This window comes from Vibrio penaeicida (assembly GCF_019977755.1).
GTDB lineage: Bacteria > Pseudomonadota > Gammaproteobacteria > Enterobacterales > Vibrionaceae > Vibrio > Vibrio penaeicida.
This window is the reverse complement of the sequence record NZ_AP025144.1, coordinates 57,672-115,342: the sequence shown is the minus strand read 5'-3', so window position 1 is coordinate 115,342 and position 57,671 is coordinate 57,672. Positions and strand designations below refer to the sequence as shown.

46 protein-coding genes (1 of these 46 only partly in view) are annotated in these 57,671 nt (G+C 43.6%); 24 read left to right on the top strand and 22 right to left on the bottom strand.

Annotated features, from left to right (window positions below):
• From LDO37_RS00510 to LDO37_RS00465, 10 genes are all read left to right on the top strand, one after another.
• On the top strand, positions 1 to 3,148 hold the 3' portion of the coding sequence (locus tag LDO37_RS00510; RefSeq protein WP_126606714.1) for a TOMM system kinase/cyclase fusion protein. 869 nt of this gene lie to the left of the window's left edge; the window shows 3,148 of its 4,017 coding nt (coding positions 870–4,017); its start codon lies beyond the left edge, outside the window; its stop codon occupies positions 3,146 to 3,148.
• Between the two features lie 18 nt (positions 3,149 to 3,166).
• Entirely contained in the window at positions 3,167 to 3,895 is a 729-nt protein-coding gene (locus LDO37_RS00505; protein ID WP_126606713.1) for a hypothetical protein, read from the top strand.
• A gap of 15 nt (positions 3,896 to 3,910) precedes the next feature.
• The gene (locus LDO37_RS00500; RefSeq protein WP_126606712.1) at positions 3,911 to 5,134 is read left to right on the top strand and encodes a YcaO-like family protein; all 1,224 of its coding nucleotides are present in this window, start codon (positions 3,911 to 3,913) and stop codon (positions 5,132 to 5,134) included.
• Positions 5,131 to 6,225: a TfuA-like protein gene (locus LDO37_RS00495; RefSeq protein WP_126606711.1), complete on the top strand. Its 1,095-nt coding sequence runs from the start codon at positions 5,131 to 5,133 to the stop codon at positions 6,223 to 6,225. Before LDO37_RS00500 ends, LDO37_RS00495 begins: the two co-directional genes overlap by 4 nt.
• Positions 6,226 to 6,678: 453 nt before the next feature.
• The gene (locus LDO37_RS00490; RefSeq protein WP_126606710.1) at positions 6,679 to 6,978 is read left to right on the top strand and encodes a hypothetical protein; all 300 of its coding nucleotides are present in this window, start codon (positions 6,679 to 6,681) and stop codon (positions 6,976 to 6,978) included.
• Between the two features lie 58 nt (positions 6,979 to 7,036).
• Positions 7,037 to 7,411: a hypothetical protein gene (locus LDO37_RS00485; protein ID WP_126606709.1), complete on the top strand. Its 375-nt coding sequence runs from the start codon at positions 7,037 to 7,039 to the stop codon at positions 7,409 to 7,411.
• Positions 7,412 to 7,593: 182 nt separating this feature from the next.
• Complete coding sequence (locus tag LDO37_RS00480; protein WP_126606708.1) at positions 7,594 to 8,751, top strand: linear amide C-N hydrolase; 1,158 nt, start codon at positions 7,594 to 7,596, stop codon at positions 8,749 to 8,751.
• A 539-nt stretch (positions 8,752 to 9,290) separates the two neighbouring features.
• Positions 9,291 to 10,199, top strand: a complete 909-nt coding sequence (locus LDO37_RS00475) for a glycosyltransferase (RefSeq protein WP_126608750.1) — start codon at positions 9,291 to 9,293, stop codon at positions 10,197 to 10,199.
• Positions 10,200 to 10,351: 152 nt separating this feature from the next.
• Positions 10,352 to 11,059, top strand: coding sequence for an acyltransferase (locus LDO37_RS00470; protein ID WP_126608751.1), 708 nt, complete (start codon positions 10,352 to 10,354; stop codon positions 11,057 to 11,059).
• Positions 11,022 to 12,362, top strand: coding sequence for an MATE family efflux transporter (locus tag LDO37_RS00465; protein ID WP_126608752.1), 1,341 nt, complete (start codon positions 11,022 to 11,024; stop codon positions 12,360 to 12,362). The genes LDO37_RS00470 and LDO37_RS00465 overlap by 38 nt, the downstream gene beginning before the upstream one ends.
• A gap of 192 nt (positions 12,363 to 12,554) precedes the next feature.
• On the opposite strand, the gene LDO37_RS00460 is transcribed toward LDO37_RS00465, so the two are convergent.
• Complete coding sequence (locus tag LDO37_RS00460; RefSeq protein ID WP_126608753.1) at positions 12,555 to 13,406, bottom strand: AraC family transcriptional regulator; 852 nt, start codon at positions 13,404 to 13,406, stop codon at positions 12,555 to 12,557.
• A 142-nt stretch (positions 13,407 to 13,548) separates the two neighbouring features.
• On the opposite strand from LDO37_RS00460, the gene grxC reads away from it, so the two are divergent.
• The 3 genes from grxC (at position 13,549) to LDO37_RS00445 (ending at position 14,614) form a co-directional block, all read left to right on the top strand.
• On the top strand, positions 13,549 to 13,827 hold the full coding sequence (grxC, locus tag LDO37_RS00455; protein ID WP_022561263.1) for a glutaredoxin 3: 279 nt from the start codon (positions 13,549 to 13,551) through the stop codon (positions 13,825 to 13,827).
• A gap of 27 nt (positions 13,828 to 13,854) precedes the next feature.
• On the top strand, positions 13,855 to 14,340 hold the full coding sequence (locus LDO37_RS00450) for a YkgB family protein (RefSeq protein WP_126608754.1): 486 nt from the start codon (positions 13,855 to 13,857) through the stop codon (positions 14,338 to 14,340).
• Positions 14,341 to 14,458: 118 nt separating this feature from the next.
• The gene (locus LDO37_RS00445; RefSeq protein ID WP_185829870.1) at positions 14,459 to 14,614 is read left to right on the top strand and encodes a hypothetical protein; all 156 of its coding nucleotides are present in this window, start codon (positions 14,459 to 14,461) and stop codon (positions 14,612 to 14,614) included.
• 62 nt (positions 14,615 to 14,676) lie between these two features.
• On the opposite strand, the gene LDO37_RS00440 is transcribed toward LDO37_RS00445, so the two are convergent.
• Complete coding sequence (locus LDO37_RS00440) at positions 14,677 to 15,888, bottom strand: M20/M25/M40 family metallo-hydrolase (RefSeq protein ID WP_126608755.1); 1,212 nt, start codon at positions 15,886 to 15,888, stop codon at positions 14,677 to 14,679.
• A gap of 381 nt (positions 15,889 to 16,269) precedes the next feature.
• On the opposite strand from LDO37_RS00440, the gene LDO37_RS30265 reads away from it, so the two are divergent.
• Complete coding sequence (locus LDO37_RS30265) at positions 16,270 to 16,365, top strand: hypothetical protein (protein ID WP_317982702.1); 96 nt, start codon at positions 16,270 to 16,272, stop codon at positions 16,363 to 16,365.
• A 61-nt stretch (positions 16,366 to 16,426) separates the two neighbouring features.
• Here LDO37_RS30265 and LDO37_RS00435 read toward each other — a convergent pair whose 3' ends face one another.
• Positions 16,427 to 18,337 (bottom strand): M4 family metallopeptidase, encoded by a 1,911-nt coding sequence (locus LDO37_RS00435; RefSeq protein ID WP_126608756.1) that lies wholly within the window; start codon positions 18,335 to 18,337, stop codon positions 16,427 to 16,429.
• A 376-nt stretch (positions 18,338 to 18,713) separates the two neighbouring features.
• Entirely contained in the window at positions 18,714 to 20,543 is a 1,830-nt protein-coding gene (gene typA, locus LDO37_RS00430) for a translational GTPase TypA (RefSeq protein ID WP_104400271.1), read from the bottom strand.
• 514 nt (positions 20,544 to 21,057) lie between these two features.
• On the opposite strand from typA, the gene glnA reads away from it, so the two are divergent.
• From glnA to add, 6 genes are all read left to right on the top strand, one after another.
• On the top strand, positions 21,058 to 22,467 hold the full coding sequence (gene glnA / locus LDO37_RS00425; protein ID WP_126608757.1) for a glutamate--ammonia ligase: 1,410 nt from the start codon (positions 21,058 to 21,060) through the stop codon (positions 22,465 to 22,467).
• A 191-nt stretch (positions 22,468 to 22,658) separates the two neighbouring features.
• Positions 22,659 to 23,225, top strand: coding sequence for a DUF4124 domain-containing protein (locus LDO37_RS00420; protein WP_126608758.1), 567 nt, complete (start codon positions 22,659 to 22,661; stop codon positions 23,223 to 23,225).
• A gap of 106 nt (positions 23,226 to 23,331) precedes the next feature.
• Positions 23,332 to 24,387, top strand: a complete 1,056-nt coding sequence (gene glnL, locus LDO37_RS00415) for a nitrogen regulation protein NR(II) (RefSeq protein ID WP_126608759.1) — start codon at positions 23,332 to 23,334, stop codon at positions 24,385 to 24,387.
• Positions 24,388 to 24,415: 28 nt separating this feature from the next.
• Positions 24,416 to 25,825, top strand: coding sequence for a nitrogen regulation protein NR(I) (gene glnG / locus LDO37_RS00410; protein ID WP_126608760.1), 1,410 nt, complete (start codon positions 24,416 to 24,418; stop codon positions 25,823 to 25,825).
• A gap of 101 nt (positions 25,826 to 25,926) precedes the next feature.
• Positions 25,927 to 28,479, top strand: a complete 2,553-nt coding sequence (locus LDO37_RS00405) for a phosphodiesterase GepA (RefSeq protein ID WP_126608761.1) — start codon at positions 25,927 to 25,929, stop codon at positions 28,477 to 28,479.
• 96 nt (positions 28,480 to 28,575) lie between these two features.
• Positions 28,576 to 29,577: an adenosine deaminase gene (gene add / locus LDO37_RS00400; RefSeq protein ID WP_101114612.1), complete on the top strand. Its 1,002-nt coding sequence runs from the start codon at positions 28,576 to 28,578 to the stop codon at positions 29,575 to 29,577.
• Positions 29,578 to 29,702: 125 nt separating this feature from the next.
• On the opposite strand, the gene LDO37_RS00395 is transcribed toward add, so the two are convergent.
• The 4 genes from LDO37_RS00395 to LDO37_RS00380 form a co-directional block, all read right to left on the bottom strand.
• Positions 29,703 to 29,879 (bottom strand): hypothetical protein, encoded by a 177-nt coding sequence (locus LDO37_RS00395; RefSeq protein WP_185829871.1) that lies wholly within the window; start codon positions 29,877 to 29,879, stop codon positions 29,703 to 29,705.
• 2 nt (positions 29,880 to 29,881) lie between these two features.
• Entirely contained in the window at positions 29,882 to 31,264 is a 1,383-nt protein-coding gene (locus LDO37_RS00390; RefSeq protein ID WP_224055292.1) for a leucine-rich repeat domain-containing protein, read from the bottom strand.
• Positions 31,257 to 31,697, bottom strand: a complete 441-nt coding sequence (locus tag LDO37_RS00385) for a hypothetical protein (RefSeq protein WP_126610064.1) — start codon at positions 31,695 to 31,697, stop codon at positions 31,257 to 31,259. The genes LDO37_RS00390 and LDO37_RS00385 overlap by 8 nt, the downstream gene beginning before the upstream one ends.
• Before the next feature lie 355 nt (positions 31,698 to 32,052).
• A complete protein-coding gene (locus LDO37_RS00380; RefSeq protein WP_126610067.1) occupies positions 32,053 to 32,946 on the bottom strand; it encodes an aldo/keto reductase in 894 nt (297 codons plus the stop codon).
• A 172-nt stretch (positions 32,947 to 33,118) separates the two neighbouring features.
• Between LDO37_RS00380 and LDO37_RS00375 the strand changes: the two genes are divergently transcribed.
• Both LDO37_RS00375 and LDO37_RS00370 read left to right on the top strand, forming a co-directional pair.
• On the top strand, positions 33,119 to 34,033 hold the full coding sequence (locus LDO37_RS00375) for a LysR substrate-binding domain-containing protein (protein ID WP_126610065.1): 915 nt from the start codon (positions 33,119 to 33,121) through the stop codon (positions 34,031 to 34,033).
• Between the two features lie 233 nt (positions 34,034 to 34,266).
• Positions 34,267 to 34,974 (top strand): helix-turn-helix transcriptional regulator, encoded by a 708-nt coding sequence (locus LDO37_RS00370; RefSeq protein ID WP_126610066.1) that lies wholly within the window; start codon positions 34,267 to 34,269, stop codon positions 34,972 to 34,974.
• A 1,959-nt stretch (positions 34,975 to 36,933) separates the two neighbouring features.
• Here LDO37_RS00370 and LDO37_RS00365 read toward each other — a convergent pair.
• The 9 genes from LDO37_RS00365 to LDO37_RS00325 all read right to left on the bottom strand — a co-directional run bounded on the left by LDO37_RS00365 (position 36,934) and on the right by LDO37_RS00325 (position 49,186).
• The gene (locus LDO37_RS00365) at positions 36,934 to 39,075 is read right to left on the bottom strand and encodes a peptidase domain-containing ABC transporter (protein WP_126609045.1); all 2,142 of its coding nucleotides are present in this window, start codon (positions 39,073 to 39,075) and stop codon (positions 36,934 to 36,936) included.
• On the bottom strand, positions 39,072 to 40,313 hold the full coding sequence (locus LDO37_RS00360; RefSeq protein ID WP_224055291.1) for an HlyD family secretion protein: 1,242 nt from the start codon (positions 40,311 to 40,313) through the stop codon (positions 39,072 to 39,074). Before LDO37_RS00360 ends, LDO37_RS00365 begins: the two co-directional genes overlap by 4 nt.
• A 661-nt stretch (positions 40,314 to 40,974) precedes the next feature.
• Positions 40,975 to 42,228, bottom strand: coding sequence for an ATP-grasp domain-containing protein (locus LDO37_RS00355; protein ID WP_185829891.1), 1,254 nt, complete (start codon positions 42,226 to 42,228; stop codon positions 40,975 to 40,977).
• Between the two features lie 119 nt (positions 42,229 to 42,347).
• Positions 42,348 to 43,304 carry a DMT family transporter gene (locus tag LDO37_RS00350; RefSeq protein ID WP_167404910.1) on the bottom strand — a complete coding sequence of 319 codons (957 nt, stop codon included), beginning with the start codon at positions 43,302 to 43,304 and terminating at the stop codon, positions 42,348 to 42,350.
• Positions 43,297 to 44,391 (bottom strand): NAD(P)/FAD-dependent oxidoreductase, encoded by a 1,095-nt coding sequence (locus LDO37_RS00345; RefSeq protein WP_126609014.1) that lies wholly within the window; start codon positions 44,389 to 44,391, stop codon positions 43,297 to 43,299. The genes LDO37_RS00350 and LDO37_RS00345 overlap by 8 nt, the downstream gene beginning before the upstream one ends.
• Complete coding sequence (locus tag LDO37_RS00340; RefSeq protein WP_185829892.1) at positions 44,391 to 45,323, bottom strand: ABC transporter substrate-binding protein; 933 nt, start codon at positions 45,321 to 45,323, stop codon at positions 44,391 to 44,393. Before LDO37_RS00340 ends, LDO37_RS00345 begins: the two co-directional genes overlap by 1 nt.
• Positions 45,313 to 47,313 carry a class I tRNA ligase family protein gene (locus tag LDO37_RS00335; RefSeq protein WP_126609016.1) on the bottom strand — a complete coding sequence of 667 codons (2,001 nt, stop codon included), beginning with the start codon at positions 47,311 to 47,313 and terminating at the stop codon, positions 45,313 to 45,315. The genes LDO37_RS00340 and LDO37_RS00335 overlap by 11 nt, the downstream gene beginning before the upstream one ends.
• 37 nt (positions 47,314 to 47,350) lie before the next feature.
• On the bottom strand, positions 47,351 to 48,652 hold the full coding sequence (locus LDO37_RS00330) for a SidA/IucD/PvdA family monooxygenase (protein ID WP_224056040.1): 1,302 nt from the start codon (positions 48,650 to 48,652) through the stop codon (positions 47,351 to 47,353).
• A gap of 132 nt (positions 48,653 to 48,784) precedes the next feature.
• Entirely contained in the window at positions 48,785 to 49,186 is a 402-nt protein-coding gene (locus tag LDO37_RS00325) for a hypothetical protein (protein ID WP_101114924.1), read from the bottom strand.
• Positions 49,187 to 49,342: 156 nt separating this feature from the next.
• Here LDO37_RS00325 and LDO37_RS00320 point away from each other — a divergent pair, with 156 nt between their 5' ends.
• Both LDO37_RS00320 and LDO37_RS00315 read left to right on the top strand, forming a co-directional pair.
• Positions 49,343 to 49,963 carry an acyl-homoserine-lactone synthase gene (locus LDO37_RS00320; protein WP_126608782.1) on the top strand — a complete coding sequence of 207 codons (621 nt, stop codon included), beginning with the start codon at positions 49,343 to 49,345 and terminating at the stop codon, positions 49,961 to 49,963.
• Positions 49,964 to 50,128: 165 nt separating this feature from the next.
• A complete protein-coding gene (locus LDO37_RS00315; RefSeq protein WP_126608781.1) occupies positions 50,129 to 50,677 on the top strand; it encodes a phosphatase PAP2 family protein in 549 nt (182 codons plus the stop codon).
• On the opposite strand, the gene LDO37_RS00310 is transcribed toward LDO37_RS00315, so the two are convergent.
• The 5 genes from LDO37_RS00310 to LDO37_RS00290 form a co-directional block, all read right to left on the bottom strand.
• The gene (locus LDO37_RS00310) at positions 50,625 to 51,584 is read right to left on the bottom strand and encodes an SPOR domain-containing protein (protein ID WP_224055289.1); all 960 of its coding nucleotides are present in this window, start codon (positions 51,582 to 51,584) and stop codon (positions 50,625 to 50,627) included. The two genes, LDO37_RS00315 and LDO37_RS00310, sit on opposite strands and share 53 nt — an antisense overlap.
• Positions 51,585 to 51,711: 127 nt before the next feature.
• The gene (locus LDO37_RS00305) at positions 51,712 to 52,650 is read right to left on the bottom strand and encodes an ABC transporter permease (protein WP_101114929.1); all 939 of its coding nucleotides are present in this window, start codon (positions 52,648 to 52,650) and stop codon (positions 51,712 to 51,714) included.
• A gap of 2 nt (positions 52,651 to 52,652) precedes the next feature.
• Positions 52,653 to 53,630, bottom strand: a complete 978-nt coding sequence (locus LDO37_RS00300; RefSeq protein WP_126608780.1) for an ABC transporter permease — start codon at positions 53,628 to 53,630, stop codon at positions 52,653 to 52,655.
• Between the two features lie 190 nt (positions 53,631 to 53,820).
• Positions 53,821 to 55,374, bottom strand: coding sequence for an ABC transporter substrate-binding protein (locus LDO37_RS00295; protein ID WP_101114933.1), 1,554 nt, complete (start codon positions 55,372 to 55,374; stop codon positions 53,821 to 53,823).
• Positions 55,375 to 55,450: 76 nt separating this feature from the next.
• Complete coding sequence (locus LDO37_RS00290; RefSeq protein ID WP_126608779.1) at positions 55,451 to 57,166, bottom strand: dipeptide ABC transporter ATP-binding protein; 1,716 nt, start codon at positions 57,164 to 57,166, stop codon at positions 55,451 to 55,453.
• Positions 57,167 to 57,671: the final 505 nt, after the last annotated feature.

Sequence of the window (57,671 nt, the reverse complement as noted above, 5' to 3'; positions counted from 1 at the left end):
CAATTTGGTCGGTCGAATTCAGACCAATCTCATTCAAAGCTGCCCTATTCAAAAGAACGAGCCAAGTGAAGAGATAACCGTTGCGCTAAGGCAAGATGACTCGACATACTTTCCAGCGGTCCAAGTCGATTCTTCGCACAAAAAACAGATAGCTTCGCTCGCATTGCGTATTCGCGCAGTAAGCATCGAGGATAAATCAGAACACGCCGACATCATTGAGGCTGTATTCCAATCGACGCGCAATAAATGCATTGATATTGCCAAGCGATACGGAGGCTTTCACGTTGGCAACTTAAGCGATTTGTCCCTTTTCTATTTTGGCTACCCAGTTGCCAGCGATAATGACACGCGATTTGCGGCGCGTACTGCACTGGAGATCATCAGCCTAGCCAATCAGCAAGATTCTTACATTCGGCAGCAATACGGGTATCGATTCCAGTTTCATCTAGCCATTCATAGCGATCAATATTTGGTTAGAAATAATCAAGTGCCTGATGGACTCTCGAACCATATCGTCACTGACTTGGTGCGATTAGCAGAAGACAGGAGCATTCTCTGTTCTAGCGATAGCGAAACCTTACTGCAATCTTTTTATCATTTTGAAGAGACGGCCACAGCGTCTGAAAACATAGCGCATGTCGCACTGAAGTCTGAACGAACTCTCGAAGCATTTGGGTTCCTTCGGGGTACGCGCAACCAACGTTCCATGGTTGGTCGATCACTGGAAGTGAGCCAGCTGAACACACTCACCACAAACCAAACAACACCTGCCATTCACCTTCAAGGAGAGGCGGGAATCGGGAAATCAAGATTAGTTCATGAGTTTCACCAAAATCGACCCCACTTGATTTTTCAGTGCTTGCCGGAACACCAATCCAATGCTCTGTTTCCCATTTTAGCTTTTCTCAAGCACACATTGTTCAGGCATAACCGAGATAGTGGTGAGCGGCTGACCGAGTTGATTAAGAAAGGGAAAGTAACAGGACAAAAAGACGAAATTACTACGCTGCTTTTTGCTTGGTTAAGCATAGAGTCTTCTCAAAAAAAGACGCTCTCAAACATCGACCCATCAGTCCACAAAGCGCTGCTATTTGAAGGCCTCAACTGTCTTCTAAAACAGTCAAATCCAGAGGCCACCCTTTATGTAGTTGAGGACACGCATTGGGCAGATCCAATGACGTTAGAGTTCATCCATTACCTCATCGCACAAAATGCTGGCACAGATAAAACATTGCTCATGACATCGCGTTCTCCACTACAAGAATGTCTAGAGGAATGCGACATCACTTCGATGCAATTAGCCCCCCTGCAGTCATCGGATACTCACCAATTCATATCTACCCTCTTTGATGGCGCGCTGGTGTCTGAAGAGGTAAATCAAGTTCTTCTCGCTCGAACGGATGGCGTACCGCTTTTTATCGAAGAGCTGGTACAAATGCTAAAAAAACATGAATTAACTCACGTCATTGACGGAAAAGTCTCTTTTAAAGATACAGAAAAAACACACCAAATCCCGCTGACACTGCGAGAGTCGATTCAAAACAAAATTGATGGGCTGACCTACGCTAAGGACACACTGCAACTCGCCGCAACAATGGGGCGAGAGTTTGATTATCAGATACTCACAGAGGTGTCTTTATTAAGTCGCCTTCAAGTCCAAAACGATCTTGAAGCGCTTCTCGAAAATCAAATCATTATTCAACAAAGGAATGTAGAAGGTGATCGATACCTTTTTAAACACGCCTTAATTCAAGAAGTGAGTTACGACACCATACCAGCACAAACCCGTCCCGATATGCACTTACAAGTTGCACGCGGCATGGCTTCATTATTCGAAAAACCAGACAGATTGGTTAGCCACCAAATTGCCCTGCACTTTAATCGAGCCGAAAAACACTTTGAGGCAAGCTGGTGGTACGAAAAAGCGGCTGAGGGCGCCTCCGCCATTTACGCCGTTGAAGACGCCATCACGTTGTACCAAGCGGCGCTGCCTCTCTGTCTCTCCTGCGACGAAACTCAGGAGCAAGCTCAGCTTAAAGTCAGGATATTGGAAGGTTATGCATCCAACTTAGTGCTCGATGGGCAGCACACAGAGTCACGTGAGATTTTTGACGATTTATCCGTTATCTATCAGATCAATCGTCACCATTTAGCGCTAGCCAAAACTCAGCTTGCGCAAGGAAAAACCCACGAAGTCGTCAACGAACACCAGCAAGCATTGGACTACTACCAGAAAGCAAAAATTACGCTCCAGCAACTCGAACATTCTCCAGAACCAACTCAATCGGAATGGTGGCAAACCTGGCTGGATCTGAAAAATGCCGAATTATATGTTCAGTATTGGCTAGGAAACACCGAGAACATGCACGCTATCCACTCAGAGGTCGAGCCTATCGTGTTAGCGTTGTCGGACCATGAGCAGATATCGGCGCACTACAACAACTTGCTTCTCTTTTACCTACGCACACAGCGATACGTTCTCGATAAAAACCAATTAGAGATAGCGCAAAAAGGATTAGAAGCCGCCAAGCTTAGTGGGCATGACCCCCTTATTGCCAATGCTCTATTTAACCGTGGTTTTTGTTTGTGCCACCTTCAAGACATTGAGCCTGCTTTGGTCTATCTGGAAGAGGCATTAAAGTACGCAGAGCGCCTGCACGATAAAGTTCTTCAAACTCGGTGTTACACCTATTTAGCCGTTGCTTATCGGTTGATGGGAAATACTCAGAAAACACGCGAGTTCGCTTCCCATTCGCTGAGCTTATCCCAGAGCGCATCAATGCACGACTACATCGCCGCTGCTCTCGCAAACCTATCATGGTGCAGCTATAGAGAAGGAGATATTAGCCTTTCCAATACCTATCTCGGTCAGTGTTTAAATATATGGAACACCCCCTCAACTCAATTCCCGTTCCTATGGCTTTCTCACCTTCATGCAATAGCTATTTGTCTAGTCGACGACAGTGTTGCGAATGAATGCTCACCAGATATATCAATGCTAGCAACCTGCTTGTTAAACCAGCACCAAGCACAATTACCAAGTGACATTGAAAGCTGCCTCGAAAACCTCGCTCATTCCAGTAGAGAGAATCGACACATATACCTTATGGAGCTGTCCGTTCTATCTAAATCACATCAATTTATTTAAGTAGTAAAAGGAAACGCTATGTCAGATACACCAGAAAAAACCACCATCGAGTCCATGAACGATATTTTCATTTTGCGCGCCAATGGAAAAATTGCGCACCTTGAATACGAGGATTACGCCAATGAAAGTGTGATCATTGAGTCAATCACTCGAAATGCAGACAAAAGAAAGTACTTCTTTGCAGATAAAAACGGCAGTTTTCCACTCAACTTAGCTGGTCCTACTGTAACCAAAGTCATTGATTGGAATCTGGAAACTCAACCTAGCTCGCACCCACAAAAAAGACCTGGGTACTTTATTGATCTCCGCCGTATCACACTGAATCGTCTAGACTTATTAAACCTAAAACCCGAAAGCAAATTAAAGCAGGATAAACCACTGACAGATGAAGCGCATAAAGGTTTACAAGAAGTGCCAGAAAACAGACTGTATCAATTAGGGCAAAATCCTGATGAAGATAATCTGTACATCGCATTTTATAAACACCCTGCCAAGGTGCGCTCGCCTAACAATGCCTACGGCTATTGCATCAGTTACATTCCAGCAAGTGTCTTAGATGAATATGAAATTTCTGACAACAAGATTGCCACCCTAGAAGACACTAAGTCGCTCCTAGAATTTTATTATGGGCAAACTTGTGTCCAGTCTGGCGCAATGAACCCTGAAGATTTTGAAAGCCACCATCAAGTTAACGGTGGTTCAGCCGCCGCTTGCTATGTTGCAAACCTTAGAACATTCAAGTCCTGATTGAGTGGCTGATTCATGAAAACATATCGGATTGGCACCCACCGTACCGTCAGTCCCGAGCAAACATTGGAGCGGATTCGTCCGCTCTTCTCTGCTATGGGCATTACCCGACTTGCGAATGTCACCGGGCTGGATGACATCGGTATTCCTGTTGTCACCGCTTGTCGACCCAATGCAAAAGCCGTCGCCGTATCTCAAGGCAAAGGCGTTTCACTGGCAGCCGCAAAAGCCTCTGCGGCGATGGAAGCAATAGAAACCTACCACGCCGAAAACATTAGCCTTCCCGTACATTTTACAAGCTACAACGAATTGGTTAAGAGCAATGACGTGGTCGACATCGAATCTCTTCCGAAAATGGACGTGAGTTCGTTTTGCCCAGATTCTAGGCGGGTTTGGATTCAAGGCAGACAGATTCAATCAAAGCGAGCTCAATTTGTTCCCTACGATCTGGTGCATTGCGATTTTACTCTCCCATTACCGCAAGGAAGTGGCTGTTTTCAGCTCAGTACCAATGGGCTGGCATCTGGAAATACCATTGAAGAAGCCACCTGCCACGCACTTTGTGAAGTGATTGAGCGCGATGCACTCGCCTTATGGTCTCTGTTACCCAAAACGCATCAAGCAAAAAAGAAAGTCGATACCTCGACCATCAATGACCCAACCATTCGATCGCTTTTAGAGCAAATCGAACAAGCTGGTGTCATGATCAGTGTTTGGGATGTGACGTCCAACATTGGCACACCCACCTTCTTTTGTATGATCATCAACGAACATGAAAATCAGTATCGTCCTCTTTACGCCATATCAGGCTCAGGAACACACCCAGACAAACACGTCGCCATCATGCGAGCCATAACCGAAGCCATTCAATCTCGTTTAACCCTAATTTCAGGGTCACGCGATGACATCAGCTTGAACAAATACGAGTCTCGACAACAACTCGAAAAGCAGCGCTATATTCGCGACGAAATAATGAGTGCGCCTTCATATATCAACTTTGACTCCATTGATAGCTGGGACAACGATACGCTCGAAGAGGATTTGGTTTTACTCTGTGCTCAGTTGGAGCAACAAGCCCTCCCTAATCCCATTGCTGTCGATCTCACCAAACCAGAATTTGAAATCCCAGTGGTTCGCGTTATTGCCCCCGGTCTTGAAGGGCTGCACGAGGTACCGGGGTATGTATTTGGCCAGCGGGGGCAACGCGTTATGCAAGAATTCAAAGGGCAAACACCATGAGCATCATTGTATTTGCGGGACCTTCCATCTCTATAGATGACATCAAACATCACCTTCCAGATGCCGATATTAGACCGCCAGCAAAACAAGGGGATATTTATATCGCCGTTCAGGAAGAACCTAAGATTATCGCTTTGATCGATGGCTTTTTTGAGCGTGTACCCGCGGTGTGGCACAAAGAAATTTTATATGCGATGTCTCGAGGTGTTCACGTTTATGGCAGCTCAAGTATGGGGGCATTAAGGGCAGCGGAACTGGACTCTTTCGGCATGGTGGGTGTCGGTGAAATCTATCAGCAGTTTACTTCCGGTAAGCTAGAAGACGATGATGAAGTCGCGCTCATCCACGCACCGGCTCATTTGGGGTATCAACCGATATCCAGGGCCATGGTCGACTTACGACAAGATTTACAACGCGCCCATAAGCACGATTTTCTCTCACAAGCGCACGCTCAAGCGATCGAAGAGCAACTGAAATCGCTCTGGTACCCCCATCGAACACCAGAGGCACTTTACCAATTTGCCCAACCTCTACTCACTGAAAAACAGCTCGAAGCTCTCAAGCACTTTTTAGGAAGTAACGTCATTTCGCTGAAACAGCAAGATGCGCTCAGTCTCGTTAAAAAGCTGGAAACCATAAACACAACAACACTTACAGCCAAGCAGGTTGAATACACATTTAATGAAAACGATGCATGGCAAACGCTGATCAATGATGTGGAAAATGAGCAACAAGCCAAAGCGGCAAATCTGTTTGATGTTCAAGCGCACCTAGAAAAGGAGGCGGAAACAGACAATAAACTAAGAGGGGCTGCACTAGCACAGGCCAAACAACTTGGGCTTAGTAGCCAACCATGGATTCAACCCGCATTTAAAAAAATAGCCACCGAATGGCAATGCATTGATGAGCAAGGAGCACCCAACTTTGAACAAGTTAGTCGAATTCTTCACTCGTTAGGAACAACGGTAACCCAATTCAACCAATGGGTGGAAAGGGAAGCTCTTTTGCTGGCATATTGCGAGTATAAAGGGTTCAGCGACGAAGTTTTGGTAGACCGCAGTTTCAGGCAATTTAAGCCACTTCAAAATTGATGCTAATACTAGGGTCTGTTGACCTTTCGAGATGATTTTTGCAGCAATTTGTGGGTGATTTATACAAGGCAGAGCTTATTCGATGTAGTCGCTCTACATCAATGAGCGATAACGCAGTAGAAATAAGCCACAAATGCTGCCCAAAGGGTTCGCTTCTATGCCTTTTACTCTTTGTTACAAGGTATTTGTTTAGAATAACTAGGCGTCACACCTTGCGCCGCGATTAAAAGGCATAGAAGTCGAACAAAATTTAACCGCGAAAGATCAACAGACCCTAAAGAGGTTGATACATCCTAAGTCATCAACCTTTCAAGTTATCGCTTCTACACCGTTGCTATAAGGCAAGCAAATCAGTCATGAGCCTGTGTAATACCGTGTAATCGCCATTTACTGTCCAGTAGATAAACTGGCTTTGACTACGTCAGTCATGGTGATTATAAAAAGGAGATACACATGTCATTCGAAAACACTGTTCTAGGTGGGTACGGCACTCTTATTTTGGCGCAAGATTTTGATGAGCAAACGATCAATGCTGCGGAAGTTTTGCATTCTATTGTTGGTGTTGAATACACCCCTCTTGCCGTTCAAAAGCAAGTAGTCGCTGGGTTAAACTATGCTTTCTTCTGTAAGGCTCAGCCAGTCTACCCAGAAGCAGAGGCGTTTTTAGCACGAGCAACTGTTTTTGCATCCCTTCCTGATTCAGAAGGAAAAATCCATTACTCCATTACCCAAATTGAGCGTATTGCGCCTTAATTTGAGCCGCTGGTACTTATGGCAATATAACGTCAATATATTTATTAGGATAATGAAAATGGAAACAACAAGCTCAAATAATGAATCAATACTCGTATTTGAAAGACCAAACCAAAAAGCAAAGCTTATTGCTAACTACAAAACCAATCCACAAATGACAGACATCGTATTTCACTACGAGCTAACTGGACATAATGCAACCACTTGGGGGCTAAGCTATCAAGAATGCCAAAATGTATTTTCCAAATTTGACATTAAAGTAAGAGACAAGTCAGATACAAAAGGGCAAGGTCTTTTTGACATTGGTACACACAAAAATTGGTACTACACCATAAACCTACATCCTGACGCTCAAGATTTTCGGAATCTAATCCGAGAACTAATAGGTTTCTCGCTTCGAGGGCACAAAAGTAAAAAATTTGATTGTGCCTAATAAAAAATGAACCTAGCTATCATTAGTTGAGTAGGAGAAACACCTTCCTGCTCAACTGAGTTGCCTTTCCCACCATAGAATACTCAGCCAACCTTCGTGTAACCCCGTGTAATCGCCATTTTCTCTTACCTTTTCTAAAGTGAGTAGAGAACTTTTCACTTAGGCAAACACAGGTAACCAACATGTGCACACGGATCAGCCATATCACCGAAAATGGGGTATTTTCTGGCAGAACACTGGATTGGTATGAGTCTCTAAAGCCTGATCTATGGGTGTTTCCTAATGAACTGAAAAGAAACAATTCCTGCCCTAACCACACGTGGGGTTGGACATCGAAGTATCGTTCGGCTGTGACTTCTGCCTATGTTGGTGAAATAGATTCTGTTCTTATGGGAACAGTAAATGATGGCATCAATGAAAAAGGGTTAGTCGCTAATTTACTTTGGTTTACCGAAGCTCAATACCCAATACTTGAAAACCAACCTACAAACAAAAAGCCAATTTGCGTGAGCATTTGGGCTCAGTTCATTTTGGATATCTGTGATTCGGTTGAAAGTGCCATTGAAGCGATGCAGCACGTTTATGTTCAGGGTGGCGTGCTGCCCTCTTCCAACAAAGAAGCTCTATGCCACCTAGCTGTTGCAGACAAAGGCGGTAAAGTGGCTATTTTTGAGTATATAGAAGGCAAACTGCATATCAGTTCTAATGCCGTCCCTGATGGTGATATTCCAAATTATCACTATTACGATATTCGCGAAATTTGTGTGATGACGAATGAACCTGATTTTTCAAAGCAAATAGAAATCAACAACTATTGGCGACTCACCAATGAATACAAATCGGTGCATAAATGGCCGATAAACCTGCCGGGTACAAGCAACTCAATCGATCGGTTTGTTAGAGCATCCTACTACACTCGTCATTTACAGCGAGACTGCGACAATGACACCGCCATTGCTGGGGTTGCTAGCGTAATGCACAATGTATCTCGACCAATCGGTCTTAATACAGACTCAACGTCAGAAAAACCAAACGAGAGCAGGACTTGGTTCATCAATATGACAAGCCAAATCTCCAACACTTATTTTTATCAGTCGATTTATAGCCCTTATATGATTTGGCTAGATTTAAACGACATCGTATTTGACGAAAGTGGAAAGGATGGATTGGCATTAAAACTGCCATTAGATGATGCTGGAGTAGCAAAAGATAAAACCGGTTTCCTTCATGGCAACGTGACTCAACGTTTGAATGAAAGTGCACCTGAAAAAGTGTTCTCATTTTTTCCAAGTAAGGTTACTCAGAAAAATATTCCCAAAACCACTTATGAAGCTGTTTAGTGCTTCAATGTGACAAGGTTATTATTTATTTTTCAAACATCTTAATATGAAAAATATAACAGTAGAATATAGGCATGTTGAATTTTATTAATATTAAAAAATCACACCTTTATTAAAAACAGAGTCATACACAGCCTACAAACTGTTCAATAAACAACCTCCTCGCCTTTATTAAAGGTATTATCTCATCAAAAAACAATACCCACAAATATAAATACACTTCACAAACCCATCATTATTTAAATTAAACAGAAATCTATAAAACAAACATTGAGTGTTTTCCAACCCGATATAATGATTTATATCATTAAAATAATATAAATTATTGATTATAAATTTCTTTTTTATGTAAAAAATCCATAATTACATTAATTTTTTGGAATAAAAATCACCTTATTCAAGTGATTGTTTTTCAAACAAAAAAATAGCAATTAAGTTGCTTTCAATGAAAAAATATCAAATATGAGACCTTGCACATATTTTATTGTAACGATATAAACACGTTATCAAACAGAACGTTAAATATTGAAGGGAATAAAATGAAAAAGATCAGTGTGGTTATCCCGACTTATAATCGAGAAGATTTATTGGCTTATACACTTGACTCATTAGTTTCACAAACACTCGATAAAGATCAATTTGAAGTTATCGTTGTTAATGATGGTGGCCAAGATAATACCGAGAGTGTTATTGAAAAATATAAATCAGAACTGGATTTACAATATTTTTGGCAACCCGATAAAGGTTTTCGCGCTGGTAAAGCACGTAATGTTGGCACTATGATTGCTGATGGAAAATACATTATTTATATAGATACAGGTGTATTACTTTCAAGCATCACGCTAGAAGAACACTTAAAAGCCCATGAAAAGGCAGATACACCCATTACTATTGTCGGCTACGTGTATGGCTTTGATGTAGGTACCGAAGAACTTGAAGCGCTTAAACCTCACCTCAATAGCAAAGATGTAGATAAAACGCTGATGCACCTAAAGAAAAACGGTGCTTACGATATTCGCCACGATCAATACAAGATTATGGGTGAAGACTTGAGTAAATGGCCAGCACCGTTTGATCTATTTTGGACCTGTCATGTGTCTGCAGAAAGAGATGAGTTGCTAAAAGCGGGCTTGTTTGATGAGTCATTCAACACTTGGGGTGGAGAAGATGTTGACTTAGGTATCCGTTTATTCCTCAATAAAAATAAATATGTGATGAATAAGGCAATCTGCTCATTGCATTGGCCACACCCTAAAGAAGTCGCAGACAGCGATGAACATTCAAACAGCGCAGCACAACGTATTCACGAGAAATACAACATCTGGCAGACCAGCTTCTACAACATTGATCACCGCGAGGGTGGTGTCCCACTCAATCGGATCATTAAGTTGCATCGTCCACAAGAAAACCCAGCCTTCAAGGCATTCCAATTTATGGACGTTGGTTAATTTCAACGACCACCTAATTAAATTCAATTTCTAGGTGCTTGCTCACGTGATGAACAAACAAGCAATGGCACCTAATGCTCGATTCTATTTCGACATTCGTTAACGATATTCCAATCCGCTAGGGTCTGTCGTTGCTATCAAGGAGAAGATACATGACCACCTTTTATGAAAACCTTTACCCTATGGATCAAGATTCCGCGACACCACAGGTTCTACCCCAATATCAGCCGCACCTCACCATAGGAAAAACGAGCTCACTGATCGGTCAACCACACGTAGGGTTCACCTTTGTTCGTGATGAAAGTTATGGCGCATTACCTCAAGAAACTGGGTTGATCAACAGTGATGATTTTATTGGTCGTATCTCGATTGGCGAGCACAACCTTATCTACTCGCAAAATGATATTGCCTTTGAAAATACCCCTGTCCGCTTAACACTGGTCAAAGCCAACCACCGTCCGGCAGGAAAAATCGAGATTGGCAACCATGTGATCATGCAGGGAACCAATATCGTCAGTTACGAAAAAGTGACGATTGAGGACCATGTCAGCTTTGGTCCGCGCGTCACCATAATGGATTGCAGTGGTCACCCAGTGACAGGCAGAGGTGAACCGGATGAAGTAGAACGCACTCACACAGCCCCGGTAACCATTCGCTCTGGCGCTTGGATTGGCGTGGGTGCCACCATTTTGAAGGGCGTGACCATTGGTCGCAATGCTGTCATTGGTGCCAACAGTGTGGTGTACAAAGACATTCCGGATAACGCCATTGCCATCGGCAACCCAGCAGTAGTCGTGAAATACCTTGAACAAGGAAGCAACAATGAAGACGCAAAAGCACTGGCTGCTTGCACTGCTTAGCCTTGCGCTGCCTATCGCATTTCAAACCGCGCTTTTTTCCAGTAAAAGCATGATTGATACCGTCATGCTCGGCAATCTCAACCCGCTGGATATGGCAGCAATGGGATTGGCAACCAAAGCACACATGGTGTTGAGCTTTTGCATTATTGGTGTTGCGATTGGCGGTGGGCAAGTTGCAGCGCAATGTTACGGCGACAAGGTCAACAACAAGTTTGTTCGCGTTTGCTTAATTATGCTCGTGTTAGCCGTGATCATTGCACTTGGTTGTGCTGGGTTCGTTTTAATGGGCAGTGATGCGGTGATGGCCTTTGGTACCAGTGACGGCACCATCATTGAGCAAGGTAGCTTGTATCTGCAAATCATCGCGCCGACCTTTGTGTTATTCGCCATTACACTCTCATTGGCAACGGTGCTGCGCACTATGTTTAAACCGATGACTGCGACAGTGGTGAGCTTGGTTGGTGTCGCACTTAACATTGCCCTCAACATCAGCTTCATTCCTAAATGGGGCATTGCTGGTGTCGCTATTGGTTCTTTGATCGCAGCGTGTGTAGAAACTTTACTCCTGATTGGATTTGTAATGTTCAAGCGCTGGTTCTCGCTCACACAAATCAAGCAGGTTTGGGCTTCCACTCACCTAAGCGACGCGGTCGTGGTTATTCAGCTTTCTGCTGTTGCTGCTCTTAACAGTGTTATCTGGTCGCTGGGTTTGTATGTCTTCCATTCATTGATTGGGAAACAAAGTAATGATTTACTCATCACTTTAGGCGCGTTAGCACCGATAGAATCCATTGCAGCAGCTCTCCTGATTGGCTTTGCGAGTGCTGCTTCCGTTGTTATTGGTAATCACTCAGGGCAAAAAGAGACCGATGAGATTCAATACTTACTACCGCGTTATCTGGGGCTGAGTTTAATCTCTGGTTTGATGCTCTCTTTACTGCTTTACGCGTGTCAGCCATTGGTGCTTGATTTTATCGCGAGTGACAATTCAACGTTGCACGATACTGCTCAGTTTGCTTATCAAATATTGATGGCAGCAATGGCACTAAAAGGCTTGTCGCTCATGTTTATGATCGGCATTTTACGTGCAGGTGGAGACGCGAAATACTGTCTAGGCGTGGATGTATTCTGCCAGTGGATCGTTTTACTGCCTCTTACCTATTACTTCATCACAACGGGTATTGAACCAAAGCAAATCCTATTGTTGATGATCGTTGAAGAGGTCATAAAGATTGGCTTGTGTATTCAGCGTTTGATGTCAGGTCGCTGGGTTAAAGTGCATGCTGACAAAGTGCGAGCGTAACGATACTCAGTAGATGCCCCAAGTGTATGCACGGGTAAACCCTGTTTATTCTGTATCTACAGAATAAACAGGGTTTACCGGATTTTCACATATTGGTAGAACCATTCAATTGATCTGCCGATTAACATTTTAACTGAATCGGCATTAGAGCTTTGGCTCTGTTTTGTTATCTGTATATCAAGTAATATCGAGTTACTGTTGCGCTCTAAAGCGCTTGGGGGTTGTGCCGGTATGCTTTTTAAACGTGAGCGTAAAAGCGCGCTCCGATTCATAGCCAACTTGCTCAGCCACGTCATCAATCGACAACAACGATTCACGCAATAGCTCCTGTGCCCTTCCCATTCTGAGATTGGTTAAGTATTCAAACATCGGTTGTCCAACCAAAGCAGAAAAGCGGCTAGCGAACGCCGCGCGCGACATACCAATTTCGCCTGCAACCAACTCCAACGTCCAACTCTTGTCAGGATGGTCATGCAACAGTTGCAGAGCGCGAGAAATACGTTTGTCGTTCAGCGCTTCTAAAAACGGGCTTTTTTGCTCTCGCCCAAAGTTAATTCGGATCAGTTCGACCAAGATAATTTCGGTCAGCTTATTGACGATCAGCTCCGAGCCTGGTCCTTGAGATAGGTACTCTGAACTCAACTGGTCAAAAGTGCTTCGCAACCAAGGATATTGCGCTAGGTCTTTATCACGCACTATCGTCACCCGAGGAAAGATCTCCAGTATTGGCGTCGTCACTGTTCGCGTATAGCTAAAAGAACCACAAAGTAACAGCGTTGGCTCTTCTAGGTCTGGCTGACCTCTATCCGGAGATTGACTCGACAATACGTGGTCTTGCCCTGGACCTAAGAAGATCAAATCTCCCGCTTCCAATCGTTCCACTTGATCATCAATAATCGCCCAGCAACCACCGCGTCGAATCAAATGAAAACTGGCGTGCTCTAGGTCGTTAAAGGTTTTACTCCAAGGCGCTTCCACCTGACTGCAAAAGTAGACGCTGCCGACGACACGAATCGCGCGCAGCATGTCGCTCATCACTTCCATATTTAGCCTCTCCCTTAACTAACCTGAACTCGGGATAAGAGGTTAGCTAGACGATCTGTGTATTAAATCAAGATTATCATGCATAGATAGTATTTACCGCAACAGCTAAATTAACCCTACAGACAACAAGCGGAGAGCCACCATGGCAAAAATCGAAATTTATACCAAACACTACTGCCCTCATTGCAAAGCCGCAAAGCACACTTTAAAGCGTTTAGGTTTAACGTATCGAGAAATTGAAGTCAGTGATAACCCAACGCGACTAAACGAGATGAAGAACCGCAGCCAACGACGAACTGTTCCACAGATTTTTGTCGGCGACCACCATGTAGGCGGAAACGATGATTTAGTCGCCAGCATCAGAAGTGGCAATTTTGAACAGATATTAGAGCGCCAAGGCATCACACATAACGCCAAATAGCTCAAAGAAATGATAAGGAACAAGACCATGACAACTTTCAATAACACCGTCAATCACCGAGCAGCAGGTACACAGTCACTGACCAACATTTCTGACCAAGCGGTACGTTTTTCTATCATCATCGTCCTGGCATGGATCGGGGCAATGAAGTTTACCAGCTACGAAGCAAATGCAATCCAAGGTCTTGTGGCATCAAGCCCACTGACCAGTTGGTTATACAGTATCTTCAGCTTACAAGGTGCTTCTAACCTCATCGGTTTGGTTGAAGTGGCAACCGCGGTTGCTTTGTTGCTCGCGCCAGTGCATCGCGTGTTTGCACTCTTCGGAGCTGCTAGTGCAACGGTTATCTTTGCCGTTACAACAAGCTTTCTGTTTACCGCACCGATCGCCGAAGCAAGCTTAGGTGGCTTCCCTGCAATCTCTGTCGTACCGGGTCAATTCCTGTTGAAAGACATTGTATTGCTTGCGGCGGCGCTATCCTTACTGGCAAAAGTTCTAAGACAAGAAGATTAATCACGGTCGTTAAACCGATGTAAGTAACCCAACACTAAAGAGAGCTCATGCTCTAATGCCGTTCACTTAGTTGAGCGGCATTATTTTTCTAGAAGAATTGATTTTCTAGGAGAATTGTATGTCTAGAAGATCAGCGAGTGTCTCAACTTGGTTAGTAAAGATCAATGATGTCGAAAGCTTGGAAACGTGTATAAAAAAATCCGATAAACAAGGTTCATCGGATTTTTTACATACTGTTAGGATCATTCAATTGACCTGCCGATTAACGTCTTAACTAACCGGCATTAGCCACTCGGCTGCCCTTTTGATTTAAGTGTTACTTACTCTAGGTAGAACTTAGTCCAAACGGATATGGCTGTTTAGCAGGTCATCACGCGTGATGCCTTTGCCATCGTTTAGGCTGTTGAAGTGACGAAGCAATTCAGTCAAACCATGAATAGAAGCTAATAGGTCACCAGTATGTGCTGATTCAGATGCTGTATGCATGTTACGGATAGGGTAACCTACCGTGATTGCTGCACTATCAACACCCGCCAATACTGCCGCCATACCGTCAGTACCCATATCACGACCACTGAAGTCCAGCTGGTATGGGATGTCGTTGTCTTTACATACTTTCTCTAGTGATTGCACTAGGAACTCAGATACAACAGAACCACGACCAATGGTAAAGCCATTACCCATTTTCAGCGGGTTCATCTTTCTTGCGCCAATACCTGGTGCAGCTTCGTAATCGTGGTTTACGTCTGTCGCGATAAGCACGTCTGGTCTTAGTTCACCAACTACAGCAGTTGAACCGAAACGACCAATTTCTTCGTGCGTTGCAATCGTGTAAAGAACGCGAACGTTGTCCAAGCCTTCTTTCGCCAATAGACGTGCGATTTCAGTTACAGAGAAACAACCCAAACCGTTATCTAAGTATGCACCGTAAAACGTGTCTGAAGACACGCCGCGCTTGATGCGGCGATCAAGCAGGATTGGGTCACCTGGGCGTAGGCCTAGTGCTTCAACTTGTGCTTTACGATCTTCACCGTGCGTGTGAAGTTCTAGGTAGATAGATTCTGGCTTGATGCCTTGATCGCCTGAACGTTGACCCGGCGTTGAGAAGTGGATAGCGCCCAAGGCTTCTACCGTACAGCCTTCGATTGTCTTGAACTCGCCTGCTTTTTCAGGGTTCTGACAGAAGACTTTCACTTCGTGACCAATCAGCGTGGTTGGTAAGAAAGAATCAGTGTTGATCCAAACTTTACCATCGCTATCGATTTTACGTACTTGCATACGAATTTTGTCCGCGTGACCAACGATCATTACGCTGACCAAATCATCACGTCCAGGGTGTGAATCGAAGACTAATCCTGCATTGCCTTTGAATTGGTGAATACCCCAGTCTTTCGGCATGAAAGATTCAAATTCAGGCTTGATTACGCCGTAGCTCATCGCTGCTTCAAATCCAATTGGAGATGGAGCGTCTAAGATATCAGCCATAAATTCAAACTGGGAAGCTGGCATAGGTGCTTGCCATGCGTTGGTATTTTTATCGGAACTCATTGAAAACTCGTCGAAATGAAATAAGTGAAAACCGGATTTACTTGGCTTCCTGCCAAGCAGACTCAACTGAGAGTCGATTCGAACAGGTCGAAATTAACTCTTCAAGTTAAGAACTTTCCACTATCTTATCAAGTGTCGTTACGAATAATTACGATTCAACCAACAATATTTTGAATATATTGATTCAATTTGTTTCAAAGATGTAGCAAAAGTCTCTACCAAGGGCTCGACTTTAATCTAAGGGTATATAGAACGATATTCATAAAATAATGCACCAATGTCGCGGTAATGAATATGGCGATCCACACTGGTAATTCCGGTTGGTAGAACAGCATTAAGAACAACAAACAGCCGAGCACAGAGTCTGATTGATCGAAAAAATTGAAAGGAGGATTGGGAATCATGTTGGATGACATTTTGGCGGGTATTGCTGCTTGGCTGTGCGTATACGGGCTCAGCTTACTCGGCGTACTATAAAGAGGGAGCAGAAATGCCCCCTCTCGCTTTTAGTTACTGACTCTTATTTACTTTCTTTTATTTACTGACAAGCCCCTAGGTCTCGCCAAACTCCCCATGTACCTGTTTGAGTGGGGTCTTCACCTTGAGTCCACCATTTGGCTTCGTAGTTTTTACCCGCTTGGGAAACTTTGTCGCCCTTCAGATAAATGGTGCCAGCATCCCACAACGGTGCCGTACAATTCCCGTTATCAACAATGGTGATGGACTGGCTCGATGAATTGGTTTGCCCAGAGGTATCAGTGACCGTTAGGGTCACCGTATAGCTACCCGCGGCATTGTAAGTATGCGCGGTATTAGGTTGAGTAGATATCGCCCCATCACCAAACGTCCACTGGTGACCAACGATTCCCTTATCATCGGATGAACGATCCGTGACCGTTACTTGCTTACCCGATACAGAGGCGTCAAAAGCCGCTAAAGGAGGACGATCTGTAGGAATATCCTTACACCCTTGCCCTGTCAGTGCACCAGCATTCACTCCCACTTTGTTAAAGGCGTAAACGATGTCATCGACACAGTACCCTAAATCTACTGCCGCTTTCACAACACCCACGGCACCTTGGTCGTAAGTTGATCGAGGTGTCCAATACATCTGGTTAGCTAACACAAATACGTCGAAGGCTTTGCGAATATCCCAACCTTGGGTATTAGCCAACAGATAAAATGAACGGTTGTATACACCAGAGCTGTAGTGCACATTCAGCCCTTGGCGGTAATCCTTAGCATGATCAATGGATTTACCATCACGTGATGGCGTATCCATGTAGCGCATGGAACCTGAGCCTTTGAATATCTGATCGCCGATTTTCCAGTTAAAGCTCCCGGTATGGTAATAAACTGCGGCAGCAGCAGAAATGTCAGAAAACGCTTCGTTCATCCCGCCTGACTGGTTTTTATATTCAAGATTGGAATTTTGCTGAGTGAAGCCATGGCTGACTTCATGGGCGACCACATCCAAGCTGACCAATGGGTAAAAGCGCGTCGCACCATCACCAAAGGTCATCTGGCGGCCATCCCAAAATGCGTTTTCGTAACTGTTACCGTAATGAACGCGCAACCTAAGCTTTTGGGTTAGCGGCGCTGTTTGATACCAGTCCTTATACATTTTGAACACCACTTGTCCAAAAGCATGGGCATCGTTCAGTGGTGAATAGGCGCCATTCACTTCACGACTGGTGTTCTCATAACAGTTAAAGGAGTGGATTGAACCGCCCGCTTGCTGATGCTTCATATCCAACGTTTCAACATTGGCAGAATCAAGGCTGCAAATGCCATTTACCTCTTTCACATCAAACGCAGGGTAATCGGTACCAAAATGATAGCGACCTGTTTTAGCGTTTCCCCCAGGTCCAGTTCCTTGTGCAAAAGCGATCGCATCCCACGTATCTAAAATGGCGCCACTTTTAGCATCAATAAATGCATAAGGACGGGAAGGATCTTTAGCATAGACGACATAAGAGACTTGCCACGCCAAATGTGCCGTGTCTTTCTCGTCCAGCCATATCACTAAGTTCCTCTCTGGCTGCGAGACTTTTATCAGGTCGTGATTCCAATGCTGAGCCAATATGGACACACTTTCATTTTCTGATATTGATGGCATCACATCGGAAAGGTCTTGTTCGATTCCTGTGATCAAATCGCCTGAAAAGCTCTCTGCCGACCGAAGTGCGCTCGCAGTAGAAACTAAGCTTTCACCATAAACAGGGATCCCTTTGTACATTTGCTGTAACTTGGTTTTTGAGATGTCATTATTGAGTTTTACTGAAGCCGTAGTTTCAAACTGATGCTGCTCGACCAGCTCTGAAATAGAAATTAGTTGGCTTCTTTCCGCACCTTCATCCAAGTTGACTCGATTGGCAGCAATAGCCTGGGACGTTAACGCACTTGTGACTGAAAGGGCTAAAAATAGCCCAGTGGTGTTGAGTTTCATTCTACACTCCATTGATTTTTAATGTTAAAGGCACGTTACTGATTAAACTTCCATGCCCAACGCATCTGCCTACTACCCAAAGGCTATTAACACTTAGAAGGAGAATTTTGATTCAACAAATTTGACTGAGAGCTTTTTAGGAAATATGTGTCGATGATGTGAGGAATGTGAAAATGACAAAGTCATCATTGATTATTGATCATGAGGCGCATCCAATTTAGGACAAATTCCAAGTAAAGATATTGACTGAATAGTTACTCAAAAATTCCGATATTTGAATGAGTTATATTGGTGAAGAGAAAAAAACACGATTTATAAACATAAAAAGCCCCGCCAGCAAAACTGACAGGGCTTCATTATTTTTCAGCGTTATAAATTACTTTGCTGGACGCGCAGCACGCTTACGTTCGTTCTCAGTAAGTAATTTCTTACGGATACGAATGTTTTCTGGTGTTACTTCGACTAGTTCATCTTCATCAATAAACTCAAGTGCTTGCTCTAGCGTGTACTTGATTGGTGGAGACAGAACCTGCGCTTCATCTGTACCAGATGCACGAACGTTGGTTAGCTGCTTACCTTTCAAACAGTTTACTGTTAGGTCGTTCGAACGGTTATGAATACCGATGATTTGACCTTCGTAAACTTCGTCTGCGTGCTCTGCAAATAGACGACCACGATCTTGTAGGTTGAACAGCGCGTAAGTCAGTGCCTTACCTGTTGCGTTCGAAACCAATACACCATTGTTACGCTGACCAATTACGCCACCTTTGTGTGGACCGTAGTGATCGAACGTATGGTAAAGAAGACCAGAACCAGACGTTAGCGTTAGGAACTCCGTTTGGAAACCAATCAAACCACGAGAAGGCATCATAAAGTCCATGCGTACACGGCCTTTACCATCTGGAGACATGTCTGTTAGCTCACCTTTACGTAAGCCGATGTTCTCCATGATGCCACCTTGGTGCTCTTCTAGCACGTCGATGGTTACCGTTTCATACGGTTCCATCAGCTGACCATCTTCTTCTTTGATGATAACTTCTGGGCGTGATACCGCTAGCTCGAAGCCTTCACGGCGCATGTTTTCGATTAGGATAGATAGGTGAAGCTCACCACGACCAGATACACGGAAACGATCTGGGTTATCCGTTTCTTCAACACGCAGTGCTACGTTGTGAACCAATTCTTTTTCTAGACGCTCAAGAATGTTGCGAGACGTCACAAACTTACCTTCTTTACCCGCGAACGGAGAAGTGTTTACCTGGAACGTCATGGTTACAGTTGGCTCATCAACAGAAAGCGGCTTCATTGCTTCAACGTTGTTTTGATCACAGATAGTGTCTGAGATTTTCAGTTCACCAAGACCTGTAATTGCAATGATGTCACCAGCGTTTGCTTGTTCAACTTCATGGCGCTCAAGACCTAGGTAGCCAAGTACAGTACCCACTTTACCGTTACGCTGCTTGCCATCGGAGCTCACGATAGTGACTTGTTGGTTTGGCTTAACAGAACCACGAGTAACACGAGCAACACCAATAACACCTACGTATGAGCTGTAATCAAGTTGAGAGATTTGCATTTGAAGTGAACCGTCGATATCAACGTTAGGCGCTTCAACAGTATCTACAACTGCTTGGAACAATGGTTCCATGTTCTCGCCTTCTTCGCCTTCTTCTAGCGTAGCCCAGCCGTTAAGTGCTGATGCGTAAACCACTTGGAAGTCTAGCTGTTCGTCGGTCGCGCCTAGGTTGTCGAATAGGTCGAATACTTGATCCATAACCCAATCAGGACGAGCACCCGGGCGGTCAATCTTGTTGATTACAACGATTGGCTTTAGACCGTGTGCGAAAGCTTTTTGCGTTACGAAACGAGTCTGAGGCATTGGACCGTCTACTGCGTCAACGATAAGCAGAACAGAATCAACCATCGACATAATACGCTCAACTTCACCACCAAAATCGGCGTGTCCTGGGGTATCTACGATGTTGATGCGGTAATCATTCCAGTTAATTGCTGTGTTTTTAGCAAGAATGGTAATGCCACGCTCTTTCTCGATGTCGTTCGAGTCCATGACTCGCTCTTCCGCTTCGCCGCGAGACTCAAGGGTGCCTGATTGTTGTAGCAATTTATCAACCAGAGTCGTTTTACCGTGGTCAACGTGCGCGATGATCGCGATATTTCTCAATTTATCAATCTGTGGGGTAGCCATGGATCTTGATTCACTTATAAAAGAAGCCGCCTCCCCCATCACATTTGTGTCATGACGAATAGCCGCTTACTTGATTTAAAAAACGGTCAATAATGTACCAGATTTTAGGAAAAAGCCTAGGAATATGTGATCTCAAACGGTGAAAAGTGGCGCTATTTGTAACATTTGAGTTAATTAAACCATTTTGATACCCGAAAACTTGATTTTCGAGGCGTAAAAAGTCGATTGACAAACATGCCAATTGATCGCTGAATAGGTCTGACTCTATCGTGTAAGCAAACTCATTCCGACTGCACCACACTGGTGCAACCGCAGATCATTATGGTGCAACATGAAGCACCAAAATCGCGAATGAAGTTATAACTGCATGATATTTAAAGGATCTATTTTTTTGGCACACTTTTAGCTTTCACAGAACTGTCATCGATTAATGCTATTAAATGTTCAAATTAATCAATGCCGGTTTAACTAAACTTGTGCACCAACGCTTTAATAACACTGGAGGTTATCCAAGATGTCAGTAGAAAACGTTCTATCGTTAATCCAAGAAAACGAAGTTAAGTTTGTTGACCTACGCTTTACCGACACTAAAGGTAAAGAACAGCACATTTCTATCCCTGCTCACCAAATCGATGCAGACTTCTTCGAAGAAGGTAAAATGTTCGATGGTTCTTCTGTTGCTGGCTGGAAAGGCATCAACGAGTCAGACATGGTGATGATGCCGGATGCATCAAGCGCAGTTCTTGACCCATTCACTGAAGATGCAACGCTAAACGTACGTTGTGACATTCTAGAGCCTGCTACTATGCAAGGCTACGACCGTGACCCTCGCTCTATCGCTAAGCGCGCTGAAGAATACATGCGCTCATCTGGCGTAGCGGACACTGTTCTTGTTGGTCCTGAGCCAGAATTCTTCCTATTTGACGATGTGAAATTTAACACTGACATGTCTGGTTCTTTCTTTAAGATTGACGACATCGAAGCAGCTTGGAACACAGGTTCTGAAATTGAAGGCGGTAACAAAGGCCACCGTCCAGGCGTTAAAGGTGGTTACTTCCCAGTAGCACCAGTTGATTCATCTCAAGATATCCGTTCTGCTATGTGTTTGATCATGGAAGAAATGGGTTTAGTTGTTGAAGCACACCACCATGAAGTTGCGACTGCTGGTCAAAACGAAATCGCTACACGTTTCAACACGTTGACTGAAAAAGCGGATGAAATCCAAATTTACAAATACGTGGTACACAACGTTGCACACGCATTTGGTAAGACAGCGACATTCATGCCTAAGCCACTCGTTGGTGACAACGGTAGCGGCATGCACGTACACCAATCTCTAGCGAAAGACGGTGTTAACCTATTCGCTGGCGACAAGTACGGCGGCCTATCTGAAATGGCGCTTCACTACATTGGCGGTATCATCAAGCACGCTCGCGCAATCAACGCATTCGCGAACGCTTCTACGAACTCATACAAGCGTCTTGTACCTGGCTTCGAAGCACCTGTAATGCTTGCATACTCTGCACGTAACCGTTCTGCTTCTATCCGTATCCCTGTGGTACCAAGCCCGAAAGCACGTCGTATCGAAGTACGTTTCCCAGATCCAACAGGAAACCCATACCTAGCGTTTGCTTGTATGCTTATGGCTGGTCTTGACGGTATCAAGAACAAGATCCACCCTGGTGAAGCAATGGATAAAGACCTTTACGACCTTCCAGCTGAAGAAGCAGCAGAGATCCCAACAGTTGCGGAATCTCTACAAGAAGCGCTTACAGCACTAGACGAAGATCGTGAGTTCCTAACTGCAGGTGGCGTATTCTCTGATGACTTCATCGATTCTTACATCACATTGAAGTCTAAAGAAGTTGAGCAAATCAACATGACTACTCACCCACTAGAGTTTGAACTTTACTACTCAGTGTAAAATTGATGTAACTATTTACATAATTATTAGGCTCGCCTCGCAGGCGGGCCTTTTTTATATTTCACTCTAATTAACAAGCCCTTAGCATTAGGTTAAAACTCCAGCATTTTAGCGTGACGCCCAACCTTACTTAAAAATACAATCAGAGGCGCAGCTTATAACTTTTAACGTACTCTACACTGGTGCTTACAATGAAACTGATCACCCTACTTACTGTGCTTAGTTTGATGATTGTTCCTGCCGCCATTGCCCAAACTGTCTACTCATGGGTCGATGACGACGGCATCCTTCATATCAGCGACACCCCCCCCGATGGCCCTGCCAATAAAAAGGAATCGTTTGTTTTACCAAACGCCAAAACAAGTGCTCCCGATCCTGTTTTTACACCAGCAAAACCACTGAAAAATAAACAGACCGCTAAGACCAAGGCAGAACAAAAGAAAAAGCCAAAGAAGGCGGCTCCACTGTCTCTTTCTATTAGCAATCTAGAGCAAAATCAAACCATCCGAAGCAATCGCGGCATCATCAATGTTCAAGTGGATCAAAACCGAAAACTGGGCATTGGTGAGCGACTCCAATTGATGCTCGATGGGAAGCCTTACGGCGCGCCACAAAACAAGCCACTGTGGCAGCTTATTAATGTCGATAGAGGCACTCATGTACTTGCTGTACAAGCAGTTAGAGACGGCAAGCTTATTGCATCTACCTCTCCAGTAACGGTGCATTTGCATCGAGCGAGGGTGAAATCCACGGGATAATAAGGATTAACGAGCCAATTTCGGCTTATTAACTTTTTCTTTTAAGGTTCATGCTCCATACTAAACAAGCGACGCACCATTTTGGTGCAAACTATAAGGTAAGGACATGACCACCCTCGATCTGCGCTCTACCGCCATTCTCGATAACATCGTCACAGCCACCATGCTGCTAGATGAGCAGCTCGCCGTGCACTACGCTAACCCAGCAGCAGAACTGCTTTTCTCACAAAGTGCAAAACGCCTTCAAACCTGTAAGCTCGCAGAATTGATCCAACACGCTTCAATGGATCTGAGCATGCTGACCCAACCATTACAGACAGGTCAGAGCATCACAGACAGCGACGTCACCTTCGTGATTGATGGAAAACCGACAATGGTCGAAGTCACGGTCAGCCCTTTTACTTGGGAAAAGCAACTTCTCTTGTTGGTTGAACTTCGAAAGATTGGTCAGCAACGCCGATTAAGCCAAGAGTTGAATCAACACGCTCAACAACAAGCTGCAAAAGTTCTGGTTCGAGGGCTCGCCCATGAAATCAAGAACCCTTTAGGGGGGCTTCGCGGCGCGGCGCAGCTTTTATCCAAAATGCTGCCGGATCCAAGCCTAGGCGAATACACGCAAATCATTATTGAGCAGGCTGATAGGCTTCGCGCGCTGGTCGACCGTTTACTTGGTCCCCAAAAGCCAGGTGAGAAACGGGAAGCCAATCTTCACCTCGCACTAGAAAAAGTCCGTCAGCTCGTCGAATTAGAATCAAAAAAATCGCTCTCTATCAAGCGTGATTACGATCCGAGTTTACCGCCACTCATGATGGATTCTGACCAAATTGAGCAGGCATTACTGAACATTGTCAGTAACGCCGCACAAATTCTAGGCGACCAACAACACGGGGAAATTGTGCTTCGCACCAGAACGGTGCATCAAGCTAACATTCATGGGCAGCGCTACAAACTGGCTGCCAAGTTAGACATTATCGATAACGGTCCAGGTATTCCTGGCGAGCTTCAAGACACGCTATTTTACCCCATGGTGAGTGGGCGTGAGGGTGGCACAGGGCTCGGGCTATCGATCTCACAAAACTTAATCGACCAGCATCAGGGAAAAATCGATGTCGAAAGCTGGCCTGGAAAAACCACATTCACCATAATTTTACCAATCAAATGATCAGGTATTGCTGTTAGGAGAGAGCGCAATGAGTAAAGGCTTTGTATGGGTCGTTGATGACGACAGTTCTATCCGCTGGGTTATGGAAAAAACCTTATCTTCGGCGCAAATTCAGTGCGAGACGTTTGCCGATGCCGAAAGCGTGCTTATGGCGTTAGAACGGCAAGTACCTGATGTACTAGTGTCCGACATACGTATGCCCGGCATCGATGGTTTAGACCTACTTAAAGAAGTTCATCAGCAGTACCCAGACTTACCCGTCATTATCATGACGGCGCACTCGGACCTCGATGCAGCCGTAAACGCCTATCAAAAAGGCGCATTTGAATACCTGCCGAAGCCTTTCGATATCGATGAGACCCTAACACTCGTTGAGCGCGCCATCGCGCACAGTCACGAACAAAAGAGGCATCAAGAAAGCACCGATCCCCTTATCAGCGACGCCCCAGAGATCATCGGTGAAGCCCCTGCCATGCAGGAAGTATTTCGTGCTATTGGGCGTTTATCTCGTTCTTCCATTTCGGTTTTAATAAACGGCGAATCTGGTACTGGTAAAGAACTGGTCGCTCATGCTTTACACCGCCATAGCCCTAGGGCGAAAAGCCCTTTCATTGCTTTGAACATGGCTGCGATCCCTAAAGATTTGATCGAGTCTGAGTTATTTGGTCATGAAAAAGGCGCATTTACTGGGGCAAACACCGTTCGCCAAGGGCGCTTTGAACAAGCCAATGGCGGCACTCTGTTCCTAGATGAAATTGGCGACATGCCACTGGATATCCAGACTCGTTTACTGCGAGTTTTGGCAGACGGGCAATTTTACCGTGTTGGCGGTCACTCTCCCATCAATGTGGACGTTCGTATCATTGCAGCCACCCACCAAAACCTAGAAAAGCTGGTTCATGATGGTGACTTTCGTGAAGATCTCTTCCATCGCCTGAATGTTATCCGCGTACACATCCCCGCTCTACGTGAACGTAAGCAAGACATTGAGAAACTCACGCAACACTTTTTGAACCTCGCCGCCGAAGAGCTGGGCGTGGAAATGAAAACCTTGCATCCAGATACGGTTATTAACCTCAACCAACTGCCTTGGCCTGGTAACGTTCGTCAATTAGAAAACATTTGTCGATGGCTAACCGTAATGGCCAGCGGGAATGAAGTTTTGCCTTCTGACTTACCGCGAGAACTGTTCGAAGAGACAAAATCCGTGCCCAATTCTCATGAAAATGGCGGTTGGCAGTCTCAACTAGAAGAATGGGCGAAAGAAGCTCTGACTTCTGGCGAAACTGAGCTCCTTTCTTATGCACTCCCCGAATTTGAACGTATACTTTTAAAAACAGCGCTAAATCACACTAACGGTCATAAGCAGGATGCCGCTAAAGTTCTAGGATGGGGACGGAATACGCTCACCAGAAAGCTAAAAGAGTTAAACATTTAGTCGAATTGTTCAAAAAAAACTCGCTAGCTTGATATCTAGCCTTTACAATAGCGCCTCCAATCTTGATTACAGGATGGCGTTCACTAACTGTATGTAGGGCAATGGCGAATAAAAAGATAACTTTACGAATGGCTGTCATTTTACCCTTTGTGATCGTGTTCATGTTCACATTTGGGGTAATTGCCTTCGTTCAAAAGAGCAGCTTCGAGAATATGGTGTCTAATTTGAGCCATAAGCAGCTCATGGCTTTTACTGAGAACGTGAAAAGCCGTTTGTCGATCTTTTTAGATGAGCCCTATCAAGCCAACATTACGTTAAGTAAATCCGTCGAATTTAACGGGCTGTATCAGGTCGGTAACCTCAATCAAATCGAGAATTTCCTCTCCTTAAGTTTTAATCATTTATACAAAAACATCCCCCACTTAGATGTGGTCGGTTTTGGTGGTAAAGAAGGCGAGTTTGTCGGCTTTAGGCGAGAGCCTACTTCTGATTTTACCTTGATGCTTCAAGACAAACGCACCGAAAACGATTTGGTTATCTACTCGGGGAGAAATGTCGAATCGGGTGCCAAATCCACCTTCCAGGGCTATGACCCTAGAATTCGTCCATGGTATGTCCCAGCGGCAGAATCGCGCTCCCCATCGTGGTCTAACATTTACACCAATGCCGATGAACGCCAAGAAATTACCTTATCCGCAACGACCCCTGTGATTGTGAGCGATGAGCTGATTGGTGTCATGGTCGCTGATATTAAAATCGACACGTTCAACAATTTCCTTGTGGACCAAAAAAAGAGAACGGCTGCCTCCATTTTTATCTTCGATCAGGATAACCGCTTGGTGGCGCATTCGGATAACTCTAGCGTGGTATCCAAAGGCACGCCGATGACCATAAAAGGGCAGCGGCTACAAATGACAGAAAGTACGAACCCTGTTGTACAAACAAGTGCAAAGTACATCGCGAGCAACCGTTTGGAAGCTAAAAGTCAGCCAGTAATGTTTGACTACGTTGCCAATGGGGATCGCTACTTCAATAAATTGTCTCGCTACACCAACCCATACGGTCTGGAATGGTACATTGTCGTTACCATTTCTGAGCACGATTTGTTAGGTGACTTACCAGAGCAACAACAACGTGGTTGGCTGATTGGTATGACCTTCAGCTTATTGGGCTTTTTGATCGGTGTATTGGTGTTCAATCGCATTACACACCCAATTACAACGACAGCGAACGCAGCGCGAGAAATAGCTAAAGGCGATTGGGACAGCCCGATGCCAGAACCGGGCAAAGTCTTTGAAACCAGCATGTTGGTGTCGGCATTCAACAACATGACTCAAAACTTAAAGGCGTCATTTGAAGCACTACGAACTCAGTTGGTCTACGACTCTTTAACTCAGCTCTACAGCCGCCAAGGTCTCATCGAAACGAGCAGTAATCTGAAATCTTCTCTACCTGGATCTTTGATTCTCATTGGCATCGATCGCTTCCGAGACATCAACGACAGCTTAGGTCATTACAGTGGCGATCAACTGTTAACCATTATTGCTCAGCGATTAAAGAATATTTGCCACGAACGCGTATTGCTTGCCAGAGTCGCAGGTGATGAGTTCGCTATTTATGATCCTAGAAATGGCTCTGAAATGGCAGTCGAGCAGTTAGTCACTCGAATAAAACAGTCGTTTAGCTCACCATTCAATATGGGTACGGAGACAGTGGTCGTCAATGTCTCCATAGGTATTGTTTTATCCTGCGATAAAAATGATATGAGCACATGGCTACGCAACAGCAGCATCGCCTTAAGCCACGCCAAGCAGGACGCGCTCCGCGTTGTGTACTACCGCCCTGAAATGGCCGATGTTTCTCGTAAGAAAACACAAACTCTCGCCAACCTAAATGAAGCGATTGCCAACAGTGAATTTGTCCCGTTTTATCAGCCCATCATTGATTTAGAAAGTGGTGAAATCCTAGGAGCTGAAGCCTTGGCGCGTTGGGTCTCGGAAGAAAATGGGGTCGTACCACCTCTCGACTTTATCCCTGTTGCAGAAGAAAGCGGCTTAATTGGCGACATTGGTTCGCAAATCTTACTGAAAGCATGCAGTGATACCGCCAATGCCATTCAAAATGGGCAATGGCACCCCGAATTCAGCTTGCATGTTAACCTCTCCGTGAATCAATTATCCCAACCAGGGTTTACTGAAGAGTTGGAAATGGTGCTTAAGTACACACGGCTAAACGCCCAAAACTTAACGCTTGAGATTACAGAATCGAGAATCGTCGATAATGACCCGATTATCTTGAAAAACATGCAAGCCATTAAAGACTTAAACATTAAGATTGCCATTGATGACTTTGGAACTGGTTATTCATCGCTTGCTTATCTCCACAAATTGCCCTTTGATTGCTTGAAAATCGACCGATCGTTCATCGTTCAATTAGAAAGGGAGCAAATAGAAACGTCTGTCGTCGCCGCTATTGTGAACATCACAAAGGGCTTCAAGGTGAATCTTGTGGCTGAAGGGGTCGAAACCACAGAGCAAGCCGAACTTCTCCGCTTACTCGACTGCCCTCAAGCGCAAGGATTTTTGTTTAGCCGACCGGTTCCTTTCTCAGAATGGCCAACAGATTTAGTGAACATTAAAGAAAAGCAGCACTGATCAAACAATAATCTGTTCTTATGGTACTGACAGTTTACTAAATGATTTTTATACTTAGGCGAATTAGCCGAAACTCGTCGCATTTAGGAAGTAAACATGATCACCAAAAACCTGCCTTTAACTGATATTCACCGCCACCTCGACGGTAACGTCCGTAGCCAGACGATTCTTGATCTTGGCAAAAAATTTGGCGTGGCACTTCCCGCATACGATTTGGAAGCGCTTCGTCCGCACGTACAAATTGTTGAAGCTGAGCCTTCACTCGTTGCATTTCTGTCCAAGTTAGACTGGGGTGTAGCCGTACTGGGTGACTTGGATGCATGCCGTCGTATTGCTTACGAAAACGTAGAAGACGCATTGAATGCTCAAATCGATTACGCTGAGCTTCGTTTCTCGCCTTACTACATGGCAATGAAACACAAACTGCCTATTGAAGGTGTAGTAGAAGCGGTTATTGATGGGGTACAAGCTGGTTCACGCGACTACGGTGTAAAAACCAACCTTATCGGAATTATGAGCCGTACGTTTGGCCAAGATGCTTGCCAACAAGAACTGGACGGTTTACTTGCACACAAAGACAAATTGGTTGCTATTGACCTAGCCGGTGATGAACTTGGTCAACCAGGTGATCGCTTTATTAACCACTTCAAGCAGGTTCAAGACGCAGGCTTACAAGTTACAATTCACGCAGGTGAAGCAGCAGGTGCAGAAAGTATGTGGCAAGCGATTCAAGAACTTGGCGCTGTCCGTATCGGGCACGGCGTGAAAGCGATTCACGATCCTAAGTTGATGGATTACCTTGCTGAACACGGTATTGGTATTGAATCTTGCCTAACGTCTAACTTCCAAACCAGCACGGTTGATTCACTGGCTAACCACCCGCTGAAAACCTTCCTAGAGCACGGCGTGAAAGCGTGTATTAATACCGATGACCCAGCAGTTGAAGGTATTGAGCAGCCTTATGAATTTGAAGTGGCAGCTCCAGCAGCAGGCTTGAGCCAAGAGCAAATTCGCCAAGCACAAATCAATGGCTTGGACATCGCATTCCTATCCGACGCTGAGAAAGAAGCGCTACGTGAAATGGCAAAAAATCGCTGATAGTTAGAAAATTAAAGAAGAAAGGAGGCGAAAGCCTCCTTTCTTATAAGCGGTAAAAAAATCGCTTAAATATACTTGATTCAACATGCTTTGAGTAACATTAGTTGAATTATCGATTTAATCATCTACGTATCATCACGCCTGAAAAATAGCTTATTCACTACCAGAACAATAATGTAGCTCAATACCAAAATACTCGCGTAATCCATAAACGTTTCTTCGCCGTCTGAAAACTCATGGATAGTACTCATTACGAAGTTAATGAGAAGCGTAATAACGGCAATAATTTGAATATAGATCATGATCATTGTTTCCCGTTAATATTGCCGTATTCATATAAATTCTCTAATTTTTCCTCGTCTTCTTTTGTCATGGTTTTTTCAATAGGGTTATATAGGAGACCAATTCCACAATAAGCAAGATCTTTTACTTCATTAAAATCCAACGTATCAATTTGATTATTAAATAAACGGAGAAATGTTAAAGATGAAAGATGGTTAACATTTTTCACTTCTTTAATTTTATTTCGTGTAATTACCAACTCCTCCAAATTTTCCACACCTTCCATTTTTCCAATTTCAGTTAGGTTTCCACCGTAAAATGTTAATTTTTTGAGAGAAGGAAGATTTTTGAGTCCATCCATAGTTTCAAGTTTACTATGTTCAATAATTATCTCCTCCAATTTAGGAAGATTACTAAGTCCTTTTAAGTTTTTTATGGAAGTATTCTTCAGGATAAGTTTCTTTAACTTATTATTTTTAGAAAAGTCTGGAATACTATTGTTTATTTCACCACCAGCAATTACATACTCTACATTCTCTGGAATAATGGTATGCGAGTAGTCATTATCTGAACCAAAACTTAGTTTCTTAAGATTAACTAGACCTTTCAACCCAATGGACTTTACGTTTTTCTCAGTCGGCAAGTATAATGATTCCAATTTACCAAGATTTGATAAATTAAATATCACCTCTGTATCCAAAGTATTATCTCTAGAGTAAAACAAGTCTAATACTTCAAGGTTATTAAGCTCTTCAAAATCAGAAAGCCTCATATAAGCACCAACTAAAGAGGATGCTTTAATATATTCCTGATATTTTATATTATTTATTTTTATTTCTTTTTCTGAATATAAATCTAAAACTTCAAGTTTGCTTTCTATTGGTAGACTTATAATTCCATCGCTTAATTTATTTATTCTTACTTGTTTCAGATTTTTTAATGTAGTTAGATCTAATTCTTTTATTTTACTATTATTAAACTCTAATGACAAATATTCCAAGCTTTTAAGGGATGATATAAAATCCATTAATTCTCTATGACTATGTTGCTTATTAGATAATATATGAAGAACTAGTTGGATTATGTGTCCATTTTCATTAATTACAACATGATTTTTATATTTCTTATAATTATAAAAGTTTATATACTTACCACCATTAAAAGATGCTCTCTTAAACATCCGAACTACAGAACTATTATCAATTATAGATTCTGATTCAGGTAAATAATTCATACGTTTTCCTGCTTCTAAAACGTACGAATACCCTATATATCCATCATGTATTTCAACAAAGCTCTTAGCCTCAGATGAGTAGCTTAGTATCATTTTTCGCTCTGTCATTTCATAAGCGATCAACGGAAATGAGTAGAAAATAAATATTGAAATTAATAGCTTACTAATCAAAATTAACCCTTTTTATCAATGTGGGCTTCACATTAAAATGTGCGTGATTCCATAAATGTGATTTATAGAACGGTTGATTTTCTGGTGGCGTAAAAATCCCCATTTCGAGAAGAACATAAATGGCTTGATGCTCCAGATATTTACAGCCTAAATTGGAATAACACGTTTCTTGCAGCCCAATATAAAGTAAAGAGGGATCGTTTTGGGTGCCAAAATTCACTTCATTAAAAGATAGATTTTTAATGAGTTCAGGAGGACCAAATTTTTCTTCATTGTATTTAGTTCTAGCTTTGACCTCTTCATAGTAATCAATCACATGGTCGACGCTATGTATGCCATCAAACCAAAGAGTTCGTAACCACGCAATATCAAAATCAACACGTTCTTTAATTTGCTCTCGTGAATACAGAGCTTTCCCATCTGGTGTTTTCATTAAGTAAAGTGGAATAATTGCACGCCATGAGAGCTTACCAAGATTAACGCCTTTACTGCTTATTACACCGTCTTGGTGATAGTCTTCTATGGTATGGATAGGGTTGTTATCTGTCTGTGAAAAAAACCTTTCGTCGATTATATATGCATCACGTATCGCAACCTAAGGCGTATGAATTAAAGAAGGCTATTCAGTAAAAAAAGTTGAGCGGGGTTCTCATAAATCTTGACTAGGAATGTAACTGATACAAGAGTTACTTATCGTTGGGGCGTAGAAGAGAAGTAGGGCTTTTAAGACAAAGGCAAAGACGAAGGAAGGCTTTCACCTTCCTATGAAGTTTTATGAAGCTTGAAATCTACGCAACACCATGCCCTTTAGAAGCGGTCCATACTCGATACCATTGTTCACGGATTAACGAGATGTTTTTGGCTGCGACTGCGGTTTTTACGCGTTCTATTTTACCACTTCCAATGATAGGGATTGGGCGTGAGGGTAACGCCATCACCCAAGCAAACACCACTTGATCAATCGAATCGGCAGACACTTCTTCTTTTATCTCTTCCAGCACAGTCAGCACGCGGTTATCTTGCTCAGTTGATGAGTTGAAAAGGTTGCCTCCAGCCAAACATGACCAAGCCATTGGGCGGCGACGTTGAGCTTGCAACTGATGCAATGTTCCATCTTCGAGGCTTTGCATGTTGATGGGGTTAATCTCTACTTGGTTGGTCACTAACGTGACATCTAAATAGGATTGAAGAGAAGAAAACTCATGTGTCGTGAAGTTAGAAACACCGAAATTCAACACTTTACCTGAGCGTCTTAACACTTCAAATGCTTCGGCGACCTCTTCTGGTTGAAGCAAAATATCAGGTCGGTGCAATAACAGTGTATCGACATGCTCTACACCCAGCTGATTGAGTGAGCGCTCTACCGATCCGATTATCTCACCACGACCGCTGTCATAGTACGCAATTCCCCCTTCGGTTTGAGGAGCGATAATGCCTAACTTAGTAATGATATGGAGTTGCTCCCGGATGGAGGGCTCAAGTGCTAGTGCCTCACCAAACAAGGCTTCGCAAGGGACATCACCGCCATAAATAGCAGCATGATCTACGGTGGTTATTCCCAACTCTATGTGCTGCTTAACAAAATCTAGCCTCTGAGCAGGTGACATCCCCCACTCACCCATTCGCCAATACCCTTGTATAAATTCAATATCAGCTAACGGGTCGTTTTGATATACACCCATACTATTTTGTTGATAATTAGACATTTTCACCTCAAACCTCATAAACGTAATACCTAAATATTAGACGGTGCTTTGTTGCGATTAAACCTCACATTCAGAATTAACTATTCTTTATAGAGAACAATAAAATGTACTATAAGGAACAATAGAGACTTCATGGTTTGGGTGAAAGATGAAACTGCCACAAGAGATGCGATTGCATAAACGATTCGAACGCTATTATTTATTCAGTGTTGTGGCGGAATGCCTGAATTTTGGGCAAGCTGCCGATAAATTGGGGATTTCACGCAGCTATTTGTCTACCCAAATTAATGCCTTAGAGCGCGATCTTGATGTCACCTTACTGATACGTACAACGCGAAGCGTTAGGCTGACTCAATCAGGACAAAAAGTATTGCTGCAAATGCAAGGTGTTACCTCTTCCGTTAATCTTATGGAGAGAGAGATTAGGCAGTCTGCTTCTGCCATCGAAGGGAAGTTAAACATCACCAGTGCGGCTATTTTTGGGCAACGTTACTTGGTGCCTGCGTGCCGAGCCTTTCGAAAACTCCACCCAGACATCACTTTTGATATCGATGTTGGCTACACAAATCAAGATCTGACTCAACAGCCTTTTGACCTTGCGATAAGAGCGACAAGTACCCCGCCAGAAAACATGATAGCCAAGCATTTAATGGACTACCGACATGTATGTTGTGCCTCGCCAGATTATCTCAACACCTTTGGCACGCCATTAACACCTGACGATTTGCGCTCACACAACTGTTTGTCAGACCCACACCTCACGACGTGGCAATACACGGATCAAGGAACGATAAAGGAAACTGAAACAAAAGGAACGTTTTACGCCAACGACAACTTTTTACTTTATGACGCCGCAATAGAGGGTGAAGGCATCATTAAACTGCCTGATTATCTTGTTAAACCGGCACTGAACCGAGGGCAATTATCAGCAATATTGGAGCCTTACTATAGCCAAAAAAGAGAGATCTACTTGGTTTTTCCCCAACAGCTCAAGCACAGTGAAGCACTTTTAGCTTTTATTCAGTTTTTGCAAAGCTGGGTAAACTCTCATTCACCACGTTGAGTCCCGAACTTTAGCTCAATTCACTCTATGGATTATTGGACAACTTCTTTGCTTTTGATCAGCCAGTTTCAAAATATATAGCGAAATGCAGTGAGATCACTCGCACTTCAATACTATTGACGGCATGACATAAGAATCTAATGAATTGATAAGATTATACTTACTGGCTACCAAAACATTGAATAATGCTACAAATTCAGGGAATAAATAACCATTAGAGAGGGAGCTAGTGAATGGTTAAACAGTTAATTTCAAGTAGTCACGGAGTGACCACTCAACCTCAGTTAAAACGGCTATGTGCCGACATTACTGAAACACTCGGAGTCGATTACTACCTAATCGCATTATTTACCCCATTAAACACACAGCATTACGATGTGTTTTTGATCAACAACTATCCAGAAGATTGGATGGAGTGGTACTTCGAACACAATTACCGCCAAAGCGATCCTGTATTGGAGTATGCCAAAAGTGGTGTCGCTCCGATATTGTGGCACCGCGACTTTGATGCTATGCCAACAGACCAACAAGAAGTCATGGAAAAAGCCGTCGAATATGGGCTAAAAGATGGAATTTCAATTCCTATCCATGGGAAAGGCGGCACTATCGGTGTGTTTTCTATCGCGAACAGTGAACACATACCGGATGATAAAGCATTTGAAATTGAAACGAACATGCTTTCTATTTGGCCTTACCTTCATTCTGCTATGAGCCGAGTGAATGTGTGTGAACCAAAAACCTTAACAGACAGAGAAAAAGAAGTACTGACTTGGACCGCCGAAGGTAAAACCTCTTGGGAAGCTTCTCAAATCATTGGGGTGTCTGAAAGTACAATCAATTTCCATATCAAGAATTGCATCAATAAATTGGATGCGGTCAACCGACATCATGCTATCGCTAAAGCCATCATTGGCGGCGTTATTGCACCAGATAAACTGTAGTTTTAATCACTGATGTCTGGTTGAATTGAGAGCCTGGAAAAGATCCAGGCTTATCTCTAACTGAAGTGACTAGTTAATCAACCGGTCAATAATGTCGAAAACACAAACATTGTTGAGGCATGCGCCATTCACTTCTTGTACATCTTGGGTATTCAATTCTTTCATCATTTCGTCCTTTTAATTAGCGTAGAATTCTTTCGATAATGCAGCAGATGCAACATGCACCATTCACTTCTTGTACGTCTTGAGTATTCAATTCTTTCATCATTTCGTCCTTTTAATTAGCGTAGAATTCTTTCGATAATACAGCAGATGCAACATGCGCCATTCACTTCTTGTACGTCTTGAGTATTTAGTTCTTTCATTTTTAGATTACCTAACAACAATTAAAATAGTTCTTTAAGGAATTGTGCCAAACCTTGTCCAGCGGCATAGCACGCCGAGCAAGCGCCATTCACGTCTTGTACATCTTGAGTATTCAGTTCTTTCATTTTTAGATTACCTAACAATTAAAATAGTTCTTTAAGGAATTGTGCTAGACCTTGTCCAGCGGCATAGCATGCCGAGCAAGCACCATTAACGTCTTGTACTTCTTGGGTATTCAGCTCTTTCATTGTCATTTTCCCTTATGCAAAAAATTCTTTAATGGCTCTTGCTAACCCTTGTCCAGCGGCATAGCATGATGAGCAAGCACCGTTTACATCTTGTATTTCTTGAGTATTCAGTTCTTTCATTGTTAGTTTCCTTATGCAAAAAATTCTTTAATCGCTTGAGCTAAAGCTTGACCTGATGCGTAGCATGATGAGCAAGTACCGTTTACATCTTGTATTTCTTGAGTATTCAGTTCTTTCATTTATCTATTCCTTACGTATTAAAATTCTGAAATAAAACCGTGGATGAAGTCTTTAACGTGCTGCCAGCGAGCACCTGAAACCATTTCTAATTCTGTTGTTGTAAGCTCTTTCATTTTATATTCCTTTCTAATTAAAATTCTGACATGAAGCCTAATACGAAATCTTTAACGTGCTGCCAGCGAGCACCTGAAACCATTTCTAATTCTGCTGTTGTAAGCTCTTTCATTTTATATTCCTTTCCAATTAAAATTCTGACATGAAGCCTAATACGAAATCTTTAACGTGCTGCCAGCGAGCACCTGAAACCATTTCTAATTCTGTTGTTGTAAGCTCTTTCATTTTATATTCCTTTCCAATTAAAATTCTGACATGAAGCCTAATACGAAATCTTTAACGTGCTGCCAGCGAGCACCTGAAACCATTTCTAATTCTGCTGTTGTAAGCTCTTTCATTTTTAATTCCTATTTCCATATTGTATTAGAAAATAAAGTCCCTATTACCAGCTCATGATAGATTTAAAAAATATACCATTAGAGGTTGATAACTAATTTATCTAAAAGTTAATATTGAGGAGTTGTCTTCTTTTACTAATTTCTAACGTAGATACCAATGCATGCATTACCCGTATCCCAACCATAACACGTACCAGCACCTGTTACTTTTTCAACTTCATTTGTATTTAGTTCTTTCATTTTTTAATTCCTACTTTTTTATACTATTACTATTTTAATTTGTAATATTCGATGAAGTTTATCTTTCACCTGGAGATCGTACATAGATACCAATGCATGCACTACCTGTATCCCAGCCATAACATGTGCCTGCACCTATTACTTTTTTCACATCATTTACGCTTATTTCTTTCATAATACACACTCTTATTTATTTAAATTTATATCTCGAATATTATCTAGCAAATCGTTTAAAAAGGGTTATTCGAATAAGTATTTCCCATACCACCATTCACGATATTAATGATTTCTTCTTTAGTTACTTCTTTCATAATTAATTCCTAAATACACACCGTTCTATCAAAATCAACTTGATGAGATCCGCCTTTAATTTCTTTCACTTGTAATTGAGTCAGTTGTTTCATGTTATTTCCTTATGCCAAAGCTTCGAGTTTTGGTTTTTCCTGTCTGTTGTCGCTGAGTATCTGCCCTTTTTCACCTAATTTGATGACACGATCGTGCATCTCAATGGTCTCTTTGCGGTGAGCTATCGAAATTCGGGTGATGCCCATTTTTTTGATAACGTTGTTAATGTGTTTTTCGTTTTCTGTATCTAGGCTGCTGGTAGCTTCATCTAAAAACAGTATTTTCGGCTGTTTATAAAAGGCTCTTGCCAATAATATCCGCTGTTTCTGTCCACCCGAGAGAGTGCTACCTAGATCCCCTATCAGGGTTTGAAAGCCTAGGGGCATCTTCATAATTTCTTGTCCTATCGCAGCGAGCCCAGCTGCCCTACCTACCTGCTCTAAATTGGGTGTTTTATCAAACATAGTAATGTTGTCCAGTATCGTACCGCTGAGCAATTGGTCGTCCTGCATCACCGTTGCGATGTCGTCTCGATAAGCGGCTAACCCCATGTGTTGTAAAGCAATATCATCGACCAGCACTTTGCCTTTTGTCGGCTGGTCCAACCCTGTGAGCATTCTCATTAGTGTGGACTTACCGCATCCTGAGTTTCCGGTGAGCACCACGGATTCACCGGGCTGTATTTCTAAGTCGAAACCATCAATCACATCATCATCATTAGGGCTGTATCTGAACGCGACGTTCTCAAGCTTAATACCACCTTTAATCGGTTCTAATTTGGCACGTTCGCTGTGTACATGTTCTTCTTTTTTCGCTATCACAATGTCGGTAACTCGTGACAAGTGAAGCTTTAGCATTCTGAATTCGAACCACTTTTCCACTAGTGAACGTGACTGGTCTGAAAACATTTGTCGGTAGTTTAAGAAGGCATACAACATACCAATGGTCATTGCATGGTCCATCACTAACATGCTGCCTATCCAAATAATCAGTACATGCTCTACACCTGTGATAAATAGGTCTGCCGATTTATGGATAATGCCCAGTCGCTCGCTTCTTACCGAAGCATTCATTTGATCTGCGTATCGGTTTTGCCACCCTGATACTCGCTCCGCTTCATGACCAAAACATTTAACAGTTTGTATCGCTCGGATGCTTTCTAAAAAGTACGAGTCTTCATTCGCTTGGTTTATCAGCTTGTTTCGAACAGCTCTTCTAATGGGTTTAAAGAGCAGAGTTCTCAGTGCAACATATGCCACCAGCATAATCATGACCACATTGGCTAATGATGCGTTGTAGTAGTACATGATCCCTATGGCAGTCAGCATCATCACGCCATCAATAAAGGCTTCCACAAATCCGGTAGAGAGCATTCGATTGACTTCATCTAACGATGAGAATCGGCTTGTAATGTCTCCAATGTGTCGCTTCGCAAAAAAGTCTGACGGCAATCGAATAAGGTGCGTAAACAAGTTATTGCTGAGCTGGTAATTCAGTTGCGTCGCGACAAACGTGACCACCCAGCTTCGTAGTGCAAATGTGATTGCCCTAAATAGGTGTAAGCTCACAAACGCAATACCGAGTACCATCAATAAGTCGCTATCTCCGGTGGTAATAACCTCATCTATCGTTAGCTGGATAAAATAAGGGGTTAACAAAGCAAATATCTGGATAAAAGCCGTTAGCGCTAAAATTTGTGTAATGGATGGCAGTAACCCTTGAATTCTTGACCACAAGTGGCGGATGCCTAATTCCGTTGTTTCATTAACTTCTTCGAATTCTTCTGCTGGCATAAACTCCAGCGCAACACCGGTAAATTGTTCTGATACCTGCTCCAGCGATACTTTTTGCTCACCAAGCGCTGGGTCATGAATGATGCAGTGCTTTTTACCTACAGATTTCAACACAACATAGTGATCGAAGTTCCAGTGCAGCAGTGCAGGCAGCTTCAGTTCGGTTAGATGCTCCATGTCCAATTGGAGAGGTCTTGTACTCAATTTCAATGTTGAGGCGATATCAATCAGTACATTGAGACCCGTTCCTTTCTGCGACAGGGGGAAGCGCTGTCGCAATGTATCGATGTCTGTTTTGTATCCGTGATACGTAGCAATCATCGCGATACAGGTTAATCCACACTCCGCTACTTCACTTTGGTAATAGACGGGCAATTTGTTTTTGAATGAAAAATTCAGATTACTTAAAAAACTCATATTTCAAATTGCTCCTTTGCGTACCGAATTGGTTCCAATAGCCATGTCATGATAGGCATGGACTTCCCTTTGATATCGATGATTGCTTGCATGCCTACTGTTAGGTCATGACGAATCGATCCATCCACAATGCTTTGCTGCGGCAAACTCACTAATAGCCTGTAGCTTGCTGCTTTTGCCGAATCTTTATCGACACTTGCCGTATCCGCGATGTAGCTGACTACACCCGTTAATGTTCCGTATTTTTGGTAAGGGAAAGCCGATAACTTCACTTGTACTTCTTGCCCGACTTCCACCATTTTTAAGCTGTTTGAAGACACTTGCATTTCGACGTGCAGTTCACTCTCTTCTGGCACAATGGTCATCGCCAGTGTGTCGAGTTCAATACGTTCACCGGGTCTTACGGCGACAGAGCGTACCCTGCCAGACACTTTGGCAATTAACGTTTCACCTTTACTGCTCAGGCTTTCTATTTCCGAATGCTCTAGCTGATCGATTTTTTGTTCTAAGTTCGCTATTTCAGTTTTACGCTGACGCTCCAATAGTTCGTGTTCTACGTTCAGCGCTAATAATTCTTGCTTGGCAATATCCAATTGCGACAGCTGATCATCTCTCTCTATATTGAGTGTTGAGAGTAAGACTTCTTGTTGAAGCAAAACATCTTCAGATATATATTTATCTTTATATAGTGTGTTTAATTTATTGTATTTCTTACTTTCTATTCTTATTTTATTATTTATATTCTTAAGCCGATTTCCATTACGGGATATCGTTGAATTCTGCATTTTCTTTTTATTATCAATCAATGACATTTTAGATTGGTAAATATCATTGGTTGTCTGAATCTGGTGATTCAGTGTCGTTATCATTTGTTTTGTCAGAGCTCTTAATTGGTGGCTACTCGCCTCACCTGTTTCGACATACCGCTCATAGCTTATCGTTGCCAACGGCTGCCCTTTTTTGACTAACTGCCCCTCCTCTATGTACACCTCACTCAAATACCCGTTCGATGTTGAGTACACCTCACTTAGCCCATTTTCAGGGAGTAAATACCCCGTCGCCTGAGCCTTTGGAGAGTAAGAACCAAAACTAATAAATAGCACCACAAAGGTAACAATTAAGGCGATGAGCAACGTAACCCACCAATGTGACAAATGCGTATTTATAATGACTTTGCCATCCAGCCTTTTAAAATAGGCTTCTTTGGCTTTTTTTCTGAATAACGATTCTTCAGACATACTCCCTCCGGCTCAACGTTTGGCTATTCCACTACGCGGTTTTTTAAGAACAGACGCGAGTCCGATCGACTGTTCTTACCTGGGTAGTGACTGGCTGACTTAATGCAATTCGCATTGTCCATAGCTTCACCTTCACTCTGTGGTTTCACCAAAATCACACACAACCCATTGGCTACCACCAGAAACGGCGTTCAACATTTTTAGATCAAGGACTTTCATTATTTTCTCTCCCAAGGGTTCATAACACAGCCACCTTCAACAATGGCGCCATTTACTTTTTTCGTTGTTTCTTTTTTAATTACTTTCATTTTATTTCCTTATTAAAATAGTTTTGGCTTTTTAGTTGGGAATGGAAAACAGCCACCAATCATATATGCGCCTGTTACTTCATTTAATTCTTCTAAATTAATTTCTTTCATTTGAATTCCTTCTTTACTTGTTTTCCTTAAGTGTTTTCATTCTATAAAAACCAGAAAAAATAAAAACTCTCAAATCTTATAGTCCTATTTCTAGTAGCTATTATATTTGGTAGGTATATACCTAAATAACCTTAATATATTTGGTTCAGTGGCTTCTCTATCGAGGAATAGAGAACTGGATTTCAGGCATAAAAAAAGAGGCTGGGAGCACCAGCCTCTTTTAACAAGTTAGATTACCACCATCACACAGAGGACAACCGATAAAGCTCGTGGTTCTCTTCTAAGTCAATAGCAGCCTGTTTGTCCCTATTCAGTGCGTTAGCGCTCTCGTTCATAAGGACAACCCAACCAGGCGATGTAAACAGGTCGACTGTTTTCGACACCTTCGATTGCGGGGCAATCCCCCATACCGAGTCAAAGTAAGAATCCAGCTTAGACAGCTGTTCCTTGCCATTCACATCCTCTACTTTTCCTTCTTCAGTGCTAATAAAGAACTGAACCAATGCTTTCTTATGGAATGTCGGAGGTTGGGACGTTCTTTCCCTAAAGCGAGAGTGATTGGTAAACGCATCTACCGTGAGATCTAACTGTGACACTGAAGAGAAATTCTGCACGGTTCTCGGGGTGTATCCGCCATGAATCCGCGCCCCTACTTCTATCAGAACAGGTCCATCAGGAGAAAGCATAATCTCACTGTGAGCAGGACCAACCGTAATGCCTAATGCATCCAATACACCTTGATTGTATTCGATGATTTCTTGCAATGACTCGTCTTCTGGATGTAGAAACTCCATTTCTCGATACACCACATCCGAACCATTCGCTTGGCATTTATGATAACGGCACAGGTTGGTGACAAAACTTTTTCCATCACACGATACCGTATCGACAACGTATTCCGACCCATGGATAAATTCTTGCACCAATACCGCTTGGTTGAGCTGCATGAACATGTCTTCAGAGTGAAGAATACTGTCGAACGCCTTTCTAGCCTCATCCAAATTCGAGCACTTACTGACACCTTCAGAACCTGCCGAAGCCAAAGGCTTAATAATAAACTCTTGAATATTATTCGACTTAAGCCAAGGCTCTATTTCATCAAACTGAGACGTTTTTAGCTGTTTGATCGCTCGAATGCCTTGCTTCGCAATGGCTTCCTGCATCTCAAATTTGTCTCGGCGAGCCAAGGAAAGCGCAAAATCGTTACTGGAAAGCGCTAAATGATGCGTGAGTAAATCCGCTTTTTGCACCCCACTTTCAGCCCCAGCAAGTACCGCCACGGGGGCGTATTCTTTTAGAAAATGGGCGCACAACTCCACATCGTTAAATACGGTTTCAGCCACAAAATCCTGTGCGTGAAACGAGCCCGCATAGTTTGATGGGATCGTCTTTTGGCTGTGCACAGCAATACAATCAAAACCAGCAGCGTTGAAATCTCGTGGCAGTAAACACGCGCTAGAATATGGGTCGACAATGACGACGTAATCTTTATTCATGGTGAACTCCTTTCCTTTCTTTTTCCACCAAAGCATTGATGGCGTCCGCATCCAATCGTCCGAGCCTTAACGACTCATCTTTCGCTTCGCATATCGAAATCTGCATACTGTGTCCCTCACTACTTGGCGCTTTGCAGCGGCTCTTCTTTTGGCTGATTCACGGCTCTTTTCTGCTTTAAATAGATGCCAATCACCACAAAAATAATGGCGGAGCTGGTGCCTATCAGCGATTCCATAGAAAAGGTAAGTCTCGAATTAAACATCTGAATGAAGAGATAAATAATCGGCGCAGCGACTAACGAGAAACTCACGATTAACGGGTCCGACTTCTTGATACCCAGCTGTAAGCAATACAAAGGAATAATGTTTCCGATCACCGCTATCATCAGGATTTCCCAATAAAAGGTCGTGGCGGTATAGACCAAAACGGGTTTATCACTCAACACAAAAGCTATACCGATAAGCAAAAGAAATCGCTTCGACATGATTTGGCCAGGTGTCACCCCTTTCTGATTTAAAGATTTGGATGCCAACGTGTTAAGCGCCATGGAAACACCACACACAAAGGACATCACCACACCCAATATCGCATCATCACGATCAATGTGTCCCATCGCAGAGTTACCACTGAAGGTCGAATTAATCATGAATATCATGCTCGCCATTACGCCTAATGCAGTGACCATTTGCGGTGCACTCAGCTTATCGGTCTTAAGAATAAAGACCGTAATTAGAATCGTAACTAATGGTCCAATTGAGTTGGCTAACGCACTGGAAATAGCAGGCTCAATGTATTTAAGCGCTATAAAGAAACCAAGCCAGCTACCCGCCGTGGTGAGGTTCACCCCTATCCAATCTTTCCATCGAGTTTCAACCAATGGCTTTTTACTGATCGATTGAGCCACGTAAAAATACAAGCTGACGAGGAGAAAAGTCAGGATAAGCGTTGAAAAGACATCGGCTTTTTGCAGCATGCCCGATAAATAAACCGCCTGAACACCCGACAGAATATTGAAAGAGAAGATCAGTAAAATACCCTGATTTTCGGTGTTTTTTGTCGCAGAGTAATCACTCATACACATCATTCCTTGATTGAGTCGCGAGGTGAGATATACGTTTGGCGATGGATGGAAAAAGCTTAAATCCCATGCCGCTCCAACCGGTGGCAAAAAGGACATTTTTGTACTTGGATTTCGCCCCTAAGTACCCTGTTTTTCCGTAGGTATAACCATCAAATCCAACTCTCGCGCCTAAAGCGTTAAGAGCGTCTTTTTGAATATTCAACGCTTGCGAGACGGTTTCTTTAGTCAGATCGGTGTGGGTGATGTCTTTACGCCTTGGCGATTCCACATCAATATCCCACTCGCTGGTCGCTGTGCCGACTAACCAGGTATCACCACCAATAGGGCGCATGTAAACATCTGGATCCCCCACAATGAGCGCAGGATGCTGGGAGGGCAAAGGCTGTGAGCGCATGAATTCCGCTTGAATGGCTTTAGGGCGCTGAACGTCGGATAAGTCAAACGCATCTCCTGCCAATGAATTCCATGCTCCCGTGCAAACAATCAGCCCATTCGTCAGTATGACCTGATCGCTTGTCGTCAGTTGAAACCCATCATGACCATGGGTGTCAATCGACTGCACTTGGGTTGACTCAAACAGCTCGACGCCATTTTTCTGTGCTTCATTGGAAAGCCATAAGGTTGATTTGAGGGGGTCGGCGTAGCCACTCACTGGCTCCCAGACAACGTAATCCGCATCCAACCGCTTAGGGAGAATCTTCCGAAGCTCTTCTGGTAGTGACTTCACTTGTTTCAAATAGATAGGGTGCTCATTCGTACTCGTCGTTCGAACCCATTCTGAAATGGTCTCAAGGCTCTCAGTCGTTGGCACAAAGAGCGTGCCAATTTCGTCAAACCCTGTCTCTTCTTTATGCTGAAGAAAAAATGGCAGGCTTTCCTTGGCCATCTCTGTGATGTGATCTTCACTGTGAATCACACGAACAAAACCACCGGAATAAAGCGTCGCGCCACTGCCCACTCGGTTTTGTTCAATCAGAGCAACACTGAAATTCGATTGCAGTGACAATTCACGCGCAATGGCACAGCCGATCACACCCGCCCCAATAATGACCCAATCAAATTGTCGTTGGTTGGTGCTCATCACTGCTCCTTAATGGTCAAGTGATGCCAAGTCGACAACGTGTTATCCCCATATTCATTAAAGCGAAATGAGGATGCAGAACACCGCAAACGATCAGCCATGTCCAAATTGCTGACATCGGAATCGTCATACAGAATGTCTAAAACGGCTTTCACCCCATGACGAATATAGAATTCAAAGCCGTTATCCAGCTTCATCACTTCTATGGAATAGGGTGGCGTTAATAAGGTCTCAATCTCTTCAATATCGCAATCGTCGCAACCCACAACCCGCCCAGTAAAGGCATGCCGGTTTAAATGGTTCAGCATATCCGCACACGAGAAATGCGTACCGGCTAGAAACACGTTGTCGAAATCAAACGTGGTTTGTTCATACAAGTTTTCTTGATGAATCACTCGGTACCCATAAGTACTCGCGAGCACCGTCGCCAGCCCTTCGGCATAAGGAGAACCATCCGATACCACCATGTGCGAACCACTTTGGGCATCCAATAGTTCTGCAACCACTTCGCATTGTTTTGTGTTGCTGGCGCACAGTCGAAAACGGTAGCGGCTCGGCTGCTCGGTGAGGTCATCACCGGTTGAAGCTGGCAGCACAAACACAATGCCAGCGTTCTCATATTGATCTTTCACGGTTGCTGCACATGCGCTGTTGAAATGCCCGATGACCGCAGTCACCCCTTCTTCAATCAGCGCTTTTGCAACCGCATCCGCAACATGAGGTAAAGCTTGGTCATCCATATAAACAAACTCGACCCCTTCCGATACCGCTTGGGTGGATGTAGCTTTTGTAGATACTGCCTTTGTAGATACAGCTTTTGCGGATATAGGATGAGCAGACAGTGCCGCGTTCGCCGCCGACGTCAACAAGTCACCATAAGCAGAGCGTGGCCCGGTTAATGGCCCTACAATTGCAATTTTCTTATTCGCCACCGCGCGCACCCTCCAAGCTAGGAAACCATTCGCGGTTAACAGGTTGGATTTTTGCACCTTCATCCGCAAACGAAGGGCTGTCTGCCCAAACAGGTGAACCCGATAGCCCAATGGCACGCCACAGTTTTTGAGCAAATTCTGGAGCAATCGGCGAAAGCACTGTCGCTATGGTTTTTAGCCCTGCGACTTTTATCGCTACCGATGTACGAAGCGTGTCGTAAAACACGTCACTTTCTTTTAAGTGCGTATCCAGTGTCATCAAACGAGCCAAACTGCGGAACATATTATCCGCGCCTTGCATGACACTACTGGTCGAAAAACTCGCACTGTTGAAATGGTTGTAAGCGGCATCGAGCTCATGGCTCATTTGATTGAAGAACAACTGGTGATCTGAGCTCCAGCCACCTGGGTTTGGAATATTTCCGTCAAACTGAAGCGAAACTTCGCTTAAAACGTCGTTAATCGTACTTTGCCATGACCCAAGTAAAGTCTGTTCATACCAGCGCTCGAAGCCTTTACTCTCAAAGTTAGTTTGGCTGGTTTCTGGGCGAACCAGAGCCAAATACAATCTCACCGCTTCTTTGTCATGGCTTTCAAGTAGGTCTTTTGCCCAAATAAGGTGATTTCGGCTGGTCGAAAACTTGGAACCATCGAGTAGTAAAAACTCATTCGTGACGAACTTGTCTGCCAATTTAGGCGTATCGTTTAATGCCATGAATAACGCTGGGAAAAGGACAGCGTGGTACCAGCTATTATCAAAACCAAAGAACTGCGCTAACGATGTTCCGTCATCAACCCACTGATGATACGGGCGTGCTTGATCAGAACCATCAAACACTTGAGCCGAGCCAATCAAGTAGCCCACGACCATTTCAGCCCACACATAAATAATCTGGTCTTCAAACCCTTTCACCGGAACTGGGACACCCCAGCTTGATTGGTGAGTAATGGGAATATCCGGTAACCCATCTTCCAGCATTTGATGAACCAACATGGAAATATGTGGCGTCATTTCAACACGCGAGTAATATTCCTTAAGTCGGCTTTCAAATCGAGATAGCGGGAATACAAATTGTTTAACGGTGCCTTGTTTAGGATCTCGACCCGTTAATTTCGTTTTTGGGTTCTTTAGATCGGTGACATTGTTTGGTCTTCCACACTGCTCACAAGCATTGCCATCAGAGCCCGAACCACAGTAAGAACATTCCCCACTCACCCACGCCTCGTGCAGGTAATTGCCGTAATCTGCACAAAAGAGCGCATCCGACTCTTTTAAAACCAGCAGATCCCTATCGAGCAACGTTTGGAAAAAAGTCTGAACCTGTTGGTTGTAGTTATCAATATTGGCGGGATGGTAGTAAGCGTCTGGCGTTACACCTGCTTTAGCTAAGGTTTGATGAATTTGTTCACCAAAACTCTTATCCACTTGTTGAGGTGAAATGTCCGACTTCACGGCTTTGAGCTCAACATAGGTTTGATTGGTATCAACACCTGTTAGGTAATGCCCTTCGGCATCATTCATGGTTAAGAAACGCTTATAAATATCGGCGGCTAAAAATGGCCCCGATAGGTGCCCGACATGCAAATCACCATTAGGCGTCGGTGGTGTTGCTGTAACCAAGTGCTTTGCAGGCAGCTTTCTTTGAGTCTTCGGTAATTTCGTTAGGTCTTCCCACCACGTCGCCTCAAATACCAACTCCGACAAGCGAGACGTATTGGTCACGTAATGTGAGTCAAACGCATCCAAATACACAATTTCGCCGGCTTCTACTTCAATAGTATGTGAGCCAGATGTGACCGTACCTTTGCCTTCTAGAATTCGAAAAACTTCAAATTCATGATGGTTATGGGGCGTAGACGATTCACCCGCACTTAATCGGCAAACCATCGAACCAAAAGGCGTTTTTGCAGGAAAGGAATCCACGGGAAACAGCTTCGTACAGCTCAACCCATAGGCTCGGAATTCTTCCGTTAATTTTGCTTTTTTCATAATACTCACAGATCTCCAATGAACAGACAGACAATCATTACGCCGCTTTAATGTTGTAATTCGGTTTGGCGCTATTTATTTCGTTCATAATGTCCATTGCTCTTTCTGGCAGAATCGAGAGCAAGGTGTCACTAAGACCGTGGCTGTGTTCATTGTTGCCAATCATAAAGATGCCAGCATGGCATTTATCCGACGTTTTCACTTGGTATTGGCGAGTGAGCTTTGGTCGACCTAATTCATCTTTTTCAAACCAATCAAACAACTTTTGAGTGAGATCTAGGTTATTTCTATCATGGTAGCCTGTTGCTAAAAACACGCCGTGATAAGGCACTTCGGTTTGCTCTTTGGTGTTGGTATTTTCAAAATAAGCCGTACCAACATGGTACATATTTGGCGTGTGTTTAATTTCTTTTAATTCTTGGAAATTATTTAATTTAAATCGCTCGTCACCGGAAACGCTCATATCGTATTTCATTTGATACAGCTCTCGAATTAATGGTGGATCGATACAAGAATAATTGGTGTCTTTGTATTTATTGATGATTCGCTGTTTGTCATTCGCTTCCAGTTTGTAAAAATCATCAATCGTGCTGTAGGCAAAGATTTCATTTACAAATTCACTGCTGTCGGCTGGCTTATACGCATATTCTCGGATCGTCGAATTAACGGTCGCATTTGGGTAATGGTTGAGTAAATGCTTAGTAATTTCTGCCGCACTTTGGCCGGAACCTACAACAAGAAACTCCCATGGGAACGACGTATCTGAGAACTTGTTCTCCAAACTGGGTAAGAATTGCGAGGAATGATAGGCATTTTGACTGGCGCTGGCATGGATGCCTTCTGGCAGCTTTGGCACTAAGCCCGATGAAGTAATGATATTTTTCGCTTGGTATCGTGCTTTCTTTCCTTCAGCGTTGACCGTGTGAACGTTGATATAGCTCACTTCGTCATTACCATTCATCACAGGAGTGATATCCACCACCTTCTCACCGTAATTCACGTAACCTTTAAGCTGATTTGCTGCCCATTTTAAGTAATCGCGATATTCATGACGTGTCGGATAGAATTCTTGCAGGTTAACAAAGCTTTCCAGTCTTCCACATTCATCAAGGTAATTTAAGAAAGTAAACTTGCTGGTTGGTGAGCGCATTGTCGCTAAGTCTTTGTGATAAGAAATTTGCATTCTTGCACCTTCAATTAACATACCTGGATGCCAATCAAACTCTGACTTACTTTCAATAAATAAATGGGTCGACTGTTCATTAAACCCTTGCTCTTCAATCGTTGCGGCAATTGCCAAGTTAGCGGTAAAACCTATACCAATAACGTCATAAATCATTTTATTATTCCTTTATATTACTTCCTGAAATTACGCTTTAATTATTTCTCTAATCCGAGAGAAATAATTAAAAACGTATTTACTTTTATTTTCCTAAAATAACCTTTAGATACTTGGTTATATTTTTCTCAATTAAATTAACCGTTGGAAATACCGAGGGGAAGACAAGAGACCTGGTCTCATCTTGCTAAAGTTGATCGCCATATTTTCAAAAGTAATGCCTTTTTCTTTAATGGCGGAAATGCATTTTGGATTGCTCGCTTGATCGCACACCACCAGCTTTGTCGGGCTCAGATCCAAAACTTTGATGAACTCTTCCCATTCATCATCCGACGGGTAACGATTGACGTACACCGAAAAGGAATCCAGCTGCACCACATTCAAATGGGCGACTGTGTTTTTCCATGCATATTGCCCCCAAAACTCACCGGCATAGCGTCCATTTTCAGTCAGCACAACCGCCATTGGGTTGGGTTTGTTTAAAGGTAATCCTTCTAAAACCTTAGTGTGGTTTAGGATATAAATGTCTTGCATACGCAGCCCAAAAGTTCAATTTGTTACATCTTCGTCTATTTTTTCGACATTGGTAACTATCGAAAATGATAGGTACCAACTAACAGATTAGGTAGCTGTGCAATTAAGCGATGCGCAGTACGATGAACGCACAACGGTTAATCAGGGACGAAAACAATGACTGCGCTACTTTCACACTACCAAACATCATGTTCGAGCACGCAAGCCGCTAATATGGCAACAGCAAATCGTCGTGAGCTATTCCGCTTTCGAACGTCTGTCTTTTCTGCGCGGCTAAAATGGGATGTGAAAGTGGATAACACAGGTCAGGAAATGGATGAGTATGACCAGTTGAACCCAATCTACGTGAACTCGAAAGATGCTCAAGACAACATCAATGGTTGTTTGCGTTTATTGCCTTGTTCGGGCTTCTACATGCTGCGCGATACCTTCCCGCAATTACTTCAGGGTGAAGCAGCTCCGACAACCGATAAGGTTTGGGAGATCAGCCGTTTTGGTGTCGATACTTCAGATCGCAACCACAACTCTCAAGGCATAAGCAAAATCACGTTTGATTTGTTGTTGCAAGCAGGAGAGCTCGCGGTAAAAGGTGGAGCAACGCAGTTTGTTTTTGTAACGACAGCATCTATTGAGCGCTACCTTCGAAAAATGAACGTAAAAACGGCTCGCTTTGGTCTGGGTAAATCAGTCGACCTAGGTGGTTCACGCTCAGTCGCGCTGAAAATTGAATTGAATGAAGAGTACTTTGCCAACTTGCGCAAACAACTTGAGCTTTAACCCCTGCAGTAAAAAAGGAAAGTCGGTCATGGCTTTCCTCCCTTTCAAAATTGGAAAACAACCCCTTCACTCTAACCCAAGAAAAATGTTTCATTTCGTCAAATCAGCGCCTTAGGCTAGCGATTTCCGGTAGACTATCGCCAATTCCCTTTACGCAGTTTACACATGAAAATATCTTTACCTTTGGCTGTGATGGTCTCTTCTTTGGCTACCTTTCAAGCCCAAGCAAAAAATGAAGCGTTAGAAACGTACGGCGACATCGCGCAAATCGGAATACCGCTGACTGCGGCTATGATTTCTTGGTACAAAGAGGACACGGAAGGGCTCATTCAGCTTACTGAAGGGGCACTGTACAATGCACTCGCAACCCATTCTATTAAGTTTGCTGTCAATGCTGAGCGCCCCAATGGCGGCGACCACTCCTTTCCTTCTGGGCACACCTCTGCTGCAACTCAAGGTGCTGCGTATTTGCAATTCCGATATGGCTCCGCTTATGGCATTCCAGCGTACGGTGCGGCGGCGTTAGTTGGGTACTCGAGAGTTGATGCAAACCATCACTATTGGCGAGATGTTATTGCGGGTATGGCATTGGCGACGGGCGTTCAATATGCCGTGACAGAGCTAGGGTACTCCATCACGGTTTTACGGCGCAAGTGCGCTTTTAAGGCTGAATGCACAACACATTCAACAATGACGAGCCTTTCAACTGGGTGACTTTACCACTGGTAAAGAACCCTTGTTGGCTAATCCCCCAGTAAGGTAAATGCAACGGCCATTTCGAGCGGGATAATTCATTAGATTCCAATATGCCTTTCCACTCTTTTTGTGTCGCTAAACGCATACCCAAAAGACCGCACACCTCAGTTGCTGAATCATAATCCATACGGTTCCATGGCTTTTCGCTTTCCATATAGAAGTGTTCGTAATCACGAATAAATGGAATAGCGTAAGTTTTATCGCCTAGCTTCGCCTGTCTTCTCACAATGATGTCCATTTCCGACGCTTTAGCAGCCGTTGACTGTGGAGGCGTTGCGAGAACGACTGCTTCAGGAATAGGAGCTGGTGTAGAAACAGGTGCAGGAGTCGATACCTGAGCAACAGGTTTCGAAGGCGGAACCGGTTCTGCTTTAACTGGCGCCGGTTTTATAGGTGCTGGCTTTGTCGATGTTGGTTTTGCAGGTACAGCTGTCGCATCATTTTTAATTTCTCGGATAAACGCATCGCTGTATTTTGGGATTTTACGCACTTGTCGCCACTCTTTTAACGCCATGGCGTAATCGTCGTATGGACCGATCAAACAGCGGTATTCCTTGCCATAACGCATCATCCAAACGTCTGTCGATATTGATTGATACAATTTTTTGGCATGCCTTAGTGGCAAAGGTTTGTCTAAGATTCCACACTGGATCCAGAACAATTCAGCACTTCGAGAAGGACCGCGTTTTCCCCAAAGCCCCTCTCCAATTGGGCATTCTGCCTTAAGGATGGGCAACTCGTTTGTAGAAGCCTGAGTGGCATCACACAAGTATTCGTCGGCCTGAGCAGGTCTAATCGCACTTACCATTACAAGCAGTAAGCCAGCCAATACTGTTACCGTTTTTACTGTCGGTTTTGTGTCCATAAACTTACTCCACACATTGCCCCCAATAACCATGTAATGCAAAGAAAGGTGAATGCAAAAAAAGAGCCCGCTTTACGCCGGCTCTTAAGTTTATGAATATTTCCGATTGGAAATCAATGGTATTGGATCACCCTTTATAGATTTTCGGGTTAAATACATCTCGTAACCAATCACCAAGCAAGTTGATAACCAAAACCAATGTAACCAGTACCAATCCTGGGAATGCGGTAATCCACCAAGCACCAGAGAATATGTAGTCAAATCCGATACTAATCAGCGCTCCTAATGATGGCTGATCGACAGGTAACCCCAATCCTAGGAAAGAAAGTGCCGCCTCTGACATGATGGCGTTTGCCACCTGTACCGTTGAGATAACCAAAATAGGTGACAAGCAGTTTGGAAGAATGTGACGGAACATGATTCTTGGGGATTTGAAGCCCATGACTCGTGCTGCCTCAACATATTCTTTCTTCTTTTCCGCCAGTACCGATGCACGAATCGTACGCGCATACTGAGGCCATTCAGCCACACCGATGATCACCACCAGCATCACTACCGCATATTGAGCGTAAAAATCGCTACCAAAACTGGCTTTGAAGATGGCGGAAACAATGATTGCCACCATCATGGTTGAGAACGACAACTGCACGTCGGCAAAACGCATTAAGAAGCTATCAACGCGACCACCAAAATAACCCGCAGATAGACCAATAATGATGCCCAAGAAAAGCTGTAAGCCAACCGCAAGGAAACCGATAGTCAATGAAAGGCGAGATCCATACAAAATGGTCGAAAAGATGTCACGCCCTTGTTCATCGGTGCCTAAAACAAAGCGCTCATCGCCGTCTTCCATCCATGATGGAGGCAGCTCTGAATCCATGATGTCAATCGATGACAAATCATAGGGATCCGATGGCGCAATCAATGGTGCAGCTAAAGCCATTACCAAAAACAGCATAAATACGGCAAAGCTGAACATCGCGACTTTGTCTCTACGGAAGTAGTACAAAAAGTCCGAGTTTTTAAATCGCTCCCAACGAGAAGGAACGGCAGTAGAAGTAGTCATGATTATGCTCCCTTTCCAGTTAGGTCTACCGTTGGGTTGATGATGCCGTACAGCAAATCAACAATGGTGTTCGTTACCACGAAAATCAGCCCAACAAAAATCACATATGCTGTGATAAGTGGCGTATCTACGCGGTTAATCGCTTCTAGGAAAAGGAAGCCAGTACCTGGCCATTGGAAAACCGTTTCGGTAAGAATGGTATAGGCCACCATAGTACCGATTTGAACACCACCTACCGTCAGTACCGGTAACATAGTGTTTTTCAATGCGTGCTGGTAATAGATTTTGTTCAGCGCTAGCCCTTTTGCTTTACCAAACTTAATGTACTCAGAACTCAGCACTTCTAGCATTTCTGAGCGAACTAAGCGGATAAAGAGTGGCAACATAATGGAAGACAAAGCCACACATGGCAGAATCAAATGCGCCAGCCCATCGAGGGTAAAGTAACCGGAATCCCAGCCTAACCAGTTTGCTGTCTCGCCCCGCCCATAAGACGGTAGCCATCCCAACTCGATTGAGAAGACGTACATCAGCATGATCGCGGTTAGGAAAACAGGTACAGAAATACCAACGCTACTACCTGCCATCACCAGTTTCGTGAAAAAACTCTTTGGATGAATTGCTGAATAGACCCCTAACGGGATCGAACAGAAGATAATGATCAACGTTGCGCCGAACACCAGCTCTAGCGTCGCAACCAATTTATCTAAAATGACCTCGACAGCAGGACGCTTAAAGAAATAAGACGTACCTAAGTCGCCTTGCAGCGCATTGCCGACGAAGCGTGAATATTTTGTAATGAAGGGATCGTTTAACCCAAGCTCATCACGCAAGGCTTGTCGCTCTGATTCCGAAACGGATTGACCGACCAGTTCCCGTAACGGGTCGCCAAGGTTATCCTGAATGGCAAACGCCACCAAACTGATCACAAACATCACTATCAGTGCCTGAAACAGGCGCTTGACGAGAAACGTAAACATTCCTTGCCCCTTAACTTTCCATGACTTTCATGTAATACCCTTCAGCCTCAAAAGTGGTACTAGGCTCGGCTGAAAGAAAAAGCCAAGCACCAAAATAGACGAATCTATTTAAAATTCACCGACTGTTGGTTGTTCTAATGATACGCCAGACAAGCAAGCGCTTATCTGGCGTAAGTGGTGAAGATTCCGCTTATTTAACAACCAAGTCGCCAAAGTAAGGGAAGTTCATACCATTAACGATAGGACCAATTTCCACATTGCCTTTCGCAGCCCATGAAGGGTCCTGCCAATGTAGAGGAACGAACGCTGCGTCGTTGTAAAGGATTTCCTCTACTTGCTTCAGCATCGCGCTACGCTTAGTCAAATCGGTTTCTTTGTTCGCTTCGTTAACCAGCTTGTCCACTTCAGCATTACCGTAGTGACCACAGTTGTACTGACCTTTACCGGTGTCAGCATTACGCGTCATCGCTAGGAACTCTGTGAAGTTCGCGGAATCTTCCGTATCTGGGTGCCAGCCAATCATCAGCATGTCCGCTGCACACTTATCAAACTCAGGCCAGTACTGTGCTTTAGGCATGGTTTTCAGGTCAACTTTGATACCGATTTTAGAAAGCATTGCAGCCGTTGCTTGAGCGATTTTGTCGTCGTTCACGTAACGGTTGTTTGGTGCCATCATAGAAAGATTGAAGCCTTTTTCGTAGCCTGCTTCTTTCATTAGCTGTTTTGCTTTTTTCAGGTCATAACGAGGCTTAAGATCGTCATTGAAGCCCGCGTAGCCTACAGGGCTTTGCTGAGCAGCAGCTGTTGCTGCACCTTTCATAACTTTCTTAGTGATACCTTCGTTGTTGATTGCATACACAATCGCCTGACGAACACGAGCATCCTTAAGCGCAGGGTTGCTGTTTTGGTTCATTTGGAAAGTGATGATACGTGTACCTGGCATTGTGTACAGATCAACTTCTTTTGCTTTCTGAATACGCTTGTAGTCATTTGGTGCAACAGGTGCAATCATGTCTACATCGCCAGAAAGAAGAGCTGCAACACGTGTCGCGTCTTCTTTGATTGGAACAAGAGTCAGCTTATCAACGTTACCTGGAGAAGACTTATCCCAGTAACCGTCAAAACGTTCAAACTCAACCTTTACACCTTGCTCACGTGAAGTGATAACGAACGGACCAGTACCGGAAAGGTTGGCTGATGCATAAGAGTTACCGTGTTTAACCAGTTCCGCTTTGTCTTTACCTTCAGAGGTTTTGCCTGAGTAGAACTTGCTGTCCATTGGGAAAATGTAAGTCGCTACGTTTTCGACCAGTGGGTAAGTACCATCGGTTTTGATTTCAACTGTGTAGTCATCCACTTTTGTCAAAGACACAAGCGGTGCAAAAATACCTTTAAAGTCAGGAGAAGACTTCAAACGGTCAAACGTCCATACCACATCGTCCGCAGTCAATTCGTTGCCAGAGTGGAACTTCACACCTTTGCGAAGGTTGAAGCGCATGGTTTCGTTATCAACACGATCCCAAGACTCAGCTAGACGCGGCTCAAATTCCATCTTTTGTGAAAAACGCACCAAAGGATCGAACACCATGTGAGACAATTGCATCGTACCACCAGACAGCTGCTCATGCGGATCCAGAGATACTGGGTCGGCATCATAAGCAACGGTAATGTCTGCCGCAGCAACACTGAAACTTAAGCCTGCAGCCATTAGGGCCATTGCTAACTTAGTCTTTATGGTTTTCATTGCATAACTCCTTATGCGGGAATCCAAATCCCTATTTGTTGTTGTCTGTGTTGTGTTTTGCATTTTCATTAACCCGCTAAGCGGATTTAATGTCTTCTCTTAAGCCTGTGAACTCAGGCATCAAAGATATCAATTGCTTACTGTACTCATGCTGCGGATCATTAAAGAGCTGTTCCGTTGGAGCGACTTCGAGCAAAGTACCCATTTGCATTACACCAATTCGATCACACATTTGACGGATTACCGGCAAATCATGACTGATAAATAGCATAGTCAAATTTAGTTCATCTTGAAGATCTTTGAGGAGGTTGAGAATCTGTGCCTGCACCGATACATCCAGTGCAGAAGTGGGTTCATCACAAATAAGCAATCGAGGACGTGTCGCCAATGCTCGAGCGATGGAAATTCGTTGTCTTTGCCCACCAGAAAATTCATGTGGGTATTTCACGCCAGCCATCTTACCAAGGCCAACATGTTCAAGTAGGTCTTCTACAATTTGCTTCGTCTCTTGCTCGTTTCGTGTCAATTTATGGAAACGAATAGGCTCTGCAATGATGTCGAAGATTTTCATCCTTGGGTTCATTGAAGTGTAAGGATTTTGGAAGACCATTTGCATCTGACGACGCAGCGGACGACGCTCGTTTTCAGATTTTAGAGAGGTTAAGTCAATGCCTTCAAACGTGACCTTACCAGAGTTTGGCGCGTACAAGCCCGCGATAACACGTGCAATAGTCGACTTACCCGAACCCGATTCGCCCACAAGACCAAATGTTTCACCTTCAAATACTTCAAAGCTAACATTGTTGGATGCTTGCACGTATTCGCGGCGACTTTCAAAGAAAGAGTCTTTGGTAACAAATCGTAGGTTAACGTTCTCAACATTCAGTAGCGGACCTGTATAGTCACGGTGATCTTGGCTTTGTCCTAACCAGTGATTTTTAACATCCAATGGTTCCATCTCGTGCGCTTCTTCGATGTAACTTACCAAAGGAAAGCGATCCAGCTTCACATCAGAACGGGGAACCGCAGAAATCAAACTGCGTGTATAAGAATGGTCAGGGTCACCAAGGACTTTCGATGTTTCGCCAAACTCGACCAGATCACCGCGGTACATAACCGCAACTCGATCCGTCACGTTAGACACCACACCCATATCGTGCGTAACCAACATACAGCCTACATTTTTCTCAACGCAAAGATCGCGGATAAGGCTAAGTATTTGGTCTTGAATAGAAACGTCTAACGCAGTGGTGGGTTCATCAGCGATGATCAAATCCGGCTCACCAGCCAAAGCAATTGCGATAACAACACGCTGACGCATACCACCTGAGAATTGGTGAGGGTATTGCTTTAAGCGGTTTTCAGGTTGAGGAATACCGACTTGTTTCATCAGAGACAACGAGCGTTCATACGCTTCATCGTCCGACACATTCATGTTGGCATGAATGGTTTCCTTCAGTTGTTGTTCAACCGTAAATAAAGGATTAAGTGAGGTCATAGGATCTTGGAATATAAATCCAATTTTAGATCCGCGCACGCTGCGCATTTGCTCTGGGCTTAGCCCCGAGACTTTTTCCCCGTCAAGGAACACATCACCACTGGCAATCAAACCAGGAGGGCTTAGTAGGTCAATAACGGCATTACCTACGGTAGACTTACCTGCACCAGATTCGCCCACAACGCCCACAATTTCGCCTCTCTCTATATTAAAAGAAAGCGACTTTACGGCGGCATGAATCCCATGTCGTGACGGGTATTCGATTCGAAGATTTTTAACTTCTAATAGTGACATCACCAGACCTCTACTGCTATGGCAGTTTTCTGCCCTGTCTGTAAGTTGATTCCATTCTTCATCCGGCTTTATATCCGGCTTTTAACAGGCGAATAATTTGGCAAATAATTCACACAAAAGCAACAAACAAAGCATAAATGTGCGTTAAGCACCGCTTAGAAAGCAGATTTAATGCATAATAATTCAAAAAAATAAACTAACGATTCCAAGGGAAGCATCGTAAAAAATAGAATTATCATTTGTATTTCATCGAAGTATGCTAATACATCGACAATAAACATGCGAATTAACAAGATATTCTCAATTCACATTTAAGAATTTTTATTCGTCTACACTTTTAACAAATAAAAAACAAAACCTGAATAATTGATATTTATCAGAATTAAACCCTATACAAAAGCCAAATAAGCAAAATATAACTCGAAAGTAAGGCGCCCAACTAAAACTATAGTCTCAACCAGTTTTTAAGCTTAAAAAATAAAAAGTATTTTTCATTGCTTGAGAA

Excerpts from the sequence above, each read along its gene's own strand:
- LDO37_RS00505 (WP_126606713.1), top strand. The coding sequence starts at position 3,167 with ATGTCAGATACACCAGAAAAAACCACCATCGAGTCCATGAACGATATT.
- LDO37_RS00370 (WP_126610066.1), top strand. The coding sequence starts at position 34,267 with ATGGTTAAACAGTTAATTTCAAGTAGTCACGGAGTGACCACTCAACCT.
- LDO37_RS00495 (WP_126606711.1), top strand. The coding sequence starts at position 5,131 with ATGAGCATCATTGTATTTGCGGGACCTTCCATCTCTATAGATGACATC.
- LDO37_RS00440 (WP_126608755.1), bottom strand. The coding sequence starts at position 15,888 with ATGAGTTCCGATAAAAATACCAACGCATGGCAAGCACCTATGCCAGCT.
- glnG (WP_126608760.1), top strand. The coding sequence starts at position 24,416 with ATGAGTAAAGGCTTTGTATGGGTCGTTGATGACGACAGTTCTATCCGC.
- typA (WP_104400271.1), bottom strand. The coding sequence starts at position 20,543 with ATGGCTACCCCACAGATTGATAAATTGAGAAATATCGCGATCATCGCG.
- add (WP_101114612.1), top strand. The coding sequence starts at position 28,576 with ATGATCACCAAAAACCTGCCTTTAACTGATATTCACCGCCACCTCGAC.
- LDO37_RS00395 (WP_185829871.1), bottom strand. The coding sequence starts at position 29,879 with ATGATCTATATTCAAATTATTGCCGTTATTACGCTTCTCATTAACTTC.
- LDO37_RS00380 (WP_126610067.1), bottom strand. The coding sequence starts at position 32,946 with ATGGGTGTATATCAAAACGACCCGTTAGCTGATATTGAATTTATACAA.
- LDO37_RS00295 (WP_101114933.1), bottom strand. The coding sequence starts at position 55,374 with ATGAAAACCATAAAGACTAAGTTAGCAATGGCCCTAATGGCTGCAGGC.
- glnA (WP_126608757.1), top strand. The coding sequence starts at position 21,058 with ATGTCAGTAGAAAACGTTCTATCGTTAATCCAAGAAAACGAAGTTAAG.
- LDO37_RS00500 (WP_126606712.1), top strand. The coding sequence starts at position 3,911 with ATGAAAACATATCGGATTGGCACCCACCGTACCGTCAGTCCCGAGCAA.
- LDO37_RS00300 (WP_126608780.1), bottom strand. The coding sequence starts at position 53,630 with ATGTTTACGTTTCTCGTCAAGCGCCTGTTTCAGGCACTGATAGTGATG.
- LDO37_RS00485 (WP_126606709.1), top strand. The coding sequence starts at position 7,037 with ATGGAAACAACAAGCTCAAATAATGAATCAATACTCGTATTTGAAAGA.
- LDO37_RS00405 (WP_126608761.1), top strand. The coding sequence starts at position 25,927 with ATGGCGAATAAAAAGATAACTTTACGAATGGCTGTCATTTTACCCTTT.
- LDO37_RS00345 (WP_126609014.1), bottom strand. The coding sequence starts at position 44,391 with ATGAGCACCAACCAACGACAATTTGATTGGGTCATTATTGGGGCGGGT.
- LDO37_RS00350 (WP_167404910.1), bottom strand. The coding sequence starts at position 43,304 with ATGAGTGATTACTCTGCGACAAAAAACACCGAAAATCAGGGTATTTTA.
- LDO37_RS00465 (WP_126608752.1), top strand. The coding sequence starts at position 11,022 with ATGAAGACGCAAAAGCACTGGCTGCTTGCACTGCTTAGCCTTGCGCTG.
- LDO37_RS00335 (WP_126609016.1), bottom strand. The coding sequence starts at position 47,313 with ATGAAAAAAGCAAAATTAACGGAAGAATTCCGAGCCTATGGGTTGAGC.
- LDO37_RS00385 (WP_126610064.1), bottom strand. The coding sequence starts at position 31,697 with ATGAAAACACCAGATGGGAAAGCTCTGTATTCACGAGAGCAAATTAAA.
- LDO37_RS00435 (WP_126608756.1), bottom strand. The coding sequence starts at position 18,337 with ATGAAACTCAACACCACTGGGCTATTTTTAGCCCTTTCAGTCACAAGT.
- LDO37_RS00310 (WP_224055289.1), bottom strand. The coding sequence starts at position 51,584 with ATGGACACAAAACCGACAGTAAAAACGGTAACAGTATTGGCTGGCTTA.
- LDO37_RS00355 (WP_185829891.1), bottom strand. The coding sequence starts at position 42,228 with ATGAATAAAGATTACGTCGTCATTGTCGACCCATATTCTAGCGCGTGT.
- LDO37_RS00480 (WP_126606708.1), top strand. The coding sequence starts at position 7,594 with ATGTGCACACGGATCAGCCATATCACCGAAAATGGGGTATTTTCTGGC.
- LDO37_RS00305 (WP_101114929.1), bottom strand. The coding sequence starts at position 52,650 with ATGACTACTTCTACTGCCGTTCCTTCTCGTTGGGAGCGATTTAAAAAC.
- grxC (WP_022561263.1), top strand. The coding sequence starts at position 13,549 with ATGGCAAAAATCGAAATTTATACCAAACACTACTGCCCTCATTGCAAA.
- LDO37_RS00445 (WP_185829870.1), top strand. The coding sequence starts at position 14,459 with ATGTCTAGAAGATCAGCGAGTGTCTCAACTTGGTTAGTAAAGATCAAT.
- glnL (WP_126608759.1), top strand. The coding sequence starts at position 23,332 with ATGACCACCCTCGATCTGCGCTCTACCGCCATTCTCGATAACATCGTC.
- LDO37_RS00325 (WP_101114924.1), bottom strand. The coding sequence starts at position 49,186 with ATGCAAGACATTTATATCCTAAACCACACTAAGGTTTTAGAAGGATTA.
- LDO37_RS00450 (WP_126608754.1), top strand. The coding sequence starts at position 13,855 with ATGACAACTTTCAATAACACCGTCAATCACCGAGCAGCAGGTACACAG.
- LDO37_RS00315 (WP_126608781.1), top strand. The coding sequence starts at position 50,129 with ATGAAAATATCTTTACCTTTGGCTGTGATGGTCTCTTCTTTGGCTACC.
- LDO37_RS00475 (WP_126608750.1), top strand. The coding sequence starts at position 9,291 with ATGAAAAAGATCAGTGTGGTTATCCCGACTTATAATCGAGAAGATTTA.
- LDO37_RS00470 (WP_126608751.1), top strand. The coding sequence starts at position 10,352 with ATGACCACCTTTTATGAAAACCTTTACCCTATGGATCAAGATTCCGCG.
- LDO37_RS00420 (WP_126608758.1), top strand. The coding sequence starts at position 22,659 with ATGAAACTGATCACCCTACTTACTGTGCTTAGTTTGATGATTGTTCCT.
- LDO37_RS00290 (WP_126608779.1), bottom strand. The coding sequence starts at position 57,166 with ATGTCACTATTAGAAGTTAAAAATCTTCGAATCGAATACCCGTCACGA.
- LDO37_RS00360 (WP_224055291.1), bottom strand. The coding sequence starts at position 40,313 with ATGTCTGAAGAATCGTTATTCAGAAAAAAAGCCAAAGAAGCCTATTTT.
- LDO37_RS00320 (WP_126608782.1), top strand. The coding sequence starts at position 49,343 with ATGACTGCGCTACTTTCACACTACCAAACATCATGTTCGAGCACGCAA.
- LDO37_RS00375 (WP_126610065.1), top strand. The coding sequence starts at position 33,119 with ATGAAACTGCCACAAGAGATGCGATTGCATAAACGATTCGAACGCTAT.
- LDO37_RS00330 (WP_224056040.1), bottom strand. The coding sequence starts at position 48,652 with ATGATTTATGACGTTATTGGTATAGGTTTTACCGCTAACTTGGCAATT.
- LDO37_RS00460 (WP_126608753.1), bottom strand. The coding sequence starts at position 13,406 with ATGGAAGTGATGAGCGACATGCTGCGCGCGATTCGTGTCGTCGGCAGC.
- LDO37_RS00365 (WP_126609045.1), bottom strand. The coding sequence starts at position 39,075 with ATGAGTTTTTTAAGTAATCTGAATTTTTCATTCAAAAACAAATTGCCC.
- LDO37_RS00490 (WP_126606710.1), top strand. The coding sequence starts at position 6,679 with ATGTCATTCGAAAACACTGTTCTAGGTGGGTACGGCACTCTTATTTTG.